At 61.3% G+C, this 56224-nt stretch carries 52 protein-coding genes (1 of these 52 only partly in view); 29 read left to right on the top strand and 23 right to left on the bottom strand.

Going from position 1 to position 56224, the window contains the following annotated elements:
* From BN1120_RS10255 to BN1120_RS10200, 13 genes are all read left to right on the top strand, one after another.
* Positions 1-420, top strand: the 3' portion of a protein-coding gene (locus BN1120_RS10255) for a substrate-binding periplasmic protein (RefSeq protein ID WP_042015979.1). It extends 339 nt beyond the left edge of the window; only the last 420 of its 759 coding nucleotides appear in the window; its start codon lies off the left edge, out of view; its stop codon occupies positions 418-420.
* A gap of 100 nt (positions 421-520) precedes the next feature.
* The gene (gene mtnN, locus BN1120_RS10250) at positions 521-1213 is read left to right on the top strand and encodes a 5'-methylthioadenosine/S-adenosylhomocysteine nucleosidase (RefSeq protein WP_042015997.1); all 693 of its coding nucleotides are present in this window, start codon (positions 521-523) and stop codon (positions 1211-1213) included.
* A 26-nt stretch (positions 1214-1239) separates the two neighbouring features.
* A complete protein-coding gene (locus tag BN1120_RS10245; protein ID WP_042015995.1) occupies positions 1240-2172 on the top strand; it encodes a cobalamin biosynthesis protein CobD/CbiB in 933 nt (310 codons plus the stop codon).
* A complete protein-coding gene (locus tag BN1120_RS10240) occupies positions 2165-3004 on the top strand; it encodes a cobalamin-binding protein (RefSeq protein ID WP_042015978.1) in 840 nt (279 codons plus the stop codon). The genes BN1120_RS10245 and BN1120_RS10240 overlap by 8 nt, the downstream gene beginning before the upstream one ends.
* A gap of 101 nt (positions 3005-3105) precedes the next feature.
* On the top strand, positions 3106-4110 hold the full coding sequence (pseB, locus tag BN1120_RS10235) for a UDP-N-acetylglucosamine 4,6-dehydratase (inverting) (RefSeq protein ID WP_041215437.1): 1005 nt from the start codon (positions 3106-3108) through the stop codon (positions 4108-4110).
* A complete protein-coding gene (gene pseC, locus BN1120_RS10230; protein WP_042015976.1) occupies positions 4107-5249 on the top strand; it encodes a UDP-4-amino-4,6-dideoxy-N-acetyl-beta-L-altrosamine transaminase in 1143 nt (380 codons plus the stop codon). Before pseB ends, pseC begins: the two co-directional genes overlap by 4 nt.
* Positions 5240-6085: an aldo/keto reductase gene (locus BN1120_RS10225; protein WP_042015975.1), complete on the top strand. Its 846-nt coding sequence runs from the start codon at positions 5240-5242 to the stop codon at positions 6083-6085. The genes pseC and BN1120_RS10225 overlap by 10 nt, the downstream gene beginning before the upstream one ends.
* Positions 6082-6837: a cytidylyltransferase domain-containing protein gene (locus BN1120_RS10220; protein ID WP_042015974.1), complete on the top strand. Its 756-nt coding sequence runs from the start codon at positions 6082-6084 to the stop codon at positions 6835-6837. The genes BN1120_RS10225 and BN1120_RS10220 overlap by 4 nt, the downstream gene beginning before the upstream one ends.
* Positions 6834-8123 (top strand): aminotransferase class III-fold pyridoxal phosphate-dependent enzyme, encoded by a 1290-nt coding sequence (locus tag BN1120_RS10215; protein WP_042015973.1) that lies wholly within the window; start codon positions 6834-6836, stop codon positions 8121-8123. Before BN1120_RS10220 ends, BN1120_RS10215 begins: the two co-directional genes overlap by 4 nt.
* A gap of 45 nt (positions 8124-8168) precedes the next feature.
* Positions 8169-9278 carry a UDP-2,4-diacetamido-2,4,6-trideoxy-beta-L-altropyranose hydrolase gene (gene pseG, locus BN1120_RS20750; protein ID WP_080767984.1) on the top strand — a complete coding sequence of 370 codons (1110 nt, stop codon included), beginning with the start codon at positions 8169-8171 and terminating at the stop codon, positions 9276-9278.
* Positions 9279-9292: 14 nt separating this feature from the next.
* Complete coding sequence (gene pseH / locus BN1120_RS10205) at positions 9293-9844, top strand: UDP-4-amino-4,6-dideoxy-N-acetyl-beta-L-altrosamine N-acetyltransferase (protein WP_042015970.1); 552 nt, start codon at positions 9293-9295, stop codon at positions 9842-9844.
* A gap of 3 nt (positions 9845-9847) precedes the next feature.
* Positions 9848-10897 carry a pseudaminic acid synthase gene (gene pseI, locus BN1120_RS20745; protein WP_080767979.1) on the top strand — a complete coding sequence of 350 codons (1050 nt, stop codon included), beginning with the start codon at positions 9848-9850 and terminating at the stop codon, positions 10895-10897.
* Between the two features lie 11 nt (positions 10898-10908).
* Positions 10909-11574: a class I SAM-dependent methyltransferase gene (locus BN1120_RS10200; protein WP_042015969.1), complete on the top strand. Its 666-nt coding sequence runs from the start codon at positions 10909-10911 to the stop codon at positions 11572-11574.
* Positions 11575-11647: 73 nt separating this feature from the next.
* Here BN1120_RS10200 and BN1120_RS10195 read toward each other — a convergent pair whose 3' ends face one another.
* From BN1120_RS10195 to BN1120_RS10160, 8 genes are all read right to left on the bottom strand, one after another.
* Positions 11648-13753, bottom strand: a complete 2106-nt coding sequence (locus BN1120_RS10195) for a motility associated factor glycosyltransferase family protein (protein ID WP_042015967.1) — start codon at positions 13751-13753, stop codon at positions 11648-11650.
* Positions 13753-14025 carry a hypothetical protein gene (locus BN1120_RS10190; protein WP_042015994.1) on the bottom strand — a complete coding sequence of 91 codons (273 nt, stop codon included), beginning with the start codon at positions 14023-14025 and terminating at the stop codon, positions 13753-13755. The genes BN1120_RS10195 and BN1120_RS10190 overlap by 1 nt, the downstream gene beginning before the upstream one ends.
* 50 nt (positions 14026-14075) lie before the next feature.
* The gene (gene fliS / locus BN1120_RS10185) at positions 14076-14498 is read right to left on the bottom strand and encodes a flagellar export chaperone FliS (RefSeq protein WP_042015966.1); all 423 of its coding nucleotides are present in this window, start codon (positions 14496-14498) and stop codon (positions 14076-14078) included.
* 20 nt (positions 14499-14518) lie between these two features.
* The gene (fliD, locus tag BN1120_RS10180; protein WP_162183356.1) at positions 14519-15916 is read right to left on the bottom strand and encodes a flagellar filament capping protein FliD; all 1398 of its coding nucleotides are present in this window, start codon (positions 15914-15916) and stop codon (positions 14519-14521) included.
* Positions 15917-15947: 31 nt separating this feature from the next.
* A complete protein-coding gene (locus tag BN1120_RS10175) occupies positions 15948-16406 on the bottom strand; it encodes a flagellar protein FlaG (RefSeq protein ID WP_225315744.1) in 459 nt (152 codons plus the stop codon).
* Positions 16407-16447: 41 nt separating this feature from the next.
* Entirely contained in the window at positions 16448-17347 is a 900-nt protein-coding gene (locus BN1120_RS10170; protein ID WP_042015963.1) for a flagellin N-terminal helical domain-containing protein, read from the bottom strand.
* A 601-nt stretch (positions 17348-17948) separates the two neighbouring features.
* Positions 17949-18848, bottom strand: coding sequence for a flagellin N-terminal helical domain-containing protein (locus BN1120_RS10165; RefSeq protein ID WP_042015962.1), 900 nt, complete (start codon positions 18846-18848; stop codon positions 17949-17951).
* Between the two features lie 607 nt (positions 18849-19455).
* On the bottom strand, positions 19456-20361 hold the full coding sequence (locus BN1120_RS10160; protein ID WP_042015961.1) for a flagellin N-terminal helical domain-containing protein: 906 nt from the start codon (positions 20359-20361) through the stop codon (positions 19456-19458).
* A gap of 382 nt (positions 20362-20743) precedes the next feature.
* Between BN1120_RS10160 and BN1120_RS10155 the strand changes: the two genes are divergently transcribed.
* Positions 20744-21376, top strand: a complete 633-nt coding sequence (locus BN1120_RS10155) for a trimeric intracellular cation channel family protein (RefSeq protein ID WP_041212810.1) — start codon at positions 20744-20746, stop codon at positions 21374-21376.
* A 101-nt stretch (positions 21377-21477) separates the two neighbouring features.
* On the top strand, positions 21478-21870 hold the full coding sequence (locus tag BN1120_RS10150; protein ID WP_039038657.1) for a hypothetical protein: 393 nt from the start codon (positions 21478-21480) through the stop codon (positions 21868-21870).
* A gap of 75 nt (positions 21871-21945) precedes the next feature.
* On the opposite strand, the gene thiI is transcribed toward BN1120_RS10150, so the two are convergent.
* Positions 21946-23394, bottom strand: a complete 1449-nt coding sequence (thiI, locus tag BN1120_RS10145; protein WP_039038656.1) for a tRNA uracil 4-sulfurtransferase ThiI — start codon at positions 23392-23394, stop codon at positions 21946-21948.
* A gap of 164 nt (positions 23395-23558) precedes the next feature.
* On the opposite strand from thiI, the gene BN1120_RS10140 reads away from it, so the two are divergent.
* Positions 23559-24518, top strand: a complete 960-nt coding sequence (locus BN1120_RS10140; RefSeq protein ID WP_042015956.1) for a hypothetical protein — start codon at positions 23559-23561, stop codon at positions 24516-24518.
* An 88-nt stretch (positions 24519-24606) separates the two neighbouring features.
* Here the strand turns inward: BN1120_RS10140 and pbpC are convergent, their stop codons facing one another.
* The 3 genes from pbpC to BN1120_RS21850 form a co-directional block, all read right to left on the bottom strand.
* Positions 24607-27015, bottom strand: a complete 2409-nt coding sequence (pbpC, locus tag BN1120_RS10135) for a penicillin-binding protein 1C (protein WP_042015955.1) — start codon at positions 27013-27015, stop codon at positions 24607-24609.
* Positions 26981-31825: an alpha-2-macroglobulin family protein gene (locus BN1120_RS10130; RefSeq protein WP_042015954.1), complete on the bottom strand. Its 4845-nt coding sequence runs from the start codon at positions 31823-31825 to the stop codon at positions 26981-26983. Before BN1120_RS10130 ends, pbpC begins: the two co-directional genes overlap by 35 nt.
* Positions 31826-32155: 330 nt before the next feature.
* The gene (locus tag BN1120_RS21850; RefSeq protein WP_010674281.1) at positions 32156-32290 is read right to left on the bottom strand and encodes a hypothetical protein; all 135 of its coding nucleotides are present in this window, start codon (positions 32288-32290) and stop codon (positions 32156-32158) included.
* Between the two features lie 30 nt (positions 32291-32320).
* Here BN1120_RS21850 and BN1120_RS10125 point away from each other — a divergent pair, with 30 nt between their 5' ends.
* From BN1120_RS10125 to BN1120_RS10105, 5 genes are read left to right on the top strand one after another with little or no spacing between them, the layout of a single operon-like run.
* Positions 32321-33415 (top strand): AI-2E family transporter, encoded by a 1095-nt coding sequence (locus BN1120_RS10125; RefSeq protein WP_039038652.1) that lies wholly within the window; start codon positions 32321-32323, stop codon positions 33413-33415.
* 4 nt (positions 33416-33419) lie between these two features.
* Entirely contained in the window at positions 33420-34937 is a 1518-nt protein-coding gene (locus BN1120_RS10120; protein ID WP_042015953.1) for an efflux transporter outer membrane subunit, read from the top strand.
* Positions 34930-36021: an HlyD family secretion protein gene (locus BN1120_RS10115; protein WP_042015951.1), complete on the top strand. Its 1092-nt coding sequence runs from the start codon at positions 34930-34932 to the stop codon at positions 36019-36021. Before BN1120_RS10120 ends, BN1120_RS10115 begins: the two co-directional genes overlap by 8 nt.
* Before the next feature lie 8 nt (positions 36022-36029).
* Entirely contained in the window at positions 36030-37058 is a 1029-nt protein-coding gene (locus tag BN1120_RS10110; protein ID WP_042015950.1) for a DUF2955 domain-containing protein, read from the top strand.
* Between the two features lies 1 nt (position 37059).
* On the top strand, positions 37060-37488 hold the full coding sequence (locus tag BN1120_RS10105; protein ID WP_042015948.1) for an ion channel: 429 nt from the start codon (positions 37060-37062) through the stop codon (positions 37486-37488).
* Between the two features lie 109 nt (positions 37489-37597).
* Here BN1120_RS10105 and BN1120_RS10100 read toward each other — a convergent pair whose 3' ends face one another.
* The gene (locus BN1120_RS10100) at positions 37598-39286 is read right to left on the bottom strand and encodes an FAD-dependent oxidoreductase (protein WP_042015947.1); all 1689 of its coding nucleotides are present in this window, start codon (positions 39284-39286) and stop codon (positions 37598-37600) included.
* Positions 39287-39420: 134 nt separating this feature from the next.
* Here BN1120_RS10100 and BN1120_RS10095 point away from each other — a divergent pair, with 134 nt between their 5' ends.
* The 3 genes from BN1120_RS10095 (at position 39421) to BN1120_RS10085 (ending at position 44014) form a co-directional block, all read left to right on the top strand.
* Positions 39421-42360, top strand: a complete 2940-nt coding sequence (locus BN1120_RS10095) for a sensor domain-containing phosphodiesterase (RefSeq protein WP_042015946.1) — start codon at positions 39421-39423, stop codon at positions 42358-42360.
* Between the two features lie 75 nt (positions 42361-42435).
* Complete coding sequence (gene pflA, locus BN1120_RS10090; RefSeq protein WP_080767977.1) at positions 42436-43278, top strand: pyruvate formate lyase 1-activating protein; 843 nt, start codon at positions 42436-42438, stop codon at positions 43276-43278.
* A 94-nt stretch (positions 43279-43372) separates the two neighbouring features.
* Positions 43373-44014: an energy-coupling factor ABC transporter permease gene (locus BN1120_RS10085; protein WP_042015945.1), complete on the top strand. Its 642-nt coding sequence runs from the start codon at positions 43373-43375 to the stop codon at positions 44012-44014.
* 56 nt (positions 44015-44070) lie between these two features.
* Here the strand turns inward: BN1120_RS10085 and BN1120_RS10080 are convergent, their stop codons facing one another.
* From BN1120_RS10080 to BN1120_RS10065, 4 genes are all read right to left on the bottom strand, one after another.
* A complete protein-coding gene (locus BN1120_RS10080) occupies positions 44071-44763 on the bottom strand; it encodes an ABC transporter permease (RefSeq protein ID WP_042015944.1) in 693 nt (230 codons plus the stop codon).
* A gap of 3 nt (positions 44764-44766) precedes the next feature.
* Complete coding sequence (locus tag BN1120_RS10075) at positions 44767-45507, bottom strand: ABC transporter permease (RefSeq protein ID WP_010674269.1); 741 nt, start codon at positions 45505-45507, stop codon at positions 44767-44769.
* Positions 45508-45612: 105 nt separating this feature from the next.
* Complete coding sequence (locus BN1120_RS10070) at positions 45613-46386, bottom strand: ABC transporter substrate-binding protein (protein ID WP_041212797.1); 774 nt, start codon at positions 46384-46386, stop codon at positions 45613-45615.
* 65 nt (positions 46387-46451) lie between these two features.
* The gene (locus tag BN1120_RS10065; RefSeq protein ID WP_010674267.1) at positions 46452-47222 is read right to left on the bottom strand and encodes an ABC transporter ATP-binding protein; all 771 of its coding nucleotides are present in this window, start codon (positions 47220-47222) and stop codon (positions 46452-46454) included.
* A gap of 532 nt (positions 47223-47754) precedes the next feature.
* Between BN1120_RS10065 and BN1120_RS10060 the strand changes: the two genes are divergently transcribed.
* Entirely contained in the window at positions 47755-48657 is a 903-nt protein-coding gene (locus tag BN1120_RS10060; protein ID WP_041215456.1) for a LysO family transporter, read from the top strand.
* Positions 48658-48739: 82 nt separating this feature from the next.
* On the opposite strand, the gene iadA is transcribed toward BN1120_RS10060, so the two are convergent.
* Complete coding sequence (gene iadA / locus BN1120_RS10055; RefSeq protein WP_042015943.1) at positions 48740-49870, bottom strand: beta-aspartyl-peptidase; 1131 nt, start codon at positions 49868-49870, stop codon at positions 48740-48742.
* A gap of 58 nt (positions 49871-49928) precedes the next feature.
* Positions 49929-50708 (bottom strand): ABC transporter substrate-binding protein, encoded by a 780-nt coding sequence (locus BN1120_RS10050; RefSeq protein WP_042015942.1) that lies wholly within the window; start codon positions 50706-50708, stop codon positions 49929-49931.
* A gap of 65 nt (positions 50709-50773) precedes the next feature.
* On the opposite strand from BN1120_RS10050, the gene BN1120_RS10045 reads away from it, so the two are divergent.
* The gene (locus BN1120_RS10045; RefSeq protein WP_042015941.1) at positions 50774-51097 is read left to right on the top strand and encodes a hypothetical protein; all 324 of its coding nucleotides are present in this window, start codon (positions 50774-50776) and stop codon (positions 51095-51097) included.
* Positions 51094-51705: an acyl carrier protein phosphodiesterase gene (locus BN1120_RS10040; RefSeq protein WP_042015939.1), complete on the top strand. Its 612-nt coding sequence runs from the start codon at positions 51094-51096 to the stop codon at positions 51703-51705. The genes BN1120_RS10045 and BN1120_RS10040 overlap by 4 nt, the downstream gene beginning before the upstream one ends.
* Positions 51706-51744: 39 nt before the next feature.
* On the opposite strand, the gene BN1120_RS10035 is transcribed toward BN1120_RS10040, so the two are convergent.
* The 3 genes from BN1120_RS10035 to arsC form a co-directional block, all read right to left on the bottom strand.
* Complete coding sequence (locus BN1120_RS10035; protein WP_052455408.1) at positions 51745-52815, bottom strand: linear amide C-N hydrolase; 1071 nt, start codon at positions 52813-52815, stop codon at positions 51745-51747.
* Positions 52816-53063: 248 nt separating this feature from the next.
* Complete coding sequence (locus tag BN1120_RS10030; RefSeq protein ID WP_042015936.1) at positions 53064-53438, bottom strand: DUF2069 domain-containing protein; 375 nt, start codon at positions 53436-53438, stop codon at positions 53064-53066.
* Entirely contained in the window at positions 53435-53785 is a 351-nt protein-coding gene (gene arsC / locus BN1120_RS10025; RefSeq protein ID WP_010674260.1) for an arsenate reductase (glutaredoxin), read from the bottom strand. The genes BN1120_RS10030 and arsC overlap by 4 nt, the downstream gene beginning before the upstream one ends.
* 60 nt (positions 53786-53845) lie before the next feature.
* On the opposite strand from arsC, the gene BN1120_RS10020 reads away from it, so the two are divergent.
* Positions 53846-54325 (top strand): TlpA family protein disulfide reductase, encoded by a 480-nt coding sequence (locus BN1120_RS10020; protein ID WP_042015933.1) that lies wholly within the window; start codon positions 53846-53848, stop codon positions 54323-54325.
* Positions 54326-54458: 133 nt separating this feature from the next.
* On the opposite strand, the gene bepA is transcribed toward BN1120_RS10020, so the two are convergent.
* Positions 54459-55913, bottom strand: a complete 1455-nt coding sequence (gene bepA, locus BN1120_RS10015) for a beta-barrel assembly-enhancing protease (protein WP_223918331.1) — start codon at positions 55911-55913, stop codon at positions 54459-54461.
* 127 nt (positions 55914-56040) lie between these two features.
* On the opposite strand from bepA, the gene BN1120_RS10010 reads away from it, so the two are divergent.
* A partial coding sequence (locus BN1120_RS10010; RefSeq protein ID WP_080767976.1) for a sulfurtransferase TusA family protein occupies positions 56041-56224 on the top strand: 184 nt, incomplete at its 3' end.

Raw genomic sequence — 56224 nt, 5'->3', positions numbered from 1 at the left:
TACCACCTGGCGGTGCGCCGTGACGATCCCGTCGAGATACGCAGCTGGCAGGATGTCAGGGCCCTCGGCCAGGCGGGCATCATCCTCATCAACCATGGCAGCGGTGCCATCGCCCGGCTCCAGGACATCGGCGGCCTCATCATCGACAGCGGCGGGATCAGCAACCAGGCCAACTACGAGAAGTTGTTGATGAAGCGCGGCCGTTTCGTCTACTACCGCTCCCCGGGGTTTGAGTCCGACTTGCGCGAACAGGGGCTGGCCGACAAGATCCGCATCCTCCCCACCGTGATGGAAGAGACTCCCTTCTACATCCTGTTCCATCGCCACAGTGCCCCCGATCGCCTGACCCTGTTCGCCAACACCCTGCAACGGCTCGCAGACAGTGGTGAACTGGCCGCCCTGGCCAGACGCTACCCCTGACCCCCCATCCGCGCCATCGCAATGCTCGGCGCCACCGCCAAGTTTTGCTATCATCCACGCCAACTTTTTCGGCCCAGCGGCCATCGAGACGAGGTAGATGATGAAAGTAGGTATTATCGGCGCCATGGAGCAGGAAGTGGCCCTGCTGCGCAGCCAGCTGAGCGAGCCCACCACCCTGCAACTGGGCGGCTGCGAGTTCTATCAGGGCAAGCTGGCCGGTAAAGAGGTGATCCTGACCCGCTCCGGCATCGGCAAGGTCGCCGCCAGCGTCGCCACCAGCCTGCTGCTGGAGAAGTTTGCTCCCGATTGCGTCATCAACACCGGTTCCGCCGGCGGCTTCGCCCAGGATCTGCACATCGGTGACGTGGTCATCGCGAGCGAGATGCGCTTCCACGACGTGGACGTGACCGCCTTCGGTTACGAGATGGGCCAGATGGCCCAGCAGCCCGCCGCCTTCCCCTGCGACGAAAAACTCATCGCCCTGGCACAGACCTGCATTGCCGAGCAAGGCAAGCACCAGACCAAGGTCGGGCTCATCTGCACCGGCGATCAGTTCATGTGCAAGCCGGACGCCATCGCGAAAGCCCGTGCCGACTTCCCGCAGATGCTGGCGGTGGAGATGGAAGGGGCCGCCATCGGCCAGGTGTGCCACATGTTCAAGGTGCCCTATCTGGTGGTACGGGCCATGTCGGACATCGCCGGCAAGGAGCAGGTGGAATCCTTCGATGCCTTCATCGAGGTGGCGGGTCAACACTCCGCCGAAGTGATCATCGCGCTGCTCGGCAAGCTGTGATCGACGCCCCCTCCTGGGATGCTCTGATGACCGCCCTCGCCTCCACGACGGCGGCCATCATGGTGGGGGCCGCCCTGCTGGAGGCCCTGCTGCCCTGGCCCGCACGCTTTCGACCCGGCGCAGCCGTGCCTCTGCTCACCCGCCTCGGCCAGAAGGTCTATCGCCCCGACGGCACGCCACGCCAGCAGAGCCAGGCCGGGCTCCTTGCCCTGCTGGTGGTCTGGGTGCCCTGCGCTGCCGGTCTCTGGGCGGTGCGCAATCTCTCCCTATCCGAGCCCCTGTTCGACCTCCTGTTCCTGCTGCTGATGCTCGAATCCCGCCCCTTGCGGGAACTCGCCCAGGGGAGCCGCGCCCTGGCGACCCAGGAGACGCTGGTCGTGGCGAGGCTGCAGGTCGCCCCCTGGCTCAAGCGGGAGACCGGCAAGCTCTCGGTGATGGGGTTGAACAAGGCGGTGAGCGAGACCTGCGTGCTGCGCCTCGTGGGTCAGTGGGCCGCCCCCCTGCTGGGTTTTGCTCTGGCCGGGGTACAGGGTGCCCTGCTGGTGCGGCTCGCCCAGTTGACCCATCTGGCGTGGAACCCCAAGCAGAACGCGTTCGTCCACTTCGGCCGCCCGGCTGCGGCGCTCTATCAGGGTTTCTGCGCCCCCGCCATCCTGTTGCTGGCGCTCCCCCTGTGCCTGACCCAGGTGCGCGGGCTGAGCAACAGAGTGCGACCTGCGCTGCATTGGCCCCATCCCGCCATGGGGGTCCTGCTCGCGCTGCTGGCCCGAGCCACGGGCAGCCGACTCGGCGGCCCCCGCTACTATCAGGGCCAGCTGGTGCGCTTTCCGGTATTTGATGCAGGGAGCGAACCCGATGCCAACCTGCCCCTGCGCCTGCTGCAGCATCTGCAGCTGACCGGCTGGGGCTGGCTCGGGCTCTCGCTGCTCCTGACATGGATGGCGCTCAATCATGGCTGATCGCGTTTCCCTTCGTGCCCTGGGCCTGTTTGTCTGCCTGCTGGGCACCTCACTGTGCGCCATGGCCACCCCGCCGCAGCGCATCGTGAGCCTCACTCCCCATCTGACGGAACTGCTGTTCGATATCGGCGCCGGGGATCGCGTGGTCGCCACTGACGATGCCTCCGATTACCCCGCCGAGGTGGCCAACCTCCCCAGGGTGGCCAACTATCGCAGCATCAACCTCGAGGCGCTGCTGGCCCAGAAGCCGGATCTGGTAGTGGCCTGGCGCTCCGCCCAGGCCCGCATGCTGGGCCCGGTCGAGCGCCTCGGCATTCCCGTCTTCTACTCGGAGCCCACCGACTTTGCCTCCCTGGCTACCGAGATGCGCAGCCTGGGCCATCTGCTCGGGCTCACGCCCAGAGCCGACGAGCAAGCCCGCGCCTATCTGACCCGGCTCGACGCCCTGGCGGCGCGCTACGGCGAGCCCAAGCCCCTGTCTGTCTTCTATCAGCTCTGGTACCCGCCGCTCACCAGCGTCAATAATTCGACCTGGCCGGGGCAGGCCATCACCCTCTGCGGCGGACGCAACATCATGGCGAAGACGGGAGCAGCCTACCCCCAGGTCGGGCTGGAGCAGGTGATCAAGGCCAATCCCGGGCTTATCCTGGCTGGCGGCCGGGATCCTTCTGTGCTGGATCACTGGCGGCAGTGGCCCATGCTGGACGCCGTCAAACACCAGCGGCTCGCCCTCATCAACGCCGATGAACTACACCGCTTCACCCCCCGCGCCCTCAACGCGGTGGAGCAGATATGCGAGGCGATCGCCGGGACCAGCACGCCAACTCCTTGATGGCGCCTGCGTCACGGCGATGCTCTCTCCCATATCGCGGGTTGTGGCATAAAATATGCTTTTAAATCTAACAGACACTCACTTCATAACGGGACCATGACATGTTCAACGGCAAAACGATCCTGATCACCGGGGGAACCGGCTCCTTTGGCAAGAAGTTTATCGAGGCTGTCCTCTCCCTCTACACGCCAAGCCGGTTGATCGTCTACTCCCGTGATGAACTCAAGCAGTTCGAAATGCAGCAGCGTTTCAATCACCCCTGCATGCGCTATTTCATCGGTGACGTACGGGATGCCGAGCGCCTCGAGATGGCCATGCACGGCGTGGACTTCGTGGTGCATGCCGCCGCCCTCAAGCAGGTGCCTGCCGCCGAATACAACCCCATGGAGTGCATCAAGACCAACATCCATGGTGCGGAAAACGTCATCAAGGCGGCCCTCAACAACGGGGTCGAAAAGGTGATCGCCCTCTCCACCGACAAGGCGGCCAATCCGGTCAACCTGTATGGCGCCACCAAACTCTGCTCCGACAAGCTGTTCGTCGCCGCCAATAATATGGCGGGCAAGCACCCCACCATTTTCTCCGTGGTACGTTATGGCAACGTGGTCGGCTCCCGGGGCTCTGTGGTGCCCTTCTTCGATCGCCTGATCAAGGAAGGGGCCAGCAGCCTGCCCATTACCCATGCCGAGATGACCCGTTTCTGGCTCACCCTGCAACAGGGGGTCGAGTTCGTGCTGACCAACTTTGCCCGCATGAAAGGGGGGGAAGTGTTCGTTCCGAAGATCCCGTCGGTACGCATCACGGATCTCGCCAGCGCCATGGCGCCGGACTTGCCCCAGGAGATCATCGGCATCCGTCCGGGCGAGAAGTTGCACGAGGTGATGTGTCCGGCTGACGACTCCTACCACACCTATGAATTTGACGACTATTACGTCATCGCTCCCAGCATCACCTTCACCAGCCGAAACAATGACTTCGCCGTCAATGCCCTGGGTGACACCGCGGTGCGGGTCGAGCACGGCTTTGAATACAATTCCCTCAATAATCGCCACTTCCTGTCGATAGAGGAATTGAAAGTCATGAATCAGCAGGTGCTCGCCGAATGATCCCCTATGGACGCCAATCCATCACAGATGAAGATATCGAAGCCGTCGTCGCCGTGTTGAAGTCGGACTACCTCACCCAGGGTGAGGCGGTCCCCGCCTTCGAACAGGGATTGGCCGACTACTGCCAGGCTCCCCACGTGATCGCCTGCAGCAACGGCACCACGGCCCTGCACCTTGCCTGCGCCGCGCTGGCGCTGGGCGAACAGGATTGGGTCTGGGTCTCCGCCATCAGTTTCGTCGCCTCCGCCAACTGTGCCCGCTATTGCGGCGCCCAGGTGGATTTCGTCGACGTGGACTCCGCAACCGGCAACCTCTGCGTGACGGCGCTGCGCGAGAAGCTGCAACAGGTTCAGGGCAGCGCTCGTCAGCCGAAAGCCCTGGTCGCCGTGCATCTCGCGGGCCAGCCCTGCGATCTCGCCGAGATAGGCGCCCTGTGCCGAGAATATGGCGTGTCCCTCATCGAAGATGCCTGCCATGCCCTGGGAGCCCGTTATCAGGGAGAGCCCATCGGCAGTTGTGCCCACAGCGACATGACCGTCTTCAGCTTCCATCCGGTCAAGCCCATCACGACCGGGGAAGGGGGTGCCGTCACGACTCGCAGTGCCGAGCTGGCCGCGAGGCTTCGTCTCTATCGCAGCCATGGCATCACCCGGGATCCGGCGCAGTTGACCGTCGACACTCCGGGGGGCTGGTACTACGAGCAGCAGGTACTCGGCTTCAACTATCGCCTGACCGACATCCAGGCGGCGCTGGGAAGCAGCCAGCTCGCCCGCCTGCCGCAGTTCATTGACAGGCGCCGGTTGTTGGCTGCCCGCTACGACGAGCTACTGACCCGACTGCCGGTCGAGCCCTTACACCAGGGGCATGACAGACTCAGTGGCTACCACCTCTATGTGATCCGGGTGCAAGACCGGGATGAGGTGTTTGCCCGCCTGAGAGACGCCGGTATCGGCGTCAACGTGCACTACATGCCCATTCCGGCCCAACCCTATTACCGTGATCTCGGCCACGACCCCGCCAACTATCCCGGTGCCCAGGCCTATTATCGACAAGCCATCAGCCTCCCCCTGTTCCCCGGCCTCTCCCTGGCCGAGCAGGATCAGGTCGTTCAGACCCTGGAGTCGGTGCTATGCGCCTAGCACTAGGTACGGTCCAGTTCGGGCTCGATTACGGCATCAGCAACCGCGCAGGCGAAGTGCAGGATCAGGAGCTCGACGCCATTCTGGCCCTGGCCCGCAAGCTGGGGGTGAATACCCTGGACACGGCCCAGGCCTACGGCAAGGCCGAGGCGAGGCTCGGGATGTACAACACCGCCGACTTTCAGGTCATCACCAAGCTCTCACCCAATATCGATGCCGCGGATCTGACCCCCTCTTTGGAGGCCAGCCTGCAACGACTGGCTCGTCCCAGTGTCGATGGCTTGCTGCTGCACCGCAGCCAGGACGCCAGCCCGGCCCTGTTCGAGCGGTTGGCAGACCTTCAGCATCAGGGCAAGGTGGGCAAGGTGGGCGTCTCTGTCTACACCCCCGAGGAGCTGACGCGTTGGCTCGAGCAGGGTTATCCCCTGGAGCTGGTGCAGCTCCCCGCCAATCTGCTCGATCAGCGTTTTTTGCGCACAGGCTGGCTCGATCGGTTGCAGGCCATGGGGTGTGAAATCCATGTGCGCTCCCTCTTCCTGCAAGGCCTGTTATTGATGCCGCCAACCCTTCGTCCCCCTTATTTTGACGCCTTCAGCGAACCGCTCTCGCGACTGGATGGGTGGCAGCCCCACCTCTCCCTCCTCCACAAGGCGCTTGCCCTGATCCCGGCCCTGCCCCAGGTGAGCCGCTTCGTGGTCGGCGTCTGCCACGCACACGAGCTGGCAGCGATTGCATCTGCCTATGCCCATCTGCATCCTGCTCAGGACGCCGAACTCGCAACCCTCGCCTGCGACGAGCCGGCCCTCATCAACCCTGCCATGTGGAGAACATCATGATCCTCGGGATCCTGCAGGCCAGAGCCAACTCCAGCCGACTGCCTGGCAAGGTGCTCAAGCCTCTACTCGGCGAGCCCATGCTCGCCCGCCAGATAGAGCGGCTCAAACGTTCCGCCAGGCTGGATCAACTGGTGGTCGCCACCAGCGATCAGCGCGAGGATGAGGCCATCGCGGCGCTTTGCGCCGAGCTGGACGTGCCCTGTTTTCGCGGCCCCCTGGACGACGTGCTGCAACGCTTTCATCTGGCGGCGCAACCCTTTGGCCCCAGCCAGATTGTCAGGCTCACCGGCGACTGCCCCCTAGCGGATCCCGCCCTTATCGACGAGCTGATCGCGCTGCATCTGGCCGGCGGCTACGACTACAGCAGCAACTGCTGGGATCCCAGCTACCCTGATGGGCTGGACGCGGAGATCATGAGCGTCGCCACCCTGGCGCTGCTGGCCGAGTACGCCCACACCCCGACCCAGCGCGAGCACGTCACCTACTACATCCGCCAGCATGCGGATCAGTTCAAGATAGGGGCACTTAGCCGCACCCCCAGCCTAGCCCACCTGCGCTGGACGGTGGACGAGCCCGCCGACTTCGCCCTGGTTGAGCAGATATATCAGCGCCTCTACCCGTCAAACCCGGCCTTTGCCACCGACGACATTCTCGCCCTGCTGGCTCGTGAGCCGCAGTTGGCGACCCTGAACACTCAACATCAACGCAATGAGGGGCTGGCGCGATCGCTGGCCAAGGAGAACCACTCATGACCTCACGGTATCAGCATTCACTGACCCTCTCAGCCCGGGCCGAGCAGAGCATTCCCTTAGGGTCCCAGACCTTCTCCAAGAGCCGCCTCTGCTTCCCCTACGGCGCCGCCCCGCTCTTTATCGAGCGCGGCCAGGGTGCCAGAGTGTGGGACGTGGATGGCAACGAGTATCTCGACTTTGCCAGCGGCCTGCTGGCCATCAGCCTGGGTTACTGCGATCCGGAGGTGAACCAGGCCGTGCTGGAGCAGCTCAACCTGGGCTCCATCTTCTCCCTTCCCCATCGGCTGGAAACCGAGGTGGCGGAACAGCTGATCGAGCTGATTCCCTGCGCCGAGATGGTGCGCTTTGGCAAGAACGGCACCGATGCCACCTCCGCCTGCATCCGCCTCTCTCGCGCCGTCACAGGGCAAGAGCGGGTCGCGGTCTGCGGCTACCACGGCTGGCAGGACTGGTACATAGGCTCCACCACCCGCCACCTGGGGGTGCCCGAGTGCGTACGCGAGCTGACCCATCGCTTCGACTACAACGATCTGGCCTCCCTCAAGGCCCAGCTGGAAGCCCATCCCGGCGAGTTTGCCGCCGTGATCCTGGAGCCCATGAACGTCGCCTGGCCCGCCCCGGACTTTCTGCCCGGTCTGCGACAGCTGTGCGACGAGCACGGCGCCCTGCTCATCTTCGATGAGACCATCACAGGTTTTAGAAATCATTTAGGAGGCGCCCAGACCCTGTTCGGGGTGACCCCGGATCTGGCCGCCTTCGGCAAGGGGATGGCCAACGGCTTCCCCATCTCCGCCGTAGTGGGCCGCCGCCAGTACATGCGCCGCATGGAGGACATCTTCTTCTCCGGCACCTTCGGCGGCGATGCCATCGCCCTGGCGGCGGCCAACGCCGTGATCGGCAAGATGCGTCGGCTCGACGTGCCCACTCGCCTGGCCGAGCGGGGCCAGCAACTGCTCGATGGGCTCAACGCCCTGTTGCAAAAGCTGGATGCCCCAGGCTGGCTGCAAAGCGCCGGCCACCCCAGTTGGTGTTTCTTACTGACAGGTGATTCAACCAACCACACAAGCTGGCAGTTAAAGAGCTATTTAATGCAGGAGCTGTGCAAGCGTGGCATACTTAGCCTTGGCAGCCACAACCTGAACCTTGCCCATAGTGAAGAGGACATTCGAACCCTGCTGGCCGTCTATGCCGAAGTCCTGCCGGAGCTTATCCGTCTGGACGCGAGCAAGGCCATCCATCAGGCCCTGGATGGCGAGCCTATCCAGCCGGTATTCAAGGTGCGCTGAGTGCAACCAGATATGCCGCAGACTCAACGCACAGCATCGGATAGCATGAGGCTAGACGGCCAGCGGATTGTTTTTCGTACCGATGCATCGCTGGAGATCGGTTCAGGCCATGTAATGCGCTGTCTGACCCTAGCCGATGCATTGAGTGAGAAAGGGGCTGAGTGCTGGTTTATCTGCCGTGCGCATCCAGGACACCTGGCTGAGCTTATCCGTACCCGTGGGCACCACTGCCATCTGCTTGACACAGTCGCCGAGCCAGAACAAGGCTCTGCGGACATATCCTCACCTGCACATGCGAGCTGGCTTGGATGCAGCAGGATGCTGGATGCTGCACAAACCCATGTAATTCTGGCCGAGCTGTGTCCAGCATGGTTGATTGTCGACCACTACGCTCTCGACGCCCACTGGGAAAGCAGGCTCCGTAATTATGTCGGTCGAATCATGGTGATCGATGACCTTGCGGATCGTCCTCACGATTGCGATCTGCTGCTCGACCAGAATCTGGGCCGCCAGCTCGATGACTACCGAAAGCATGTCCCACCCGGTTGCCAACTCCTGATCGGCCCACGCTATGCATTGCTTCGCCCAGAATTTGCTGAATTACGAGAATACTCTCTAAAGCGGCGCCAGCGTCCGGTGTTAAAACAGGTTCTGATCACTATGGGGGGTGTCGACAAGCTTAATGTAACTAGCCAAGTGTTGAATGCATTACGCTGTGCCCCCTTGCCTGACGATTGTCGGATCCTTGTAGTAATGGGACCAAAGGCCCCATGGCTAACACAGATTGAAGATCTCGCTGCAACTCTACACTGGCCAACCGAAGTACTGGTTAATGCTAACAATATGGCGCAACTTATGGCGAGTAGTGACTTGGCGATCGGTGCTGCGGGTAGTACATCTTGGGAACGATGCTGTCTCGGTTTACCTACATTGATGATGATAATTGCAGACAACCAACAAGAAGCAGCACACAATTTAATGTCGGCTGGAGCGGCTGTGTGTATGCAAGAAAGAAATATGGAAAAAAACATTACACATTGGGTTAATGAATTTATTACAGCACCAGGAACTAGCACTGCAATGACAAGTTGTGCCAGTAGTATTACAGATGGTTTAGGAGTCTGGTTAGTTTCAGACAAAATAATATCTACTTAAATGGGAATTTTGCCATGGATTCTCTTGGTGTATTACGAAATGTTAGAGAAAATGAACTTGATATAATGCTCGCTTGGCGTAACGAGCAAAAAGTAAGAGGTAATATGTACACTCAGCATATTATATCGCGTGAAGAGCATTATTCTTGGTGGGAGAAAACTAAACTCCGTCAAGACCAAAGATATTATATGTATGAATACGAAGGGCAGCCATGTGGCATAACATCATTTAACAATATAGACTTGAGTAATAAAAATTCAGCCTGGGCATTTTACACATCACCTTCAGCACCGAGAGGATCTGGAGCTAAGATGGAGTTTCTGATGCTCGACCTAGCATTCATTACGCTTGGCTTACACAAACTATACTGTGAGGTATTAGAGTTTAATCGCCCTGTAATTACTTTACACCACAAGTTTGGCTTTGAAACTGAGGGGGTTTTTAAGGATCAGCGCTTTACTAATGGAGAGTTTATCAACGTTCATAGACTGGCTATTTTAAAAACCCAATGGGAATCCAATAGAACTGCTCAACTAGAAAGAATAACAGCATTCAGGAGCAGATAGCATATGAAACCAAGAATATTTATTAATGACGTTGGCATTGGTGTTGATTTTCCTCCATATGTGATAGCAGAAATGTCTGCTAACCATAATGGCAATCTAAATAATGCATTCCGCTTAATTACAGAGGCTAAGCATGCTGGTGCTAGCGCTATAAAATTACAGACTTATACAGCAGACACCATTACTCTTAACAGCAATTCCCCAGAATTTCAAATCCATGAAGGGCTTTGGCGCGGTAAGAGTCTTTATCAACTTTACCAAGAGGCTCAGCTACCTTGGGAATGGCATGCTCCCTTATTTCAGCATGCCCGTAAAATCGGTATTACAATTTTCAGCTCTCCTTTTGACACCACCGCGGTAGATCTCCTAGAAGAGCTCAATGCGCCTGCCTACAAGATTGCCTCTTTTGAAGCAATTGACCTACCATTGATCCGCTATGTCGCAAGCACAGGCAAACCCATGATCATATCGACGGGCATGGCAAACGCGGAAGAAATTGAAAATGCGATTGAGGCGGCGAGAACTGGTGGCTGCAAAGAATTAGCCATACTTCACTGTGTCAGTGGTTATCCTGCTCCGGCTGAAGATTACAACTTGCGCACCTTGCTAGATATGCAGCAGCGCTTCGGATTAGTGACTGGGTTATCCGATCATACGCTCGACAATACAACAGCTATTGCCAGTGTTGCCTTGGGAGCATCGGTCATTGAGAAACATTTTACTCTGGATCGCAATGGCGGTGGTCCTGACGATAGTTTTTCGCTGGAGCCGACAGAATTAAAGCAACTATGTATTAGTGCCAGAACAGCATGGTCTGCACTGGGTCAAGTGGATTACAGCCGAAAATCCAGCGAAGTGGGAAATGTAAAATTTCGGCGCTCTCTCTATTTTGTCAAAGACCTGCAGGTGGGAGAAACCATCACGGCAGATGCGGTGCGCAGTGTACGTCCTGGCTTTGGATTGGCGCCCAAATATCTTCCTGATGTGATAGGAAAAACTGTTACTCAACCTATATTGGCAAACACGCCGGTAAACAACGACGTTTTTAAATAATGGAAGGGCATATGCATCAGAAGAAGGTCTTCATGGACCACGAAGGGAATGAGTGGTATAAGCGCAACAAGGCCGCCATCCTCGATAAATCTCTGGCAAATGATCCCATCTTCAAGGCGCTGGAATATCTGGGCAGCAGACCTGCCAGGATCCTGGAGATAGGCTGTGCCAACGGCTGGCGGCTGGCGCAGCTGGCCGAGCACTACGGTGCCCGATGCTATGGGGTGGACCCTTCGGCCAGCGCCATTGAAGACGGGAGCACACGCTATCCCGGGTTGCACCTTGCAGTCGGAACGGCCGACAGTCTGCCCGATATAGAACCTGTCGATCTCATCATCTTCGGCTTCTGCCTCTATCTGTGCGATCCCCAAGACTTGTTCAAGATTGCCGCTGGCAGCGATGCGCTACTGGCCGATCGGGGCCTGATGACCATACTGGATTTCAACCCGCCGGCAGGACATTATCGCAACGACTATCAACATCATGCCCATTTATTCAGCTACAAGATGAACTATGGGGAGCTGTTTGGTTGGCATCCGGGTTACCACCGTCTGTTTGAACATGTACAGCATCACGACGGTAGCGCAGAAATGGAACCGGATGCCTTAATCTCCGTGCAAATCTTGCGAAAGGATGCAAGGTTGCTCGCAGCGCAGAACCCCTATCCAAAAAGATAAAAAATACCGACCCTGGGTCGGTATTTTTCTTCGTGCAAGGCTCATGGCTTGTATAACCCCTTCCGGGGAAGATTCACACCTTGCTACCCGCTTTTTTTCTGAACAATGCCATCACTTCGTTATCTATCATGTCCACACTGTCGAGCGCTCTTGGATACATCGCCTTCACCTTCCCGAGAAACTCCAGCCACAACGCGATGGCGGGCTTCATCAGTTGCAGGGTTTTCTCTTCACCTTCGAACGAATAGAGAATGGAGCTCAACAGCGTAAACACATAGTTCATTGAGCCGACCATGGTCTGGGTAATATGCTGCTGCCGTGTGGCGGCAATCTGGGCGAGGTAACCAAAGTTGCGCAACATCAACTGGTTCACTTCGTTGCGCGACGTGAACGGGTGTTGCCATTCCTCCATCATCTTGTCGATAAAGATATTGAAGAACTCGACATCGAGCAGAGAAGAAAAGTCTTCTTTGGACAGTGGAATAGGGGCGCACAACGATGCGATTTCTCCCAGCAACGCCGTCTTGTCAACGCGCTGGGAGAAGCTGATTTCAACGCTGGGCAAGGCTCTGGTATGGGTTATTTTGGCGCCATCGCTACAGTTGAAACACTGTACATCGGGATTGGCCGCCAGTGCTTGCTCCATGACATGGCGGGAGGTATCAAACATGGCGTTGCTGATGACCATACCGCCAAAATTCCCTTCTCGCCGCCATTGGCTGTCGCCATACATCATCTCACCCAGGGTTCCGGCACTCTCTTCATTGTTGTAGTAAGAGCTGAGCCGGGAATGGTGATGCCCCTTGTGCTTGTACCCATTGTCCAGACCGAAGAGATAAAGATGCTTGAAGCCAAGGTGGATGGGAGCACTGACACCGATGTTGCCGACCAAGGGGTTCACCCCTCCCAGGGCCGCACAAGGTTGTAAACCGGGGAAATAATTTCGATAAAGCACGACGCCAGGTTCACTGAGTTTGAATGCGAGTGCCGAGGTATTGAACAGCGTCGCGCAGTCAGGATGAATGACATCGGTACTCAGGAACAGCACATCGCGCAGATATTCAGGATCATCCAGGTTCACCAGGAAATCATAAACGACCTTGGTTCTTTCCGTCTCGACGTGAATATCCGGTTTGATGCCCACTTTGTGCAAGGCAGAAATGGCGCTGCCACACGAAATGATGATGGCTTTGTCTTTGTTCTGTTCTATGACAGCAATGGCATCATCCAGAGACGGACCATTGGCGACGATGAAAACAGGGGTTCGTTGATACTGGGGCGAGACCCGTCGATCTTTTTGCAGGAACGGGACTCCGCGCTCGATGTTGTTGATGGTGTGAGACAGGGCGATCAGATTGTCGTCAAAGAACCCCCACCCCATCACCAGCAAGAAATATTCTTGCTGCACCTTTTCGATCAGCTTTTTGATCTTCTCATTCTGATAGCCCCACATGATGAATGCATTGGCAATCAGGAAGGAGCCACGGCTGTGAATGGCAGAGGCGAAATCCTTGACGATGCTCTCTTCATCCTGTCCCAGCAGGATCTGCATCCCCAGGTTCTCCTGATGCAGGTAATCGAGCAAAGGTGCCCAGTCGAAGCAGTACAAGGAGGCGTAAAAGAGATCCAGATCCGGCTCGAAGAGGAACAGAGTGCCGATCTTGCACCTTTCATAGAGATAGCCAAGGTGGTACCCGAGACCGACGCCAAACACCAGGGCACTGGGGACCTCATTGGGTACATGTTCAAGCTGGGTCTCCGTCTCAGAAATATCGTCAAGGTAAGCATTCAGCTTGTTGAGATACTCGACATGCATAAAGCCAAGGGGATTTGCCTCCTGGCTGAAGGAGAACTTGGACAGGCCCCCTTTCTCCATGAACTCGGTGACCAGGGTCTCACAGATGAGGTAGGGTTCGTTGCCGTAGACGGCAACTCCATCATCTAGCCACTCAAGATTGGGTTGACCATTCTCGTTGCAGAAGAACCTGAACGGGCGAGCGGGTTGATAGCGCTCATAGGTATCGGCGATATGGGGAATATATCGACGGAATGCCGCCATATTCTGTTCAAATCTCAGCGGCAACGCCACTGCCATGGCGGCTTCCTGTTCCGCCTGCTGCTGGAGTCGCAGTGCATCCTGCTCAGCTTGCATCAGGGCGGAATCGACATTGAGCGACATCAGAACTCCTTGCTGTTCACACGATAGGCCTGACCGGCCTTGCTGGCTCTTCCGAACAGGGTCAACTGTTCGAAAATGGCATGATGATGAGTGGCGGCCAGGTTTTTCATGGCCTCTTCCTGAACGGACAATCTGACGGCCAGAGCGGCTACCGCCTGTTGCTCTGCCGCTTCGCCGCTGGCCAGCGTGACCAGCTTATCGATCAAGACAAGCCTGTCATCCATGCATTGCAAGGCATCATCATATTGCTGCTGCCGCAACAGCATCTCCATGAGGCGGGCATTCTCGTCCAGTGCCTCTTCGAGCACGGTAAGCCTGGAGCTCACAGCTCACCCAACTGCTGTCTCATCTGATAACCTTGGTGTTTTTCGGATTCAGGCAGTTGATCCCAGCCTGACTTGATGGTCAGCATCAGAGTCATCACTTCATCAAGAGGCGCCGTATCCCGGTTCAGACTGGCATCCCATACCCGTTCATCCATATAGGCGTAAAGCCCATACAGATCCTCCGCCATGCGCCCCTGGCTCATGTCCAGCGCATCCTGCAACCCGTGAAGCAATCCTTGTGCCTTGGAGACGGCAGTGGCTTTGGCCTCCATGTCATTGCGCTCAATGGCTCCCTTGGCTTGAGCCAGTCGCTCCAGGCAGCCCTGCATCATCAACTGGATGACACGGTGAGGGTCTGCAGTGGCCAGATCGGCCGCCAAATTACCCGCTGTATATGCTTTGATATTGCGCTTGTACATAATTCAACACTCTCGATCTATCAAGACTTCTGATAACTCGTCTGCAATGTTGCCAATGCAGAAGCAGAACTGTTCATCTTGACCAACAAGGCATCCAGACTGCCGTACTGGGCGCGCAATGCCGCTTCATACTTCGTCAACTGGGCATTGGCCGTCGACGTTTTTTGGGTCAGCGCACGCAAATCCGAATTCAGGACATCTTCTCGTTGCGCAAGCATGCCGCCGCTCTTGGTATATTCTTTCAGGCCGGAATTCAAGGTAGATGCCAGCCCCTTCTCTCCCCCAAACAGGGCCACCACCTGATCGAAGTTCTTGTCGACAGCTTCCCCGAACTTCGTCTTGTCGAGGGACAGTTTTCCCTTGTTGTCCATCTTGATGCCAATCTCAAAGACGGTGGAATAAGTACCGCTGTTCTGAGAAGGGCTGACCAGCAGGTTGCTCATGAAAGACTCGATCGCTCGGGTGGTGGAATCACCGGCCAGGGCACCGCCATCGTCCTGCTTCACACCACCCACGAAGGTGTTGCGTTTGCCCAGGGAATTCATCTTGTCTTGCAGAGTGTTGTAACCATCCACGAACTGCTGGACAAGCTCCTGAATGGAGGTCTTATCGGTCGTGATATCGACCTTGTTTGCCTTGAGATCCCCCGCACTGTCTTTATCCGACACGCGAAGTACCGTCACCTTGAGATCCTGAATGGAATCATCAAAGGTGTTGGTATCACTCTTGAGGACGTTGCCATCCACGTTAATCTCGGCACTGCTGGCTGCACGGGTCTGGCTCATCACACCGCCACCGGCTTCGAAGACCCCTAGCTCGGCGTTATCGCCGGTGATGGTCAAATCCTTGCCGTCTCCCGAGATACCGGAGTCGATCACCAGCTTGGCCTTGCCATCAGCCGTGTTTACGATGTTGACACTCAGGCCGAAGTTATCGCCATTACTGTTGATGCTTTTACGGATATCTTGCAGGGTGTCCCCAGCCTTCACATCAACCTTGAACGTCTTGTCACCCGCTTTGAAGGTCAGTTGCCCATCCTGAGTCGCCAGAGGGGTGGTCGAACTGTCGAAGATCCCCTCCTGGCGGCTCGTTTCCGCCAACTTATTGACGATGATGTTGTATTGACCGTTGGAAGCACCAGACTTGCTCTCCACCTTCAAAATGGGGTCATCTTTGCTCTGGGTGATGTTGATGGCACGTTTGTTGAACGCACCTGGCGCACTCAGTTTATCAAGAATGTCGGTAAAGGCAGAGATGGAGGATTTCAGCTGACCGATACCGGACAAGGAGATCTGGGTACTGTTTTGCTTGGTAATGATCGGCTGTTGCAATTGAGCTTTTTTCGCTGCAACACTCGCCGAGATCACACTTTCAAGATCGAGTCCAGACCCCGCCCCTGCTGAAGTAATTGCCATCACATCCTCCTGTCTATCGACTTAAAATATCAGGTTACACCTGGCCATCGAACAACAGCCCGGAGAGACTTGGCAGGGTGTTCCCTGCCTGCTCCATGGCCTGCAACCTCTTGTTCATCAAGAGCATTTCTTCACTCGGGATCTGTCGGATAACCTGTTTGGTATCCACATCAATGACCTTGATGACCGGCTGCTCCAGCTCGGGAACCAGACTGAAGTTGATTGTCCATCCCTTCATCTTGCTCAAGTTGTCCAAGCGTTCCTGCAATTCTTGGGCCTGTTTTTCTATATAGGCCTTGTCAATGCTCGGCTTGACTGCCTTGATGTGTGTCGGTGGCTCCTGCGATGCCTTGGCTGCCGACTCGACGCCTTTCTGTTCGGCCACATCATGTCCACCCGCAACGGATGAAGAAGCAGGCATGGCGGCCTGAGGGCCGCCATGTTGAGTTAGCGTCGAAGAAACAGAAGGCATGGCTATCGATTCATTGCCCATCTGCTGCTCCTCATATCAATGATGTTGACGTTACGGCCCGCTTAACCCAGCAGTTGCAGTGCAGACTGCGGACGCTGGTTGGCCTGGGCCAGGATGCTGGAAGCCGCCTGTTGCAGGATGTTCTGCTTGGTCATGTTGGCGGTTTCTGTCGCAAAGTCTGCATCGCGGATACGGGAACGTGCTGCGCTCACGTTTTCCGAGATATTGGCCTGGTTACGAATGGTGGAGTCCAGACGGTTCTGCACCGCCCCCAGCTCTGCACGCTTGCTGTCCACTACTCCCAACATGGCATCAGCAGCAGCCAGAACCTGTTGAGCACCATTCTGAGTGCTAATGCTGATAGAGCTACCGGCAGCAAAGATGGCGGTAACGTTGATGGCTGTACCAATGACAGTACCTACATCCACCGTCGTGTTGGCTGCAGCCGCAATGCCGGAGATGCTGAAACCGTCAGCCTGGGAGAGGCTGAAACCGATGGTTTGGTTGGCATCCGCACCGACCTGGAAGCTGCCGCTGTAGTTGCCATCCAGCAATTTGGTACCGGCAAAGGTGGTGTCTTTGGAGATACGGTTGATCTCCGCCCCCAGCTGATCCACTTCCTTCTGCAGAGCTTCACGATCTTTGGCGGAGTTGGAGCCGTTGGCAGATTGTTGCGCCAGGGTACGCATGCGTTGCAGCATACCTGTCACTTCGTCCATGGCCCCTTCAGCGGTCTGCGCCAGAGAGATGCCATCGTTGGCGTTGCGGTTGCCCTGGTCCAGGCCGTTTACCTGGGAGGTCAGACGGTTGGAGATCTGCAGACCCGCCGCATCATCCTTGGCGCTGTTGATGCGCAGGCCGGAGGCCAGACGGGTGTAAGAGGTATCCAACGACTTGGTGGTGTTCATCAAGTTACGCTGGGCGTTCAGTGATGAAGTGTTGGTGTTGATAAACATGGCCATAAAAGATTTCTCCTGATGAACAAGAAACTGCGGGTCCTGCTTGCATCAAGCGAGTCAGAATCCCACCGTTCAGATGGACAGATTGAACGGTCTGTCTCATCTGGCGGGCCCTCTGTTTGAACGGACGTCGAACCCGCAGTCGCGCAAATGTTGGATTTCCGAACACCCTTCAATTTGCTTCATCATCTGTAACGGCAGCCCTGCCGGAAGCTTTAGGAAAATACTTGCCGCTTTTGGCGACCCAGGTGGCAAAGTACCTCCTCCCTTGATGCAGAAATAGCCGGAGAGAATATTGCCGTGGTGAGTCTGGCAATCAGACAACCATGAACGGAGTGGAAAGATAACGTCACATTTGATGCTGCGGGTTAGTCGTGGCTGGTTGTGAGTCATCATGAGGCAAGACGGACCGGGACTATCGCGAGGTATCGGTCCAGGAGAATATCATCGTGCAGACTACCTTACCGATGATCATCACTTGAGCTGTGGCAAACGCCACAACTGCCTATCGCAAGCAGAAAGACAGGGGCTAAATAAAAAAGGAAGCATAAAATGCTTCCTTTTTAGACCTAGGTGGCATGGACAGTCGCCCTGTCAAGGGTCATCAGCCCAGAAGCGACAGAGCAGACTGCGGGCGCTGGTTGGCCTGAGCCAGGATGCTGGAAGCCGCCTGTTGCAGGATGTTCTGCTTGGTCATGTTGGCGGTTTCGGTGGCGAAGTCTGCATCACGGATACGGGAGCGAGCGGCAGAGACGTTTTCCGAGATATTGGACTGGTTGCGAATGGTCGAATCCAGCCGGTTCTGCACCGCACCCAGCTCGGCACGCTTGCTGTCCACGATACCCAACATGGAATCGACGGCGGCCAGTACGTTTTGCGCATTAGTCTGAGTACTGATACTGATGCCACCCGCACTACCACTCAAGAAGATGGTGCTCACGGCAAGAGTGCCACCGCTCGCTGCCGTCACAGTAGTGTTCGCTGCAGCAGAAATACCGGAAATGCTAAAACCCCCAGCTTGAGAAAGGCTGAAGCTGATGGTCTGGTTGGCATCCGCCCCTACCTGGAAGCTGCCATTGTAGTTTCCATCCAGCAGCTTGGTGCCAGCGAAGGTGGTATCGGTGGAGATGCGGTTGATCTCGGAGCCCAGCTGATCCACTTCCTTCTGCAGAGCTTCGCGATCCTTGGCGGAGTTGGAGCCGTTGGCAGATTGTTGTGCCAGAGTACGCATGCGTTGCAACATGCCTGTCACTTCGTCCATGGCCCCTTCAGCGGTCTGCGCCAGAGAGATGCCATCGTTGGCGTTGCGGTTGCCCTGGTCCAGGCCGTTTACCTGGGAGGTCAGACGGTTGGAGATCTGCAGACCCGCCGCATCATCCTTGGCGCTGTTGATGCGCAGGCCGGAGGCCAGACGGGTGTAAGAGGTATCCAACGACTTGGTGGTGTTCATCAAGTTACGCTGGGCGTTCAGTGATGAAGTGTTGGTGTTGATAAACATGGCCATAAAAGGTCTCTCCTGATGAACAAGGAACTGCGGGCCCTGTGTGTTGTGTCATACACAATCAGGTTCCCACCGTTCAGATGGACAGATTGAACGGTCTGTCTCATCTGGCGGGTCAGCTGTTTGAACGGACATCGGACCCGCAGTTGCGCAAATGTTGGTTTTCCGAACACCCCTCGATTTGCTTCATCTTCTGTAACGGCCTGCCTCTCAGAACCTTTAAAACAATTTATGCATACCAGGTCACTAAAGTGAGAAAGCGGAGCCTTGGTAGCCCATCGGCCACTTCATTTCCCCCTCCCTTGCTCCTCTCCCGCCTTTTTCATATCTGATGCCATAAATTGGCATGGGTTGTGCAGTGTTTTCTGTGTCGCCATTTTTTCGGCGCCCATAAAAAAGGCCGACAATGTCGGCCAAAGAAGAGCTTACGCTCAGGAGAACAACCTCGAGGGTGACAGAGTGAACGATCTGCGCAACACTCGAGGGGTATACCAATAAGAGAACTTCTCTTTCGATAGAACAAGGCGTAAATCCGAACACCCCATTGTTCCATCTTGTTTACCAGGGCGGCCTGAACAACCGCCCTTTTCTTTTTCTCGGCATCAGGACCTTAGTTCTGCAGCAGGGAGAGTGCAGACTGGGGACGCTGGTTGGCCTGGGCCAGGATGCTGGAAGCCGCCTGTTGCAGGATATTCTGCTTGGTCATGTTGGCGGTCTCGGTCGCAAAGTCTGCATCGCGGATACGGGAGCGAGCGGCAGAGACGTTTTCCGAGATATTAGCCTGGTTGCGAATGGTGGAGTCCAGACGGTTTTGCACCGCACCCAGTTCGGCACGCTTGCTGTCGACCACGGTCAGCATGGAATCAACCGCAGCCAGCACGTTTTGGGCGTTGGTCTGGGTACTGATGCTGATACCGCCAGCTGCAGCTCCGTTAGTGAAAATGGCATCGACCGCAAGGGTACCACCACTTGCTGCCGTTACCGTGGTGTTCGCTGCCGCTGCGATTCCAGAGATACTGAAACCGTTGGCCTGGCTCAGGCTGAAGCTGATGGTCTGGTTGGCATCAGCACCTACTTGGAAAGTACCGCTAAATGAACCATCAAGCAGCTTGGTCCCTGCGAAGGTGGTTGCAGTGGAGATACGGTTGATCTCGGCCCCCAGCTGATCCACTTCTTTTTGCAGGGCTTCACGATCCTTGGCGGAGTTGGAACCGTTGGCGGATTGTTGAGCCAGGGTACGCATGCGTTGCAGCATACCGGTCACTTCATCCATCGCCCCTTCAGCAGTCTGAGCAAGGGAGATGCCGTCGTTGGCGTTGCGGTTGCCCTGGTCCAGACCGTTGATCTGGGAGGTCAGACGGTTGGAGATCTGCAGACCTGCCGCATCGTCCTTGGCGCTGTTGATGCGCAGGCCAGAGGCCAGACGGGTGTAGGAGGTATCCAGGGATTTGGTGCTGTTCATCATGTTACGCTGAGCGTTGAGCGATGAAACGTTGGTATTGATATACAGACTCATGATTTTTCTCCTAAGCTATTAAAAGTTAACTTTAATTCACTCAGGCTTTATTGTGTTTTGTGCCTGATATGTTTAGTTAACGGCGCCTTTTCACAAGACTTTAATTTCTTTTTTCTGCCTTTCTGGCAGTAATCGCCGCCTAACCTATATATCGGCCTCTATTCCCTTCCCTTGAGAAAAAAATCGGGATTTTTTGTCACCTGACAGCCCGCCCCCCGAGCCATAGTGCCCACAGCCCGCATCAGACAAGGCGGGAGCGTGATATTCACCCAGCCTTCAGAAACCGGCGCTGGCTCCCACTTTTGCACGCCAGCATTGCTCATCCTCACACCTTGCCCCTAAAATCGCCGCCCCATCATCTATTGGACGTGAGTTGTTCTCCATGCAGACACTGGTTGAGCAGATTGTTTACATCAGCGACATGTTTGGTACTGCGGTATTCGCGTTTTCGGGCGTACTGGTGGCCGGCCGTCTCAGGATGGACGGTTTCGGTGTCATGGTGCTGGCGGCGGTCACCGCCATCGGGGGCGGCACCATCCGCGACATGATCCTGGGAGCAACCCCGGTCTTCTGGGTGCGCGACCCCCTCTATATCTGGGTGGTCATTGCCACGGCGCTCATCGGCATGTGGATGGTCAAACTGCCCCGTCGCATGCCCTGGTACGTGCTGCCGGTGGCGGACGCCTTCGGGTTGGCGCTCTTTACCGTGATCGGGGCACAAAAAGCCCTCAACTTTGGTACATCTGGGCTTATCGCCGTATTGATGGGCACCATGACAGGGGTCGCTGGGGGCATGATAAGGGACGTGCTGGCCCGGGAAGTGCCCATGGTGCTGCAAAAGGAGATCTACGCCACCGCCTGCATTCTGGGCGGCATCCTCTATACCCTGTCGCTGGAGGTCGGGGTAGACAGAGTCAGCGCCATGCTCATCAGCATGCTCGGGGTGTTTGGTCTGCGGGTGGCGGCCATCTACTGGCACCTCTCCCTGCCCACCTTCTCGCTGCAGCGCAACTGAGAAGCCTCAGAGTGGGCGAGATCCCATCCCGGCAGGGACAAGATTGAACCAAGCCGGCTTTTCTGTTGTCATACAGGGGTCGTTTCAAGCCGGAAAACCTCATGCAAAAACTTGGGCTCATTACCACACTTGTTCTGATGATGGTGGCAGCGGCTCATGCGGGGGCACAGGCCCTGTTCGGGCGTCTGGCATCCACCCCGGTGCAGCAGTTCAACCAGCAGATCCGTCAGGCGAGCAGCAGTCAGCAAGGCTGGGTCAACGACTATCGCGAAGTGGCTCGCCGCTTCGTCGGCCATAAAGATGTACCCACCCGTATCCATGCTCAACAGCTGGACAACGATCTGGTGCTCTCGGTGGCCCTTGATGGCCAGCGTAGCGACATGCTCTACATCCTGACCCTGTTTCGCAGCAACAACCTGTGGCAGATGCGTCAGGCCGAGATGGGCTGGCGCTGTCAGGGTCAGGAAACCTTCACCCCGGTCCCCTGCCCCTGAGCGTCTACCTTCATCCGAGTGAAATAAAAAATCCGGCGCCTTGGCCGGATTTTTTATACGCGTCTTGCCGTCACATCACGGACGGTAGACCTTGACGTTGGCAAAGCCCTTCTCTTTCAGGTAAAGCGCCTGCAGTTTGCTCATCACGCCACGATCGCAATAGAGCAGGTAGGTCTTCTCTTTCGGCAGGTCACCAAAGGCGGTAGCCAGCTTGAAGAAGGGGATATGCATGATCTCGCGCCCTTCCACCACCAGCGGCTTGTCGTCATGCTCTTCCATGGAGCGAATGTCCAGGATCACCTCGTCGTCACCGCTCTCGGCGGTGGTCTCCACCTCCTGCACCTCGGCGGCGGTCTCTTCACCGATGCGACGAATGTCGAGGTAACGGGCCTCGGCCACCACCTTGTCCAGAATGGCAAAGTCGAAGTTCTCCTCTTCCGCCTCGATGCGGGAGAGCTCGGCCTTCACGGTCGGCTTCTTGGAAATCACGCCGCAATACTCCGGCATGGTCTCCGCGAACTCCAGGGTACCGATGCGGCGGGCTTCGCTGATGATGTCCGGCTTGTCCCAGGTGATGAGCGGGCGCAGGATCACCTTGTCGGTCACCCGGTCGATGACGTTCAGGTTGGTGAGGGTCTGGCTGGAAACCTGGCCCACGCACTCGCCGGTCACCAGGGCCGGGATCTGGAACTCGTCGGCCACCTTGGCAGCGGCACGCATCATCATCCGCTTGAGCACCACCCCCATCTGGCCGTTGTCGATCTTCTCGAGGATCTCGGCCACCACGGGCTCGAAGTCCACCGCGGTGAAGCGCACCCGGTGGGAGGAGCCGAAACGGTTCCACAGGTGATAGGCCACCTGCTTGACGCCGATCTCGTGAGCCGCCCCACCCAGATTGAAGAAGCAGTAGTGCACCCGGCAGCCGCGCTTGATGAACTGGAAGGAGGCTACACCCGAGTCAAACCCGCCGGAGAGCAAGCTCAGCACATCTTCCTGGGTGGCGATGGGCATGCCGCTCAGCCCCTGGTGGATGGCGCTGACGATGAAAAGCTCCTCGCCATCGATCTCGAGGTTGATCTTCACATCCGGGTTCTTGAGGCGCACACCGTTGCTCACGCAGTGCTGGTTCAGACCGCCGCCCACGTAACGTTCAATCTCCAGCGAGGAGAATTCGTGTTTGCCGTGGCGCTTGGCACGCACGCAGAAGGTCTTGCCCTCGAGCTGATCACCCCAGACGGCTTTCACCTGCTCGAAGATGTCGTGCAGGTCGGTAAACTTGCTGGCCTGCACCTCGAGGAAGGCCTGAATGCCGGGAATGCAGGCCAGGGCTTCGATGGCCTGCTCGCGGAACTGGTCATTACGGGAGCTCACGATCAGCTTGTCCCAATCCATCCGCACCCGGGCATCGTCGTCGAAGCGGCGCAGGACATTGCGGATATTGCCCTGCAGGATCTTGATAAAGCGCTGGCGAACCGACTTGCTCTTGATGGTGATTTCAGGGAACAGCTTGATAATGAACTTCATGGTAATGACTCGGGTGGCCTTGATTTAAGGGCGCGAATTATATCAGAACTTTGTGACCAGCGCCTACTGCATGAGCGGCCGCTCACATTCCCCCACGCAAAGTTTGCCGCATCCGGGCAATCATGCGTATATTCCCACCCCTGCATCCTGGCAACACAGCATCCATGAAAACCCATATCTACTACCCCGGCATGGAGGTACGCGACGAGCTCTGGCTCAAGTTTGCCCTGCTCTATCTGGAGCGGCTCGCCTTCGTCTTCACCGTTAGTGAGAAGAGCGGTCTCACCGCCCTGCTGGAGACCCTGCGCCAGCAAACCGACCTGCTGGCCGAGCCGCCACAACCCGCCTTCTTCGCCCATATCACGCCCCAGGTGGAGAGCCAGATTGCCGGCCTGGTCGCCCCCGATTTTGTCCGCCACAAGGTGTTTGGCAACAGGGAGCTCATCGCCCGCTGGCGTTCAGCCCCCAACCACGACTGCTTCTGCCCGGTTCAGGCGGGACTGGAGCGGCTGCACGGGTTTTGTCTGACCCACGGCTTTGCGACGCAGGATGAAGGGGGGATCAGAATGGCGCGCCGCTTTGCCAACCTGCTCTCCATGCGCCTCGCCCGTGAGTGGGCACTCGCCAATGACGGGGCGCTTATTACCGATCACGACTATCTCGACCGCCTGCTTCACCTGCTCGAATCCCGCTACCACAATCGCGGCGGTCAGGATTGCTTCCACCTCGAGATCCCGCTGCAAGTGCCCACTCACCTGGCCGACATCCCGTTTGCAGAGCTCATTGCCCTGCGGGGGCGAAGCGGCTTTCGTCAGCAGCTCGCCGAGTTCCATCAGGCCCTCGATGCCCTGCTCGCCATGCTGGGCAGCGGCTACGCCGAACCCGCCGTGTTGACCCGCTTCGAGCAGGCCCAGCAGGGGTTCACACCCTTGCTGGGACCCGAGACCGTCACCCTGCCGCTCACCACCCTCGTCAGTACTGGCTTACCGGCCATGGCGATGATCCACCACCTCAAGGGGAGTCACCCACAGAGCGACCTGGTGTTTCATCCCATCAAGAAGAGCCACTTCCACCAGCGCAAGAGCCGGCATTTCTTCACCCGGCTGGGGCAGGTCAAGCCCTGACTCCCCGCCTCTGCCGGGGAATCGACAATCAACTGACGGCATCGGGACCATCACCGATGCCGTCAATATTCTGGCGCTCACCACGCCCTCAGGAGGGGTTTTCCAGCCGAAACTCGATGCGATCGCTGTTTCCCGCCTCATCCACCACCACCAGCTGATAGCGGCCCGCCTTGCTCACTACTTGATCCCCGTCCCAGCGCAGCCGCTGCCCGTTGAGAAACCAGGCCGGCTTGCCGACACCGCCCAGCACCCTGGGCTGCAACCGATAGCGCTGACTGCGGATAAGGTTGCCCTCCCCCAGTGCCAGGATGCGGATGGGGGCCTGCTGCTCGGCGCTCTGTCCCTCCCCCGCGCAGCCCCTGGCAAGCAGCGCCTGACGCCGCTCGCCCGGTGAGCGCCATGGCTCCAGCGACAGCGGCCAGAGCGCTCTAAAAGCGGATTGTGCCGCATCGTGGCAGCGGGTCAGCGTCGGCTTGCCGTCGACAGTGAGCGCAACCTGGCGCAGCGGCGAGGGCCAATCCATGGGATCCGGCAAGGTGGGAGGGTCGCGCCCTTCCAGCAGCCAGGCGCTCTGATGCTGCAAACAGGCCTCAGGCAGGGTCGCGCTCCACTTGCGCCCCAAGGGCCAGCAGATCTCCGCTTCACTCACCGTGTTGGGTTGTGCTGGCAGGGGGCTGTTGTCCGAGAGCCGCGAATAGACAGAAAGCAGCAGTGGCACTGCCGCACTCTGTCCATAAAAGCCGGGCATGGGGGTGCCATCGGGGCGCCCCAGCCAGACGCCGATGGTCCAGCGACCGGAGACCCCCATGGCCCAGCTGTCGCGATAGCCATAGCTGGTGCCGGTCTTCCAGGCCAGTCGGTTGACCCGGCCGGTCGCCTCACTGGCAAAAGGTTGATCTGCCCGTCCCTGGGCACTCAAAATTTGCCAGATGATCCAGGCGGCCCCCGGGCTCAGCAAGGGGCGCGACACCGCCTGCTGCCCCGCCAGCCAGACCGGCATCGCCACCTGCCCCTGCCGGGTCAGTGCGCTGTAGAGCGCCACCAACTGCTCAAGCCGAATGCCCGCCGCCCCGAGCGCAATGGCCGGATTGGGTTTGTCGGAAAGCGCCAGCCGCACCCCGGCGTTGTCGAGCCGGCTGACCAGCTTGTCCGGCCCGAGCGCCTCCAGCACCTGCACCGCCGGCACGTTGAGGGATTGCTGCAGTGCTTGGGCCAGCGTCACCGGCCCCTGAAAGGCACCGGAGAAGTTGGCGGGGCGATAGTCCGAGCCCAGCCTTGGCGCATCGGAGAGCAGAGAGGCCGAGTGCACCAGCCCCTCGTCCATCGCCAGACCGTAGATGAAGGGCTTCAGCGTAGAGCCGGGAGAGCGGATCGCCTGCACCATGTCCAGATAACCGTGGCGGCGCAAATTGCCATACTCGGCGCTGCCCACATAGGCGCGCACCGCCATGGTTTTGTTGTCGACCAGGAGCAACGCCGCTGAGGTCTGCTCGGGGAAGCGACGGATATAGCTCGCCACCCGCCCCTCCAGCCAGCGCTGCAGATCCCCGTCGATGGTGGTGCGCACCAGCGCCCCGGCCTGATGGTCGGCGGCGAGGCGGGCAAAGAGCGGCGCCTCCATCGGCGTGAAGTGACCGCGGGCCAGCACAGGCTCGATGCGTCCCTCCAGCCAAACCTGTTCTGGCCAGACCCCCTGCGCCACCAGCCGCTGCATCACCTTGTCGCGGGCGGTGCGGGCCCGCTCGGGATGCCGGTCCGGCCGGTTGCGGCTGGGGGCCTGGGGCAGCACCGCCAACAGCGCCGCCTCGGCATGGGTCAGCTTGGCGGCGCTCTTGCCGAGATAGGCAAAACTTGCGGCCTGCACCCCCTCCAGATTGCCGCCAAACGGCGCCCGGTTGAGGTAGACGGTGAGCAGGGTGCGCTTGTCGTAGTGCCACTCCAGCTGCAGCGCACGGGCCATCTGGCGCAACTTGCCGGGCACGCTCCTGTGGTAGGGCTCGATGAGGCGCGCCACCTGCATAGTGAGGGTCGAGCCGCCCGACACGGCGCGCCCGTAACGCAGCCACTGACCGATGCCGCGCACCATGGCCACCGGATTGACCCCGGGATGGCGCCAGAAATGGCGATCCTCGTAGCCGAGCAGCGCCTCGATATAGCGGGGGGAAACCTGCTCCAGGGTCACGGGGTAACGCCACACGCCGCTGGTATCGGCAAAGGCGCGCAGCGGTCGCCCCTTCATGTCGAGCACCACCCGCGCATAGGCCGGGTCGAGTGGCGGCGGCGGGAAGAGTCGATCCAGCGCCAGCAATGACAAAAGCAGTGCCACAACCCCCAGCACCGAAAAGCGCAGCCAGCGTTGCAGGCCACCAAACCAGTGCCAGCCAGCGCGGCCAGTGCGACCCAGGCTCAGCCAGCCACGCTGCCAGAAAGTGAGCGGGCGAACCCGCTCAAGGGAGGGTTTGTTACTCAGAGATACGCACCTCGTGGATATCCTCACCCGCAGCCCGCAGCTCGGGTCGGTACATATCCTCCACCTGGGTCGGCGGCACCTGATAGCGGCCCGGCGTCACCGCCCGCATCAGGTAGACCAGCTGCTGGTTGCTCCCGGCGCTCAGATCCAGCGCCGCCGTATAGCGGTCATCGCGAAACTCCTGATGCTTGAGGTAGTCGTTCCACTCGCTCTGCCACGCCGGTTTCCCCTCGATGGAGAGCTCTTCGAGCTTGATGCTGTTGCCAAGGGCCGGGTTCTCCAGCTCAAAGCCAGCGGGCACCATCTCCACCAGCAGGGCATCGGGCACCGCCGATTCGCTGCTGACATTGAGCCGCACCACCACCAGATCGCCCACCTTCACCTTGGTCGGGTCAAAACGCTGACCGTCGCTGTTGAACCAGCTGCGGGTCACGCTCATTCCCATGCTGATCCGTGCTGGCGCCTGCTCGGGATAACCGACCAGGGTGCGCTGCACATAGAGGGAGCCCTTGCCCTCGTTGGTGACGGCGCTCGCCGCCAGCGCCTCGGGGGTGCCCTGCTGCAGCGGAGCCGAACCGCTCAGGGATCCACTGCCAAGAGAGGAAGCCACCTTGGCCTGCCAGTCGACGGCCGGATCGAAGCGGGCGAGTCGCAGCAGGGCGAGCCGCTCCTGAGTGCTGAGCCACTGACGATGGGCCAGGGCATCGGCCACCTTGGCACTGAGGGCCGGCCAGATCTCCGCAGCCAGCTTGTGTTGGCGCAGCAGGGAGAGCTCAAGGGCTTCATCGCGCAGCGGCGAGCCGTAATCCCCCAAGTAGTCGTCACCGCGCTCGGTCCCTAGCGCCCGGCTGAGGGCCTTGGCGGCGTTCTGCTCATCCCCCATGGCCGAGAGGGCCAGCGAGAGGTGCAAGAGCGGCAAACCTGAGCGGGCGTGATCGGCCTGCTGCTCCCAGATAAGGCGCAGGGTAGCGAGCGGCGCCTTGCCCACCCGGGCCAGCACATAGGCGCTGTAAGCCTGATAGGCCAACCGGCTGTGCTCGGGGGCACTGCTCCAGCGCTCACCATACTGACTGTCGGTGAGATAGTTTTGCATCCGGTTCAGAGCCTGATTGAGCATTGCCTCCGGCACGGCATCGCCCGCCTCCTTGCGCGCCAGCAGGTAGTCGGCGGCATAGGCGGTGAGCCACTGCTCCTCGTCGGAGCGACCATCCCAGAGGCCAAAGCCGCCGCTGGGCAGTTGCAACCGCTGCAACCGTTGCAGCAGGGCGCGCTGCACATCCGCCTCACTCGCCGCTTTCTTGCCCTGTGCGGGTCTGCGCCAGGCGGCCCGCTCATCCGCCGTGGTCAGCAAGTAAGGCCAGGCACGGGACAGGGTCTGCTCCAGACAGGCATAGGGGTAGTCAGCCAGCGCCTGCCACTGGGCTGCCGGATCCCAGGGCGGAGTGCCGGAGAGGCTGAGCAGCCCCTGCAGGTTGGCGCGATCCAGCCCGGCCAGCTCACTTTGCGCAAAGCTCATCTGCTGGCCGGGGGCCAGCATCTGGTAGCGCTGGCGAGTCTCGGCCGGCCAGGGGGAGCGCAGCGGCAAAGTCCAGTCGCGGCTGATGGCAAAATCCTTGCCGCTGGCCGCCAACTGCAGGCGTGCCACACCGCTCGCCCCGGTCACGGTGAGCGGCAGGGTCAGCCACTGCTCTTCGCCATTTTTAAGGGAAAGAGTGCCGGGCAGCTCGCCGTTTGCCTTGAGCCCGCCGTTGAGGGTCCAGGCAAGGGAGAGGGTCTGATCCTCGCCGCTCATGTTGCGCAGCTGCACCAGCGCCCGGGTCTCATCCCCTCTGGCGCCAAAGCGCGGCCAGCCGATCTCTGCCACCAGCGGCGCCACCACCTTGACGGCGCGCTCGGCCTCACCGACCTGCTGTTCGTTCCAGGCCAGCGCCATCAGCGCCAGCTCGCCGTTGAAGTTGGGCAGATCGAGCGGGATCACCGCCTTGCCCTGCTCGTCAAAACTCACCTCGCCGCTCCAGAGCGCAGCTATCTCGACCCGGCTCTCCAGCGCGCCGCCCTTTTTCAGCGGCGCCCGGTCACCCCCGTAGTTGAGGCGAGCCAGCTTGCCATCTTGCGGCGGGATCACCTGGCCGTAGTTGTCGAACAAATCCTGGGCGTAGCGCTTGCGACCAAAGAAGATCTCGAACGGGTCGAGGGGTTGATAATCGCTGATATTGAGCACACCCCGATCCACCGCCGCCAGCACCACCCGCCCCTGACTGTTGGGGGTAGAGGTGGCGGTCACCTCCAGCCGGGTAAGCGGCACCGCTTTGTCCGGCGCGCTCAGGGTAAGCGGCAGACGGCGCGCTTCCCGATCCAGGGTGAGCGGCACCAGACCGACCGAGCGCAGGCTTTGCACACTCTTTTGGCTCACCGGCTTTGAGTCACTGTCTGGCGCGGCAATCTGGGCCGAGATATGCAGATCATGGCGCTGCCACTCGGGACTGACCGGGATCTCGAACTCGCCGCGGGCATCCTTGGCATCGCCGCCGGCGCCCTTGAGCTCGATGCGCTGCCACCAGCGCAGGCCGTCGCCATCTTCCACCATCAGCAACCCCTTGCCGGGGCGCGGGGCCACCAGGGTCACTTTGGCCTTGTCACCCGCCTGATAGGCGCGCTTGTCGAGGGTGATGGCGATCTTGTCAGGCCGTGCCTGCTCCCCACCGCCGCCCCAGGCGTAGCTGCCGATCTCTACCCGCAGGCTCGATTGATGGCCCTGACTGTTCTCCACCTCCAATCGATACCAGCCCGCCGCCAGTTGCAGCGTGAGCGGGGTCGGCCCCTTGCCATCCAGCTGCAGGGTCTGCTCCTGCTCCAGATAGGGCTGGCTGTTGAACTCGTACTTCCACCCCTCCCCATCGGCGTAGTGCCAGTAGTAGTCGCGGTACTCGTTGATGAGGCGCACCTTCACCGCCCCCGCCACCGGCTGGCCTTGCTCATCGAGGTTGAGGATTTGGAAGGGGAGCGGCTTGCCCCCTTCCACCCGCTCCGCCACAAAATCGGCCTTGAGCGCCGGCCACTGGCTGCCCGCGGGCCAGCCATACTGGGTGCGGCTGCGATTGACGGCGCGGCCACCGGGTTCGGAGAGCGACACCCTATAGGCCACCTCCAGCGGCCCGAGACCGCGCACCCCGTCGAGCTCATCAGCTAACGAAAACGTCCCCTGCCCCTGCGCATCCAGGGTGAGATTCAGCGGCTCGAGATCCCTGGACTGCTCGGCGAGCAGCACGTTACCCAGCGTGAACTCCTGCCACTGGGTAAAGGGCATGGTGGCGCGGCTTAACTTCACCTCCGCCTTCGCCTTGGTGGCACTGGCCGGAGCACCGTAGAGATAGTCCCCTTGCAGCGGCAGGGTGAGAGCGGCGTCCAGATCCATGACTTCCCCATCCTGCCCCTTGCCAAGCTGCAGTTTCAGCCGCTCCGGCAGAAACTCCTCCACCAGGAAAGGCCACTCGAAGCGGCTACCGGCGGCAGTCTTGAGGTTGATGGTCCAGCGCCCGAGCGGCGCATCCTCCGGCAGACGCAGACCGTAGTGGGCCGCGCCAAGGTTGTCCGGCAGCAGGCGCTTTTGTTCGAGCAGTTGGCCGTCCGGCTGTTTCACCTCCAGCTCCACCGCCATGCCCGGCAGCAGCTGGCCATCCTGCCCCTTGAGCAGGATCTCGCTGTCGAGCCGCTCGCCGGGGCGATAGAGATCGCGCCCGCTAAAGAGATAAAGCTGTTGGGCCTGCCAGGGCTGGGTGCCGAGATCGAAGGTGGAGAGATCGAGGGCCGCGCCATCGAGGCGCAGCACCGCCAGATGCTTGCCCTGCTCGGCCAGCAGCAGGCGAGCCCCCTGCACCTGATCGAAGCGGCGATGACCTTGGGGGTCGGTGGTTTGCACCTGCAGCCGGTTGCCCTTCTGGTCGAGCAGGGAGAGCTGCACATCCTTGAGGGGGTCGGCGCTGGCCAGGGAGCTCACGAACACCTCCAGCTCATCGCGGTAACGGCGGGCACTGAGCCCCATGTCGCTCACCGCAAAGTAGGTGGTCTCCTTGCGCCAGTCGTAGTTGCCAAGGGGCGACATCACCGCAAAGTAGACGCCGGCCTGGGCCAGCTGCGGCTCCTTCACATTGATGAGGCGGGTCTCGCGCCGGTTGGCATCGAGCTCCAGCGCATAGCGGCCGCTGAACACCCGCTTGGCCCGCTTGGTGATCTGCTCAAGCTCCCAGTTGCCCATGCCGGCACCGGGGCGATACTCGGCCAGGAAACGGGGCAGATACTCCGCATCGACCCGGAAGAAGTCGATATTGACCTCATCCACGTTGACCGCGCTGATGGGCAGGCGCAGCTCGTCGCGCAGCGGCAACACCATGCCGCTCGCGGTAAACGATGCCCCTGCCTCCAGCGGCCGGGTCTTGAGGGTCCAGCGCTGGGGGGATGGGCCCAGCCCCGCCTTGAGGCTCACCTCGTAGCGTTTGTCGGGTTGCACGTTCGGGAAATAGAGGGTGCGGCCATCGTCGGCGAGGATCCACTCCCCCTGCACCTGCTTGCCCCCTTCACTCACAGAAAGCCAGCTCTGCCAGTTTGCCTTGGGCGCCAATGGGCCGGAGAAGACCAGCGCCAGCGCCGGGGCATCCCGATACTGGCGGGCATTGGCCTGCACCACGGAGGCGGGCGCCCCCGCCTCCTGCCGGGCCATCGGGTCAGTCGTCGGCTCCTGGCTGACAGGCTTGTCGGGGCCGCAACCAGCCAGCAGCAGCGCCGCCAGCCAGGCCACACGGGGAAGACGAGTCACGGGGCAGGAGAGAGAGAGGTGCATGGTGTTCATCCCGGGTTGGATCGCCGCAGCGCAGGAGCCAATAGAATAAAGCGTCACTCCCGGGAACACCAACTGCCATATCGGGCGGCATCGGCCAACAGAGATGGGCGCATCGCCTCGAACGGGAGCGCGACGCTCCGTGAACCGCGAGGTTTATTCGAGGCCCCGTATGCGATCTCCTGTTCCATGAAAGAGGGTTGTCGTGATTTTCTGAACCCAGGCTAAACCGGGCACCACTGTTCACTTGTGCGTGATCGGGCCATTCATTATTCTCGGCCCTGCTCAACGCAGGCCTTCCAATCAACGACATATCAAGCAGATAAATATTTTTTAAGCCTTGAACACCTGTGCCATACATAACGTGCAGGTGCGTTCGATGTATGCCTCAACCATTGAAAACAAACTTATTAATTGTCCATCGACCAGAATGCCGACCTTGAGTTCACACAGGGTCAGCGGGGTCATGCATCCATCCCTCTCTGGAGTCATATCAGCATGGAAAATAACGATCTGTCCCTCGTCGAAAAAAGATTGGTTGCCCGATTCCTGGACATGTTCATCAAATTTGGCCTTATTCTGGCGCTAGGCTCGTTCTGCTTCACCGTGTTCTCCCCCTTCATGAACATGATGCTGTGGGCCCTGATCCTGGCGGTCACCCTTTACCCCCTCCATCAGCGCTTTGCCGCCAGACTCGGGGGAAAACAGGGTCAGTCGTCCACCCTGCTGGTCCTGCTGGGCATCCTGCTCATCGTGGCCCCCACCGTGGCCATGCTCGGCTCCCTGGGTGACAGCGTCAGCGCCCTGATAGACAAGGTGAACAACAACACTCTGGTGATTCCGGCGCCTTCCGCCGACATCGCCAGCATCCCGCTGATCGGTGCCAAGCTGCACGCCTTATGGACCAAGGCATCCGTGGATCTGCCGAGCCTCCTTATCAGCTACAAGCCGCAGCTCGGCGACATGGCCAAGCAGACTGTCACCATGCTCGCCAGCATGGGGGGCGGCCTGCTGGGCTTCGTCGCCTCTTTCATCGTGGCTGGCATCATCATGGCCTGGGGGGCGCCGGGTGCCATCAGCGCCGAGCGCATCGCCATGCGCATCACCGATGAGCGCAAGGGCCTCGCCCTGACCAAGCTGTGCACCAGCACCATCCGGGCCGTGGCCATGGGGGTCATCGGGGTCGCCTTCATCCAGGCCCTGCTGGCTGGCGTCATCATGTCCCTCGCCGGGATCCCGGCGGTCGGCATCTTCTTCGTCCTGGCGCTGATCCTGGGTATCGCCCAGGTCCCCGTCATCCTGGTCACGGGACCGGCCATTGCCTTCATGTGGATGGCGGGGGATCACGGCACCCTGCTCAACGTCATCTACTCAGTGCTGCTGGTCGTGGCCGGCATGGCCGACAACGTGCTCAAACCGCTGCTGCTGGGGCGTGGCGTCGATGCGCCCATGCCGGTAGTGCTGCTGGGGGCCCTCGGCGGCATGGCCACCAATGGCATCCTCGGCATGTTCATCGGTGCCACCCTGCTCTCCATCGGCTATCGCATCTTCATGGCCTGGGTCAACGACGGTCTGGCCAACGCGGAAAAATAACCCCATGGCCGACGCACTTTCTCTCCTTCGCCCCCTGTTTGCAGGGGGCACCTGCCTGCTGCTCGGTGCCTGTACTCTGCTCGGGCCCGATTATCAGGCCCCCGGTGTCGAGGAGATGGCCAACTGGCACAGCGCCAGCGAGGGTCAGCAGGCGGTGACGGTGACCGACTACCGACAATGGTGGGACAACTTGCACGATCCCGTGCTGAGCGCCCTGGTGGAGGAGGCCTTCCTCAAGAATCCGGACGTGCGGATCGCCGGCCTGCGGATCCTCGAGGCCCAGGCCCAGCTTGGCATCGCCGAGAGCCTGCTCGGCCCCCAGGCGACGGTGGGAACGGCAGAATTCCTCCAGGCAGGTCAGACCCGGGGCGGCCACAGCAGCGCGGGCAGCAGCTACGGCGCCGGCTTCAACCTCGGCTGGGAACTCGACTTCTGGGGCAAGTTCCAGCGCGGAGTCGAGGCGGCGGATGCCAGCTATTTCGCGACCCTGGCCCAGTATGACGACATCCAGGTGTTGATGGCCGCCCAGGTGGCCCAGCTCTATGTGAGCATCCGTACCCTGGAGGCCAGGCTCCAGATCGCCCGGGAGAATGCCCGCATCCAGCGGCGCAGCCTGGAGATCACCGAGCGACTGTTCAAGAGCGGCAACAACGCCGAGCTGGACGTGCAGCAAGCCAGGACCCAGTACCTGGGCACCCTGTCCGGCATTCCCCAGCTCGAGACCAGCCTGCGCCAAAGCCAGAACGCCCTCTCCACCCTGCTCGCCCGCGCCCCGGGGCCCCTGCCCGAGATGACCACCAACACCGGCAAGATCCCCCTGGGAGAGCTGGCCCTGGTCACCGAGATGCCCGCGGATCTGCTGCGCCGCCGTCCTGACGTGCGGGTGGCGGAGCGTCAGCTGGCCGCCCAGTCGGCCCTCATCGGGGTGGCCGAGAGCGAGCTCTACCCCTCCATCACCCTGCTCGGCACCCTGGGGGTCAACGCCACCAATGGCGAGAGCGGCACCTTCTCCTGGGCCGTCGGTCCTTCGCTGAGCTGGAACCTGCTGGATCAGGGACGGCTCGGCAACCAGATCCTGGTGCAGGACGCCCGCTTCCAGCAGCTGCACGAACGCTATCGCGACAGCGTGTTCAAGGCGGCCCGCGAGGTGGATGACGCGGCGGTGGCCTATGCCAACGGCCAGGAGGAGATCGCCCTGCTGACCCAGACCGGCGAGGCCGCCCGTCGCTCCCTCGAGATAGCCAACACCCAGTATCGCGAGGGGATGGCGGACTTCCAGCGGGTGCTCGACTCCCAGCGCGCCCTGTTCAACCAGCAGGAGCGCCTGGTCAACAGCCGTGGTGCGCGGATGCGCGACCTCATCACCCTCTACAAGGCACTGGGTGGCGGTTGGGAACAGGGGCGCGAACGTCCCCTGGTGACCCCCAAGGTGGAGGCTCAACTGCGCACGCGCGCCGACTGGGCCCCCCTGCTCGACGCAGCCCACTCCCCCATGACACAGAAGGCAAACTCCCATGACTGACACAGCCTCTCCCGGTCAGGCCAGCCGCCGCGCCACCCTCGGGCTGCTGGCCGCGATCCTCCTCCTGCTCAGCTGGTATCTGCTGGCGGACAGGCTGACCCCCTACAGCTCCCAGGCCCGGGTGCAGGCCTTCGTGGTCCCCGTCGCCGCCGAGGTGGCAGGCCAGATCAAGCGGGTCTATGTCCACGACAATCAGGACGTGGAGGCCGGCGCCCCCCTGTTCGAGATCGATCCCGAGCCCTATGACATCGCCCTGGCCAAGGCCAGATCCGACTACCAGACGGTGCTGAGCGGCGTCAAGGCCAACACCGAAGGGGTCAAGGCGGCCGAGGCCTCCCTGATGGCCATGCGCGCTGCCTACGACAACGCCGCCAAGGATGCGGAGCGCCAGGAGCGGCTCTATCGGGAAGATCCGGGGGCCATCTCGGTGCGTCGCCTGGAGGTGGCCCAGGCCAGCCGCGAGACGGCCAAGAGCCAGGTGGCGGCAGCCGAAGCCGACGTTCGCCGCGCCATCGAGGCCGCCGGGGCGAGCGGCGATGACAACTCCCAGCTGCTCAGTGCCCGCTCGGCAGTGCACAAGGCCGAGCTGGATCGCCAGAACACCCGCGTGGTGGCGCCGGGTCGGGGGCTCATCACCGACCTCAGCACGGATGCAGGCCAGTTTATCGGGGCCGGCGCACCGGCCATGACCCTGATCGCCATCCACGACGTCTGGGTGTCGGCGGATCTGACGGAGAACAACCTCGGCAACATTCGGCCGGGAGACAGGGTCACCATCCTGCTCGACAGCCTGCCCGGACAGCTGTTCAAGGGGAAAGTCCGCAGCGTCGGCTACGGGGTGGGCGACGGCAAGAGCCAGCCCGCCGGCGCCCTGCCCACGGTGGACAACAACCGCGACTGGCTGCGCCAGGCCCAGCGTTTCCCGGTCAAGGTAGCCTTCCAGAATGATGACTTTCCGCCGGTCGAGGCGCTGCGGGTCGGCGGCCAGGCCGATGTGCTGGTCTACACCGGCGAGAGCGGGGTGATGCACTTCCTGGGAGCGCTCTATATCCGGCTGATGAGCCTCTTCTCCTTCCTCTATTGAGGCGCCAGATGCATAACGCCGACAGGGCTGTACTGCGCATTGGCACTGGCATCGGGCTCGCGACGGGGATCTGTTACGGCCTGGCGCTGCCCATGCCCCACCTCGGGGTCATCATGGCCTGGGTGGTGCTGTGCCGACCCGGCGAGCCGCTCAGCCTTGGCAAAGGGTTGCTGGGTGGCGCTCTGCTGCTGGCCGTGATGGTCGGCGGCGTGCTGCTGGTGCCCCTGCTGACCCATTATGCCCTGGCGGCCGTGCTGCTCGTCGCCCTGCTGCTCTACCTGCTGATGCAGCAGGCGATGGCCGGCAAGGGGGCCGCCGCCATGCTGCTCATCATGGCCATCACGGTGATCCCGGTGGCCGGTCTCATCGAGCAGTCCCTTGCCATTGCCCTTGCCCAGATGATGGGACTGGGGATCCTGATAGGCACCCTGGTCAACCGCCTGGCCCACGCGCTCTTCCCTCCCCTGCCGGTGGCCGGGGCGGCGGCAAGGCCCGTGCCATTGCCCCCCGAACACCCCGAGCGGCTGGCGCTGCGCGCCGTCGCCATGGTGCTGCCGGTGTGGCTGATGGCCCTCGGCAATCCGGCGTTCTACATTCCGGCGGTGATGAAGACGGTGACCCTGGCCCAGCAGAGTACCTCCCTCAACGCCAGACAGGCGGGCCAGGAGCTGGTGCTCTCGACCCTGATGGGCGCCCTGCTGGCGTTCGCACTCTGGCTCGGGCTCAGCCTCTGGCCCTCGCTCCTGATGCTGGTACTGATGCTGGCCCTGATGAGCCTCTGGCTGGCGCGGCGCCTGGTGCGGCTGGTGGTGGGGCGTTTCCCGCCATCCTTCTGGAGCAACACCTGGATCACGGCGCTCATCCTGTTTGGCCCGGCCATCGAGGACAGCGCCACCGGCAAGGATGTGTGGTTGGCGGCCGCCATGCGTTGCGGCCTCTATCTGGTGGTGGCCGGCTATGGCTGGCTCTGTATCTTGCTGCTCGAACAGTGGTGGCCTGTCGGCCGCCCACTGGCAGAAGCCAAGCTAGGAGATTGATATGTTAACGATTTTTTTGGTCGGCATCCCGGTGATCCTGGTCAACATGCTGCTGCAATCCCTGGTATCCGTCTGGTGCATCCGCTTCTACGTCAAGCGATTCAATCGACGCGAGGGGGCCCTGGCCGGCATGCTGGCTTTGTTTGGCATCATCACCCTGGTGATGCTGGGCAACCTGGCCCAGATCGGCGTCTGGGGCGGGCTCTTCCTGTGGCTCGGGGAGTTCGATACCCTGCAGGAGGCCGTCTATCACTCCGGGGTCAACTTCGCCACTCTGGGCTATGGCGACATCGTCATGAGCCCGCAGTGGAAGCTGCTCGGCCCCCTGGAGGCAGTCAACGGTGCCCTGATGATAGGCCTCTCCGGCGCCTCCATGCTCGCGGTCTTGCAGCACCACATTCGCAAGCAGTTCGATGACGTGACCCCCTGACAGCGAGGGGCCACCTGCGGCAAACCCCTGCGGCAACAAAACGGGCCACTCTTTGGAGTGGCCCGTTTGCATACAGAGTGATCAATCGGGCCATGTCAGCCTGGAGGATCTACTCGGCGATCACCGTCTGCCAGGTCTTGAAACCGCCAGAGAGGTTCTTGACCCGAAAACCGTGCTGGCTCAGCAGGCGGCAGGCCACGTGACCCCGCAGCCCCACCTGGCAGCTGATGAGCAGCTCTTTATCCTTGGGCAGCTCATGGAGGCGGCTGCGCAGCTCGTCCAGAGGAATGTGCATCGCCCCCGGAATGCGCCCCAGCTTGTCGAGTTCGGGGCCGTTTCGCACATCCACCACCTGCTGATGGGGGTGGCGAGCCTGCACCTCGGCTGCGTGGCAGAGCAGGGTGTCCCCCTTCAGATGGTTGCTCGCAACGAACCCGGCCATGTTGATCACATCCTTGGCCGAGCCAAAGGGCGGCGCATAGGTGAGCTCCAGATCCTGCAGATCAAACACGGTGAGACCGGCACGCTGGGCCACCGCCAGCACGTCGATGCGCTTGTCGATGCCATCCTTGCCGATGGCCTGGGCGCCGTAAATCTTGCCATCGGGGGCAAACAGCAGCTTGAGGCTGACCGGGTGGGCGCCGGGATAATAGCCGGCGTGGCTGCCCGGGTGGACATAGACCTTCTCGAACGGCAGCCCCAGCTGCACCAGCCGCTTCTCGTTCAGCCCCGTGCTCGCCACCGCCAGATCGAACAGCTTGCAGATGGCGGTCCCTTGCGTCTTCTTGTAGGTTTCGCTTCGCCCCAGCATGTTGTCGGCGGCAATGCGCCCCTGGCGGTTGGCGGGGCCCGCCAGCGGGATCAGCACGGACTCGCCGGTGACGAAGTCGGTCTCCTCCACCGCGTCCCCCACAGCGAAGATGCAGGGATCCGAGGTGCGCATGCCCCCATCCACCTTGATGCCGCCCCGCGGTCCCAGCACCAGCCCCGCCTTGGCGGCGAGCAGAGTCTCGGGCTTGACGCCGATGGCGAGGATCAGAAGGCCAGTGTCGAGATGAGAGCCGTCGCTCAGGGTCAGGCGCAGTCCACCCCGCTGGGCGGTCGCCACGGCGGCGGTCTTCTCGGCAGGCACCTCCAGGCTTTCGATGGCAGCGAGGCCGGTACGCAGGCGAAGATCGACCCCCTCCTCCCGGATGCGGGCGTGGAGCAGGTTGGCCATCTCCTTGTCCACCGGCGCCATCACCTGATCGGAGAGCTCAAGCAGGGTGACATCCAGCTTGCGCTGGTGCAGCGCCTCCATCATCTCCAGCCCGATGAAACCGCCCCCCACCACGGTGACGTGGCGGGGCTTGTCGTGCGCCAGCGCCGCCAGGATGCGATCCATGTCGGGAATGCTCCGCAGGGTGTGTACCCCCGGGCTGTCGATGCCGGGGAAGGGAGGCCGGATGGGGGCGGCGCCCGGGCTCAGCAGCAGCACGTCGTAGGCTTCGCGCCGCTCTTCGCCGGTGAGCAGGTTGCGCACCAGCAGGCTCTTGCCGGCCCTGTCTATCTCGATGACGTCGTGAAACACCCGCACATCCACGTTGAAACGGCGCTTGAAGCTTTGCGGTGTCTGCAGCAGCAGGGCATCCCGATCCGGGATATCCCCCCCGATGTGATAAGGCAGACCGCAGTTGGCGAAGCTCACGAACTCGCCCCGCTCGAACATCACGATCTCCGCCTCTTCGCTCAAACGGCGGGCACGGGCGGCGGCGGACGCTCCCCCGGCCACACCACCCGCAATCAGGATCCGTTTCATCTGCAAGACTCCACTCAACAGGAAATGACCAATAAATTAGGCTTATCTAATTTAGAATTCAATGAAATTTTGTTTGCCACGGATTTGCAGTATTCTTGCCCTCCGACAATTGCTCAACAGGATAGTGTCAGTTCATGTCGTCTACCGCGCTCAGCCATCTTCCGACCGCCAGCCAGGCGCCCCTGTTTTTCCGCCTGGATACCCGTAGTCAACGGCTGGTCGCCCTGACCGATGTGATGCAGACGCCGCTCCACTGGCTCGACGAGCCTCGTAGTGCCTGGCCGGCCCAATTGCCGGACGCCCTGCGCCAGCCCATCGAGCAGCGGCTGGCCAGCGGCAAGGGGGGCAAGCTGGTGCTGCGCTTTGACGCCCTCCTCTGGCACATTTCCCTCTCCCACGAGCAGGACGCCTTCTGGCTCATCTGCCTGCAGACCCAGTCCCAGGAGAGCGCCGCCAGCCTGTCCCTGCAACTGCCGCGCCTGAGCCAGATGGCCAGCCAGCAGCAGTATGACGCCATGCTGGAGAGCCTCAAGGAGTGCCTGGGGGCCGATCGCCTGATCCTCTGGCACTACCAGGCCCATGGCGCTCTGGGCGGCGAGCAGCTGACCCCGGTGTTCACCCTGGGGGTGGACGCGCTCGGTGCCATTCGCGGAGACAGCCGTTACATCCGGGCCCTGCGCGCCCGGGGCGCCCTGAGCTTCTCGGAGGCAGCCCACCAGCCCATGTTGAGCCAGCACTACTATCTGGCCGATGCCAATGTCTGCTCCCGCCTGGACGGCGCCTTACTGGAACAGGAGAAGCTCATCGGCGTGCTCAGCCTGGAGTATGCCGAGAGCACCCTCATCAGCGATGACACCCTGCAACTGGTGCGTCATTGCGCCCGCTTGCTCGGCCACTGGCAGCCGGACTCCGTGACGACCGACACCCCGGACCTCGCGCCTCCCCCGGGGCTTGCCAACCTGACCGGCAACGATTACTGCCGCGCCCTGCTGCGCTGGGCCATGGGCCTGAGCGGTGCCCACATGGGCTGGATCGGCGAGTTTCAGCCTCGCGGTCAGGATCTCTGGCTCATTCCCCGCTGCGTGGTGGAGGGGGAGACCTTCGCCGTCGTCAAACCCATGCCCATGGACATCGGCCCGGGCCGGGAGATCTTCCAGCACGGGCAGAGTCTCTACGTGGAAGATCTGGCCCTGCGCTATCCCCAGTCGAGCCAGCTGCTGGCTCTCGACGCCAAGGCCTATGTCGGCATCCCCTTCCCGGGGCCAAACGGTCTCCCCCTGGGGCAGCTCACCCTGCTGCTCGCCACCCCTCTGGCCGATCCCGCGTCCCTGCTGGACGTCCTCTACGAACAGCGCGAGCGGGCCGCCAGCGAGTTGCAGCGCCTGGCCAATGACGATGCCCTGCGCCTGGCCGAAGTGGCCTTCAACACCCACGACGGCCTGCTGGTGATGGATCACGGGGGCATCATCCTCAAGGTCAATGCCTCCTTCAGCCGCATCACCGGCTTTGCCAGCGAGGAGATGCTGGGCCTGCACATCGATGCCCTGAGGCCCACCTACTATGGCGACACCCTCAAGGAGGAGGTGATCGCGGCTGTCAACCGGCAGGGATACTGGCTCGGGGAGGAACAATGCCTGCACAGGGAGGGACACCTCTTCCCGGTGCGGCTCATGGTGAGCGGGGTCAAGGACGAGGAGGAGGAGATCAGCCACTTCGTCTGCAGCTTCCACGACATCACCCAGGAGAAGGAGACCGCCCGCCACATCGAGCGCCTCGCCTACTACGACGACCTGTGCGATCTCTACAACAGGCGCAGCCTGACCGACATCATGCAGCGCACCCTGCAGACCCCGAGCGGCCAGTGGGGGGCCCTGCTGCTGCTGGATCTGGACAACTTCAAATCCATCAACGACTCCCTCGGTCACGCCTGCGGCGATCTGCTGCTCCAGGCCGTGGTGGTGCGACTCAAGTCCCTGCCCCAGGAGAACCTGGTGCTCGCCCGCACCTCGGGTGACGAGTTTGCCCTGCTCTTCACGGCACTGGGCCAGGGCTATATCACCGCCAAGATCCTGGCGGAGCACTTTGCCCGGGAGCTGATGGGGATCTTCCGCGCCCCCTTCGACATCGGCGATCACAAGCTGCACTGCAGCGCCTCCGTGGGGATCAGCCTGTTCAGCGATGACGACAAGGATCACCTTGTCCTGATGCAGCAGGCCGATACCGCCGTTCACATGGCCAAGCGCGCGGGCCAGGGCAACCATATCTTCTTCAGTGAAGCCATGGCGGAAAAAGAGAAGAGCAAGCTTTCTCTCAACAACCAGCTACGCGATGCCCTGCGCAACAACGAGCTGGTGCTGCACTACCAGCCCCAATACCGGGTCGACAACGGCACGCTCTCGGGCATAGAGGCGCTGCTGCGCTGGCAGAAGGCAGACGGCACCATGGTGCCACCCGGGGAGTTCATCCCCATCGCCGAGGAGACCACCCTGATCCAGGAGATAGGCTACTGGGTGATGAAGACCGCCTGCGCCCAGTACAGCTTCTGGCTCAACAACGGTCTCGCCATCCCCCATCTGTCGGTCAACGTCAGCGCCCGCCAGTTCCACACCGCCGGTTTCGTGCAGCAGGTGGAGTACATTCTGCGGGACACCGGGGTGCCCCCGTCGCGCCTGCTGCTGGAGATCACCGAGTCCGTGGTGCTGGAAAACCGGCTGGAGAGCATCGCCAGGATCCGCCAACTCAAGGCCCTCGGCCTGCTCATCTCCATCGACGACTTCGGCACGGGCTACTCGTCCCTGGCCTATCTGCGGGATCTGCCCGCCGACGAGGTGAAGCTCGACAGAAGCTTCATCCAGACCCTGGTCCACAGCGAACAGGACAAGGCCATCGTCAAGGCCATCCTGGATCTCGCCCGGGTGTTTCGTTTCACCGTCACCGCCGAAGGGGTGGAGGAAGAGGAGCAGCTCGCCGTGCTCAAAGCCCTGGGATGCCAGCATTATCAAGGCTTCCTCACCAGCCGGCCGCTCCCCGTCAAGGCACTGGAGAGCCTGCTGGGTGCCACCCCTGCGGGCTAAACTGGTAGGATTTATAGGGCTTTCTGTCATAAAATAACGACCGCTCGAACCTTGTCCGCACCATTGGAGTCGTCTATGTCAGTCATTAACCGGATCCCCGCCGTTGAATCCAAGGGACCTGCCACCCCCGGCACGCAGCGGATCCCGACCGTTGAAGCCAGCGACACCGGCACTACCGACATCATTGGCCGGATCCATTCCGTCGAGACCTGCGGGACCGTCGACGGCCCCGGCATCCGCTTCATCGTGTTCATGCAGGGCTGCCTGATGCGCTGCAAGTATTGTCACAACCGGGACACCTGGGACACCCAGGGCGGCCGCGAGGTCACCGTGCCCGAGCTGATGAAGGATCTCACCAGCTATCGCCACTTCATGAATGCCTCCGGCGGTGGCGTGACCGCCTCCGGCGGCGAGGCCATGCTGCAGCAGGAGTTCATCGCCGAACTGTTCACCGCCTGTAAGGCCCAGGGGATCCACACCTGCCTCGACACCAACGGTTTCGTGCGTCACTACGACGAGCTGCTCGACCGGGTGCTGGACAACACCGATCTGGTGCTGCTCGACATCAAGCAGATCAACGACGAGAAGCACATTCCCCTCACCCACGTCAGCAACAAATACACCCTGGAGTTCGCCCGCTACCTGGCCTCCCGCGGTCAGACCATGTGGATCCGCTACGTGGTGGTGCCCACCTGGTCCGACGATGACGAGAGCGCAGAAGGACTCGGCCAGTTCATCGCCGAGCTGGGGGACTGCGTCGAGAAGGTGGAGCTGCTGCCCTACCACGAACTTGGCAAGCACAAGTGGGACGTGCTGGGAGATACCTATGATCTGGTCGGCATCAAGCCCCCCAGCAAGGAGACCATGGACAGGGTCCAGGGCATCCTTGGCAAGTATCACTCCAACGTGAAGTATTGAGACAGGAGGCCGCCCGGCAGAGGGCGGCCTCTTTTCATTGCGCCGGCGTTCGCCACGGCGCCATCACCGACAGCCGCATCCGGGGGAACCGCTCATGAGTGAAGGACAAGTTGCCGCCCTCCTGCTCTGGCTGGTGCTGCTCGCCTTCAGTCTGAACGCCTCCCTGCTGCGCACTCTTGGCGCCCACCCGCTCTATCAGCATCTTTGCCTCGGCGGCGCCATCGTGCTGGTACCGCTGTGGACCTTGCGGGCCGGGTTGCACGAGGGGCTCGAGATCCACTTTCTCGGCCTCACCAGCCTGACCCTGTTGCTGGGCTGGCGCCTCGCCCTGCTTGCCCCCTGCCTCACCCTGCTGGTCCTCGCTTACTTCGGGGTCATCCCCCTGGCCGACATCGGCTGGCAGGCCCTCATCGGCGTCGCCCTGCCGGTGGCCACCAGCTGGCTGCTGTTTCTGGGGAGCTGGGCCTGGCTGCCTCGCCACCTCTTCGTCTATCTGTTCGTGGCGGCATTTCTCGGGGGGGCGCTGAGCATTTCGGCCAAGGTGATCGCCAGCGCCCTGCTGATGGGGGTGAGCGGCACCTACTCCTGGCACACCATCAGCGCCGACTACCTCTCCATCTGGCCGCTGCTGCTCTTCCCCGAGGCGCTCCTCAACGGCATGACCATGACCCTGCTCGCCGTCTATCGCCCCCACTGGGTCAACACCTTCTTCGACAGGGAGTACCTGGGGCGCTGAACCTGCCCGTGGTCCATAAAAAAGCCCGCAGTTGCGGGCTTTTTCTCTGCGGGCAGTCAGACGCTGCGCGGGCGCAGGTGGGCATGCCAGCGGGCTTCCCACTTCTTGAACAACCAGACGATGACGAAGGTGAGCAGCATGTAGAGCAGACCTGCGGTCAGGAACGCCTCGAACGGGCTGTAGTAGCGGGAGTTGATGATCCGCGCCGCCCCCGTCAGATCGACGATGGTGATGATGCCCGCCACCGCCGACCCCTGCAGCATGAAGATCACCTCGTTGCTGTAGGCCGGCAGCGCACGGCGAAACGAGTTGGGCAGGATGATGCAGGTGAGGGTCTGCCAGCGGGTCATGCCGAAGGCGCTTGCCGCTTCTATCTGCCCCTTGGGCATGTTCATCACGGCGCCACGCACTATCTCGGCGGTGTAGGCGCCGGTGTTGAGAGTGAACGCCAGCAGGGCACAGAACCAGGCTTCCGAGAAGAGGGACCAGGCCGCACTGTTCTTGAGCCACTCCCACTGGGCGGCACCGTAGTAGATGATGAAGAGCTGCACCAGAAGCGGGGTGCCACGGAAGAAGTAGATATAGGCCCAGATTGGCCCCTTTATCAACCAGTTGCGGCTGTTGCGCAGTATGCCCATGGGCACCGCCAGCATGAGCCCCAGCATGAGCGAGGCGGCCACCAGCCAGATGGTGGTATAGAGCCCCTCCCAGTAGGTGGGCCACTCCTTGAGAATGATCGAGAAATCCATGGCTTACCTCGTCTTGATGGCGTAGTGACGCTCGGCCCACTTGAGCGCCGAGGTAGAGACTGCGGTGAAGACCAGGAAGATCAGCGCCACCGCCATGTAGAAGGTGAAAGGCTGCTGGGTCGAGCCCGCCGCGAGCGACGCCTTTCGCACCATGTCATCGAGCCCGATGATGGAGACCAGGGCCGTGGTTTTCAGCAGCACCAGCCAGTTGTTGCCAAACCCGGGCAGGGCGTGGCGCATCATCTGGGGAAAGAGGATCCGCACAAAGACCTGGCTTGCCCGCATGCCGAAGGCACGGGCCGCCTCGAGCTCCCCCTTGTCCACCGCCAGGATGGCGCCGCGGAAGGTCTCGGTCATGTAGGCGCCGAAGATGAAGCCGATGGTGGCGACCCCGGCCGCAAACGGGCTGATGTCGATGTAATCGGGCAGCAGGGAGACCCACTCCTGGTTCGGGTTGCTCGCCAGCAGGTGGTTGTTGTAGGCCTCGTTGACCCAGGTGCAGATCCCGTTGATGAGCACCTGGCCGCCGAAGAAGAGCAGCATCATCAGCACCAGATCCGGGATGCCGCGAATGACGGTGGTGTAGGCCGCCGCGATGCCGCGTGCCCACTTGTAGGGAGAGAGCTTGGCCAGGGCCCCCAGCATGCCGAGCACCAGGGCCAGCAGCAGGGAGGCGAGCGCCACCTCCAGGGTGATCCAGGCCCCCTCCAGCAGAGAGGTTTCGTATCCTTTCAAATCAAACATATGCAATGCAGCTCCATCGCAATCGGGCCCGTCACTCCCAGCGGAAGGCAACGGGCCCGATGACTACTGACGGGATCAACCTGTCGTTGTTCGCCTGACGTCGGCTTACTCGCCGTACACGTCGAAGTCGAAGTACTTGTCGTTGATTTCCTTGTACTTGCCATTGGCACGCAGGGCCAGGATGGCGGCATTGAATTTCTCTTTCAGATCCTTGTCAGCCTTGCGCACCGCGATGCCGGCACCCTCGCCAAACCACTTGGGATCGGTCAGTTTCGGGCCGATGAACTCGAAGGCATCGCCCCCTTCCTTCTTCAGCAGGCCGTCGCTGATGGCGGCGGAGTCGGCCATCACGTAGTCGACACGGCCGGATTTTAGATCGAGGTAGGCTTCATCCGCTGTGCCGTAGCGCTTGATGGTGGCATTGGGGAAGTTGTCGGTGATGTAGGTATCCATGGAGGTGGCACGCTGCACGGCGATGGTCTTGCCGTCCATGAAGGCCTTGTCGAGCTGGATCTCGGTCCCTTTCTTGGCGGCGAAGCGCGCCGGGATGTGCTGGTACTTCTGGGTGAAGTCCACCTTCTTCTTGCGCTCTTCGGTGATGTCCATGGTGGCGATGATGGCGTCATACTTGCGCGACAGCAGCGCCGGAATGATGCCGTCCCAGTCCTGCTTGATCAGGGTGCACTTCACTTTCATCTCGTCGCACAGGGCGTTGGCGATGTCGATGTCGAAGCCTTTCACCTCGCCGCTCGGCTCGGTCCAGGAGAAGGGGGGATAGGCCCCTTCCACCCCGATCCGGACCTCTTTCCACTCCTTGGCCATCAGGCTACCGGAACACAGGGCCGTCATCACGGCAGTCGCCAGCATCAGCTTGTTCATGTATCTCTCCTTGATAAACACGTCGATCGTTGAAAGTACGGATGGTTGAAATTGAATCCCGTCCATCAATAGATGGACGAGATGAATTGCTTGAATCGCTCCGACTTGGGATGGGCGAAGATCTCCTTGGGATTGCCCTCCTCCTCCACGCGCCCCTGGTGCAGGAACATCACCTTGTTCGACACGTCGCGGGCAAAGGACATCTCGTGGGTCACCACCATCATGGTACGCCCCTCTTCCGCCAGCTCGCGCATCAGGCCAAGGACCTCCCCCACCAGTTCAGGGTCGAGGGCCGAGGTAGGCTCGTCAAACAACATCACCTCGGGCTCCACCGCCAGCGCCCGGGCGATGGCGGCCCGCTGCTGCTGACCGCCGGAGAGGTGACCGGGATAATAGTCGCGACGCTCCCACAGCCCCACCCGGTTGAGCAGGTGCTCCGCCTTGGCGATGGCCTCGGCACGGGGCACCTTGAGTACCTGGATGGGCACTTCGATGATGTTCTGCATGATGGTCATGTGGGACCAGAGATTGAAGCTTTGAAACACCATGGCCAACCGGCTGCGGATACGCTCCACCTGGCGCATGTCTTCCGGCAGGCGTTCGCCGGAACGGCTGGTTTTCATCCGGATCAGCTCCCCATGGAGGGAGACACTGCCCGATGAGGGGGTTTCAAGCAGATTGATACAGCGTAGAAAGGTCGACTTCCCCGAACCCGAGGAGCCGATGAGGGAGATCACATCCCCCTTGTGGGCCGTCATATCGATGCCCTTGAGCACTTCGTGGGTGCCAAAATACTTGTGCAGATCACGAACTTCCAGTGCGGCAACGTCGCTCATCCATTACAACCTTGTCTGTCCCTAGACGCCGCTTCGGCGTGACTCCACCATCGTCCATTTAACAAAACGTTAACCGATGGCAACCTTCAGCGAAAATATCATTGAGGTAGTGAAAAAACAATACAGAACCGAGGTATTTGGTGTTTTATCTGTATTTTTATTGGCCTATTGAGTATTTTTCAGCACTTTGTCTGCATAAAATCCATTTTTTGTCGCACCTCCTCTACCGCTCTTTTATACCCGCAGCGCACTGGTAGCAAGCATATTTCACCATATCCGCCAGATGTCATCCAAAAGGACTTTATTCACCCGGGCAGATTCCCCTTCTCTCGTCATTTCATGGGGATGAAATTGATTTCTCAGGTGATGTGGCCCTCTTTCCCCGTTTGCGTACAGAGCCGACTGTCATCAAAAAACACAACAATATGATAAAAAAGTCCCGTATGGGCCATGCTGATGCACAGATCCGTGACACAGGTGCAACAAGTCGTGATAAGGTGCCGTTTTTCCACGTTTTGTGATCGAGGCCCCGATGTTGCTCAATGTGTTGCTGATCCTGCTGCCGCTCGTGATCGGCTATCTGGTTCCCCTCTCTTCCGCCCGTCTGATCAAACTGGTCAACCAGTCCCTGGGCAAGATGGTCTACCTCATCCTGTTCCTGATGGGGCTGGGGCTGGCCTATGTGGAGAACCTGGGCAGCAACCTGGCAGTGATCTTCAAGGTGGCAGGGGTGATGCTCGCAGCCATTACCCTGTGCAACCTGCTGGCCCTGTGGTGGCTGGACAAGCGCAGCCCCCCCACCCACGAGGCCAGTGACGGCAAGATGCCGAGCAAGCTGCACCTGTTGTGGGAATCCCTCCAGCTCTGTTTCGTGGTGCTGGGGGGCGTCTTGCTGGGGCTGGTGGTGGACCTGCGCGCCCTGCCCATCGACAAGTTGAGCGAGTGGGCCCTGATGCTGCTGCTCTTGCTCATCGGCATCCAGATGCGCAACTCCGGCATGCGCCTGCGCCAGATCCTGCTCAATCCCTGGGGCATGAAGATCGCGCTCACCGTCATCCTCAGCAGCTGGCTCGGCAGCCTGCTGGCCGCCCAGCTGCTCGGCATGCCCTTTGCCCATGGCCTCGCGATGAGCTCCAGTTTTGGCTGGTATTCGCTCTCCGGCATTCTGGTAGCGGACAAGCTGGGCCCGGTGCTGGGCTCCGCCGCCTTCATCAACGATCTGGGGCGCGAGCTTATCGCCATCCTCATCATCCCGGTGCTGATGCGCCGCCACCCCAGCGCCGCCATCGGCTACGGCGGCGCCACGGCGCTGGACTTCACCCTGCCTGTCATCCAGAAATCCGGCGGCATCCAGGTGGTGCCGGTGGCCATCGTCTCCGGCTTTATCCTGAGCCTGCTCGGCCCCATTCTGATCCTGGGGTTCCTGGCCATCTGAACCCCATGGCACGACAAAGCCCGGCACTGCTGCCGGGCTTTTTGTTGATGAACTGAGCGGGCTGGATGACAGACGCCGGTATTCAGGTGCGCCACCGGCCCCCACTCATCACCCGCTCGATGGCGAACGTATCAGGATCGATCAGCAGCAGATCCGCATCCTGCCCCACCCCCAGGGTCCCCTTGCTCGCAAGCCCCAGCGCCCTGGCCGGATTGGCCGTCACTACCGCCAGTGCCGTCTCCAGTGCCACCCCCTTGCCGCAGGCCGCCACCACCTCCTGCCACAGGCTCCCTATCTGGCCGCAGCGCAGCTCGATGAGTCGCCCCTCGCCGTCAAAGCGCGGCAGACTGGCGTTGGCGTCCGAGCTGAAGCTGATGCGATCCACGGGCACGCCGGCCGCCAGCAACGCCACCAGGGCGTCGGCCGCGAGCCGCTCCCCGTCATCCAGCAGATCCGGAAAGCTCGACGTGGTGAGGTCGACCCAGCCGCCTGCCCGACCCCACTCGATGGCCTCGGCAAAGAGCCAGGGATTGCGGTTGCAGTGGGTGGGGTAGAGCTGGCGAAGCGGGATGTCGGTGCCGTCCCGCAACGCCCGCAGGGGCGCCAGCGCCCCGCGGCCATCCCCCAGGTGAAAGAAGCTGACGCCACTTTTGCCCGACAACAGCCCGGCCACCCGCGCCTCGCTCGCCAGCCGCGCCAGCTCGTCGTGGGTGGGGGCGCTGGACCTGTGATCGCTGATGGCCACCTCCCCTACCCCCAGCACCTCGGGGATCAGCATGATGTCCGACTCCACCGTGCCGGTGAGGGTCTTGACCGGCAGGTGGTAGGAGCCGGTGTACATGAAGGCGCTCACCCCGGCGGCGCGAAACTCGCGCACCTTCCCCAGCACCTGGGCCGGGCTGCGGGTCAGGCTGTCGGTGCCGAGCGCCGCCACGAGCGTGGTAACCCCCGCCGCAAGGGCCTCCCTTGCCGAGAGCTCCGGCGTGCGAAAGCCGAAGCCTCCCTCGCCGCCGCCTCCCGTGATATGGGCGAGCGGGTCAACCAGTCCGGGCACCAGATAGCGGCCGCCAGCGTCCACCCGCGTCAGTGGCCAGTCGGCCGGAACCGTCAGTCCCTTGCCCATCCAGGCGATGCGACCATCCGCCACCAGCAGATCCTGCTGGCCAAGCGGGGCCGGACTATGGATCTGCGCACCCTCGATCAGGGTCAACATGGGGTCTCTCCTTGCTGCATGAAAAAGGAGGGAGCAGGCTCCCTCCGACTGTTACCCATCAACCGCCATAGATATCGTACTTGAAGTACTTCCGGTTGATCTCCTGATACTTACCGCTGGCGCGCAGGGCCTTGATGGCGTCGTTCAGCTTGGCCCTGAGATCCGGATCCCCCTTGCGCACCGCGATCCCCATGCCGTCGCCAAACCATTGACGGTCGGTCAGGGCCGGCCCCACATAGTCGTACTTGTCGCCCCCTTCCTTGCCAAGCAACCCCTGTTCGATGGCCGAGGCGTCGGCCAGCAGGGCCAGCACCCGTCCCGCCTTCAGGTCGAGGTAGGCTTCATCGGCACTGCCGTAACGCACTATGGTGACGCTGGAGCCGAAGTTGTCGGTCAGGTACTTGTCGTGGGTGGTGGCCCGCTGCACGCCGATGCGCTTGCCCGCCATCCCTTCCGGCGTCAGCGTCAGTTCGGTGCCCCTGGCCGCCACGAAGCGGTTGGGAATGTGGGCATATTTCTCGGTGAAGTCGACCTTCTTGCGCCGCTCGTCGGTGATCGACATGGCGGCGATGATGGCGTCGTACTTGCGCGACAGCAAGGCCGGGATCATGCCGTCCCAATCCTGGGCCACCAGTTCGCACCTGACGGCCATCTGCTGGCACAGGGCGTTGGCAAGATCGATGTCAAATCCCTTGATCTCTCCGGACGCATCGGTCCATGAGAAGGGTGGATAGGCCCCCTCCACCCCAAAGCGTACCGTCTTCCACTCCTTGGCGGTGACGGGGGTGGCGAGCAGACAGGCAGCAACAAGGGCTGACAGGGTCAGTGTGGTCTTCATCGTGAGTACTCCATTACATAAAAAGCGCACAGGCGCGGTCAAGGCATCGCAGGCAGAGGCAAGCGATGGCCAACAAACGGCAAATTGCAGATGAGCGGGATTACGCCGCCATGGGCGTCAATGAACTGCTCCGGGGCCTCGACCTATTCGTCGAACCACTCGGAGAGATAGAAAGGCTTGAAATAGAAGGCCAGAAAAAAGCCTCTGGCTTTGCGCATCATGGTGATTTGTCGCGTCCTGTGACAAAGATGGCAAGCACCTTACCACGCCTCAAATTTGCCCGGCAAGGGGACTTGGGGATGAAACATCCTGCCCATGGTCAATCCGGCCACGATTCGTTAGGCTCGGATCACCCGTTCACGCCCAGGCACGCGAGCCCCATCCCATGAATTTTCTCGCCCACCTCCATCTGGCGGCCCATACCGGCAGCTCCCTCACCGGCAACCTGCTGGGGGACTTCATCAAGGGCCCGCTGCCGACGGGTCTGGCTGACCACTTCGACGAGGGGATCTGGCTGCACCGCAAGATAGACGCCTTCACCGATGCCCACCCGGCCCATCGGGCCGCCGTGGCGAGCTTCGCCCCCCCCTGGCGCCGCTTCGGCGGCATTGTGGTGGACATGCTCTACGATCACTGGCTCAGCCAGCACTGGCAGAGGTTCAGCGCAGCCCCCCTGCCCCACTTTCTGGCGCAGAGCTATGGTCAACTTCTCCTGGATCATCACAGCCTGCCACAGGGCCTGCCGATGGCCCTGCGGCGCATGGCCGAGCAGGACTGGCTGGCCTCCTACCAGTACCGGGAAGGGGTGGGGGCGGCCCTCAACGGCATCGGTCGTCGGCTGCGCCGCCCCGTGCCGCTCGGGGAGGCGCTCCACGCCCTGGATCAGGCTCGCTGGACCGAGGCCGAGCACGCCTTCCTGCACTTCTACCCGGAGCTGATGCGCTTTTGCGAGGCGCAGATCGCCGCCCACCGCACTGCCACCTCATCCCCGCCATAAAAAAACGCCCCGAGCGGGGCGTTGTCATCGGGGGAACGCTCAGGCCTTGGGGCTGGCCGGCAGGAAGCGAAACGCCTTGGCCGGGACGAATTTCTCCGCCGTCTCCCCCGCATAGAGCTGCTGCTCGGTCAGGGGCAACTTGCGCACCGGGGCCCCCGCGGCGAGATCCAGCTTGTCCATGCTCACCCAGAAGGTGTTGGGCAGATGGGTCAGCTCGAAGAAATAGCGGCGATGCTGCTGATCCGCCACGCTGCGCCACAGGGTAGTGGAGATGTTGGGCTGATCCGGGGTGCTGATCCCCATGGGTACCGAGACGTTGCGCATCACGCTCATCACCCCGGCCACCGCCTCGTTGGCCTGGTCGGTCTTTGGCAGGGTCTTGATGTAGAAGGAGGCGCGGGCAAAACGATCCGCCGAGCGGTTGGTGCCGGGCAGCATGGTGAGACCGCCAATCTCCTCCCAGTAGTCGTTGAGAGCCAGTTGCTTGTCGAAGGTCGGCGAGTTGGTCATCACCTGATAGCTGCGGTCGTGGTAGATCTGCAGCTTGCCCCCCACGTACTGGAAGATGGCGGAATCGCCGCTCGCATCGGAGAGGGAGAGGTGCAGCTGGCCCGGCTTGCCATCCGGGGTCAGGGTGGTCACCACATAGAACTCATCTCTGGAGAGGGCCTCGACCGCCTCGGCCACGGTGGCGAAGTTGTCCAGCGCGTACTGGGCCCAGAGCGAGATGGAGAGAGTCTTGCGCGGATCCTTGTCGCTCGGGGTCACATACTCGGACTCGGTCAGATAGAGGAGGTTGGCCACCAGCCCCTTCTCGTTCATGCCGTCGGCAGTGCCCGCATCGAAGCCTGCCGCCACCACGGAGCCGTAGCGCGACGTCCACGTCATGGAGTGCGCGCCGGCCTCCCCTTCCCGCGCGATGCCACGGGGCAGCGCCCAGAGATTGGTCGGCACGGCGCTGCGCCAGTCCATGGTACGACCGGTCACCACCAGCGCTCCCTCCCCCTGATAGACGGCGCGGGTACAGGCATCGGCGAGGGAGCTGACGGAGAGGGAGACGGTCAGGGCCAGCAGGGTCTTGTGCAACAGGGGGGAACGCAGGATTGTCATATGGATCACTCGAGTCTGGTGAAAACACAAGCATACCTCTTTTTGCATAACAGGGGCTGACTGAGGCTGGCAAGCCAGGTGGCAGATCTGTCAACAGAGGCGCTTCCCTGCCAATCAGCGATCAATATTCATAAATTAATCAAAGAGATAAGCAAGCCACTTCGGGGCGATACCGCCAGATGCCATTCGCTGGCTTGCGTCGGTTTCAGACACATACCCTGCCCGCCAGCAGGCGGACAGGGAGGGGCTCAGCCTTCCTTCTTGCGGATACTCAGCCCCAGCTCGCGGCCGCGCAGGCGGGCGTAATAGATGGTGCCCACAAACGCCAGGGTGGTGAGCACCAGCTCCACCACCGCCAGCCACCGCTCCCCCTCATCCGTGGTGATCAGGGTCAGAGCGTGCAGGAAGTAGGGCATCAGCACGAAATTGCCCCAGGCGTGGGTGTAGGGATTGCCCTGCACTATGCCCTTGAGGGGGAAGAGCAGCGGCACCGTCCAGATCACCGGCAACAGCCAGGGGGCGAGATACGGGTGGGGCGAGAGCCAGAGGTGCCAGAGCAGCACCCAGGCCAGCAGGCCGAAAAAACCGGCCAGGGTCAGCAGGCGAGCGAAGCGGGTGGTCACTTGAGGATCTCCAGCACCTGCTCGGGCGGACGACCGATGCGGGCCTGCCCGTTCTTGATGACGATGGGGCGCTCGATGAGCTTGGGGTGCTGGTGCATGGCACGAATGAGGTCATCGCCGCTCACCTCGCCGAGCCCCAGCTCCTTGTAGAGATCTTCCTTGGTGCGCATCAGCTGTCGGGGATCCGTGAAGCCAAGCTGACTCAGGAGGGTGCGGATCTGTGCCTCGCTCGGGGCCTGCTCCAGATAGAGCACCACCTCGGGGGCGACCCCGTGCTGTTCCAGCAAGGCCAGGGTTTCACGGCTCTTGGAGCAGCGCGGATTGTGGTAGATTTGGGTCTCGCTCATGATAACTCCCTGATTAATCGCAAGATGGGACAAGAAATGGCGCTATTGTAGGGGAAACGGATGGTCAGGGTAAGCGGGAAGGCTATGGAAATGAAACGGATCTGTTGGCTGATTGTGGCAACCCTGCTGGGGGCCTGCAGCCCGGCACCCGACTTCACCGACGGCGCGGGAAAGAAGGTCAGCCTCGCGGATCTCGGTGGCAAACCGCTGCTGGTCAACTACTTCGCTCCCTGGTGCGCCCCCTGCCTGCGGGAGATGCCCCTGCTGGCAACATTGCACCAGGAAGGGCGGATCCGGGTGATCGCCATCAACTATGACCCCGCCTCCCCCGCCGAACTGACCGAGCTGGCAAGGCGCCACGCCATCAGGGTTCCCCTGATGATCCCGGATGACGACGCCCGCCTCCCGTTCCCAAGGCCCGGGGCGCTGCCCACCAGCTATCTGCTCGATGCCAGGGGCACGCTGCTGGAGACCCTGGTGGGGGAGCTGGACGAACAGAAGCTCGCCGAGATAAAACGCCGCCTGGTGAGCGCCCCATAGCAGAGCCATCCATCACATTCATTTCTTCATCATCAAGATGCGTTGAAACCGATGAAAGGCCCTATTTTAGCCTGCAAAACAAGGCGGGGTGCCCCCAAAGGAGCACCCCGCCTGCCATCAACCCGCTCCGGACTCAGCCCTTGAGGCTGTCCAGATCCTTCTTGGCCCGCTCCAGCTGGGTGATGCGCGCCTCGATGCGGGCCAGGGTCAGCTTGTCGCTGGTGGTGCCCCGCGCCACGATCAGTTCGTCGATGGCCGCCTGGTAGTCCCCGCGCAGGGAGAGGGTCTCAGCCCGCGCCATGTGCAGGTCCGTCATTCTGCCCGCCTTGCGGTAGGCGTCCGACAGCAGGCTCCAGGCCAGGCTGTTCTCGTCGTGCTCCCGGGCATAAGGGTCCAGGATGGCGATGGACTTCTTGTAGTTGCCCCCCTCCAGATAGGCGTTGCCGAGGTTCACCACCACCACCTCGTTGTCCGGCATCCGGGTGCGGAAGCGCTCCAGTCTGGCGATGGCCTGGGCGCTGCGCCCCTTGGCGAGATCGATGTCGGTCAGGGCATCCACCACGAAGAGATCCTCCGGGTGACGGGTCGCCAGCTCCTGCATCAGGGTGTCGGCCTCGTCGGTGCGCTTGAGCTGCAACAGGGCCAGCGCCTTGCCATAGATGGCGGCATCCTTGAGGGGGTAATCCCCCTTCTGCAGGCGGCTGTCGAAGTAGGTGAGCAGCGCCTGGGGCGTCTCGGTGCCATAGCGCACCTGGATGCGCACCTTGGCCAGCCAGAAGTCCAGGCTCGGCGGCAGGGCGCGCGCGCCATAGCTCCCTGCCCTGGCTCGGGCTTCGCTGATCCGGGTCTCCGGCAGGGGGTGAGTCAGCAGCATCTCCGGCGGCTTGCTGGCATAGCGGTACTCCGCCGCCAGCTTCTGGAAGAAGTTGGCCATGCCCATGGGATCGAACCCGGCGTCATACAGCGTCTTCATGCCGATGCGATCCGCCTCGTATTCGTTGTCCCGGGTGTAGTTGATGGCCGACTGCATCGACAAACCAAGCGTGGTCTGCAAGGCCGCGATGCCGGCGGTGGGGTTGATCACCGCGAGTGCAATGGAGCCCACCAGGCCGGCCAGGGTCATGGCGGAGCTGCTCGCCTGCGCCTCCATGTAACGGGCGATGTGACGCTGGGTCACGTGGGTGATTTCGTGGGCCAGTACCGAGGCCAGCTCGCTCTCGCTCTCGGCGTAGAGGAAGAGGCCGGTGTGCACCTTGACCCGGCCACCGAGGAAGGCCGCCGCGTTGATACTGGGATCATTGATGAGGAAGAAGGTGAACGGGAAGCGCACCCCGTCGGCATTGGTCAGCAGCCGCTGGCCCAGATCGTCGATGTATTCGTTGAGCACGGGGTCATCGATGATGGGCAGGCCCGCCCGGGCAAAACGCATGAAGGCGTTGCCGTAGCGCACCTCCTGCTCGATGGGCAGTGCGGCGACCCCGGCGGTACCGATGTCGGGCAACTGGTTGCTCCCCTGGGCGTGGAAGGTCGCCCCCATCAGGGTGACCAACAGGGGAAGCGATGCTATCAGGGGGGAAAAACGTGCCACGTTATCTCTATCTCCAATCAGACCCCAGCGGGCATCGGCAGAATACCCTTGCCATTCAAGGCCCACAAGCGTTGTTTCATCCTCTCATCACGGCCATAATGACCGCCACGCACGCGATGGAGTTCTCATGGAACAGCTCGACCTGACCCCCTGGCGTTGTCCCGAGCCCCTCATCCGGCTCAAGCTCTGGTTGCGCCAGGCCCGGCCCGGTCAATCCGTGTGCATCCAGCTCGGTGATGCAGGCTCCCGGCAGGACATTCCCGCCTATCTGCGCCGTCAGGGTCACCATGTCCAGACCCGGGAAGAGTCAG

Origin of the sequence: Aeromonas caviae, assembly GCF_000819785.1 — a bacterium.
GTDB lineage: Bacteria > Pseudomonadota > Gammaproteobacteria > Enterobacterales > Aeromonadaceae > Aeromonas > Aeromonas caviae.
The sequence above is the reverse complement of the archived record's forward strand: the minus strand, read 5'-3'. Positions and strand labels throughout refer to the sequence as shown.

What these genes read in the sequence shown, in the direction of transcription:
- BN1120_RS10245 (WP_042015995.1), top strand. Translation starts at nt 1,240, where the DNA reads ATGACCGCCCTCGCCTCCACGACGGCGGCCATCATGGTGGGGGCCGCC.
- BN1120_RS10035 (WP_052455408.1), bottom strand. Translation starts at nt 52,815, where the DNA reads ATGACAATCCTGCGTTCCCCCCTGTTGCACAAGACCCTGCTGGCCCTG.
- BN1120_RS10220 (WP_042015974.1), top strand. Translation starts at nt 6,082, where the DNA reads ATGATCCTCGGGATCCTGCAGGCCAGAGCCAACTCCAGCCGACTGCCT.
- pflA (WP_080767977.1), top strand. Translation starts at nt 42,436, where the DNA reads ATGTCAGTCATTAACCGGATCCCCGCCGTTGAATCCAAGGGACCTGCC.
- BN1120_RS10190 (WP_042015994.1), bottom strand. Translation starts at nt 14,025, where the DNA reads ATGGAGATGCTGTTGCGGCAGCAGCAATATGATGATGCCTTGCAATGC.
- pseI (WP_080767979.1), top strand. Translation starts at nt 9,848, where the DNA reads ATGAAACCAAGAATATTTATTAATGACGTTGGCATTGGTGTTGATTTT.
- BN1120_RS10075 (WP_010674269.1), bottom strand. Translation starts at nt 45,507, where the DNA reads ATGTTTGATTTGAAAGGATACGAAACCTCTCTGCTGGAGGGGGCCTGG.
- pseG (WP_080767984.1), top strand. Translation starts at nt 8,169, where the DNA reads ATGAGGCTAGACGGCCAGCGGATTGTTTTTCGTACCGATGCATCGCTG.
- BN1120_RS10140 (WP_042015956.1), top strand. Translation starts at nt 23,559, where the DNA reads ATGAAAACCCATATCTACTACCCCGGCATGGAGGTACGCGACGAGCTC.
- BN1120_RS10200 (WP_042015969.1), top strand. Translation starts at nt 10,909, where the DNA reads ATGCATCAGAAGAAGGTCTTCATGGACCACGAAGGGAATGAGTGGTAT.
- BN1120_RS10150 (WP_039038657.1), top strand. Translation starts at nt 21,478, where the DNA reads ATGCAAAAACTTGGGCTCATTACCACACTTGTTCTGATGATGGTGGCA.
- BN1120_RS10100 (WP_042015947.1), bottom strand. Translation starts at nt 39,286, where the DNA reads ATGAAACGGATCCTGATTGCGGGTGGTGTGGCCGGGGGAGCGTCCGCC.
- pseH (WP_042015970.1), top strand. Translation starts at nt 9,293, where the DNA reads ATGGATTCTCTTGGTGTATTACGAAATGTTAGAGAAAATGAACTTGAT.
- BN1120_RS10130 (WP_042015954.1), bottom strand. Translation starts at nt 31,825, where the DNA reads ATGCACCTCTCTCTCTCCTGCCCCGTGACTCGTCTTCCCCGTGTGGCC.
- BN1120_RS10120 (WP_042015953.1), top strand. Translation starts at nt 33,420, where the DNA reads ATGGCCGACGCACTTTCTCTCCTTCGCCCCCTGTTTGCAGGGGGCACC.
- pseB (WP_041215437.1), top strand. Translation starts at nt 3,106, where the DNA reads ATGTTCAACGGCAAAACGATCCTGATCACCGGGGGAACCGGCTCCTTT.
- BN1120_RS10240 (WP_042015978.1), top strand. Translation starts at nt 2,165, where the DNA reads ATGGCTGATCGCGTTTCCCTTCGTGCCCTGGGCCTGTTTGTCTGCCTG.
- BN1120_RS10175 (WP_225315744.1), bottom strand. Translation starts at nt 16,406, where the DNA reads ATGGGCAATGAATCGATAGCCATGCCTTCTGTTTCTTCGACGCTAACT.
- BN1120_RS10160 (WP_042015961.1), bottom strand. Translation starts at nt 20,361, where the DNA reads ATGAGTCTGTATATCAATACCAACGTTTCATCGCTCAACGCTCAGCGT.
- BN1120_RS10050 (WP_042015942.1), bottom strand. Translation starts at nt 50,708, where the DNA reads ATGAAGACCACACTGACCCTGTCAGCCCTTGTTGCTGCCTGTCTGCTC.
- pseC (WP_042015976.1), top strand. Translation starts at nt 4,107, where the DNA reads ATGATCCCCTATGGACGCCAATCCATCACAGATGAAGATATCGAAGCC.
- BN1120_RS10225 (WP_042015975.1), top strand. Translation starts at nt 5,240, where the DNA reads ATGCGCCTAGCACTAGGTACGGTCCAGTTCGGGCTCGATTACGGCATC.
- BN1120_RS21850 (WP_010674281.1), bottom strand. Translation starts at nt 32,290, where the DNA reads ATGACCCCGCTGACCCTGTGTGAACTCAAGGTCGGCATTCTGGTCGAT.
- mtnN (WP_042015997.1), top strand. Translation starts at nt 521, where the DNA reads ATGAAAGTAGGTATTATCGGCGCCATGGAGCAGGAAGTGGCCCTGCTG.
- BN1120_RS10215 (WP_042015973.1), top strand. Translation starts at nt 6,834, where the DNA reads ATGACCTCACGGTATCAGCATTCACTGACCCTCTCAGCCCGGGCCGAG.
- BN1120_RS10170 (WP_042015963.1), bottom strand. Translation starts at nt 17,347, where the DNA reads ATGGCCATGTTTATCAACACCAACACTTCATCACTGAACGCCCAGCGT.
- BN1120_RS10115 (WP_042015951.1), top strand. Translation starts at nt 34,930, where the DNA reads ATGACTGACACAGCCTCTCCCGGTCAGGCCAGCCGCCGCGCCACCCTC.
- BN1120_RS10040 (WP_042015939.1), top strand. Translation starts at nt 51,094, where the DNA reads ATGAATTTTCTCGCCCACCTCCATCTGGCGGCCCATACCGGCAGCTCC.
- BN1120_RS10065 (WP_010674267.1), bottom strand. Translation starts at nt 47,222, where the DNA reads ATGAGCGACGTTGCCGCACTGGAAGTTCGTGATCTGCACAAGTATTTT.
- BN1120_RS10070 (WP_041212797.1), bottom strand. Translation starts at nt 46,386, where the DNA reads ATGAACAAGCTGATGCTGGCGACTGCCGTGATGACGGCCCTGTGTTCC.
- thiI (WP_039038656.1), bottom strand. Translation starts at nt 23,394, where the DNA reads ATGAAGTTCATTATCAAGCTGTTCCCTGAAATCACCATCAAGAGCAAG.
- BN1120_RS10110 (WP_042015950.1), top strand. Translation starts at nt 36,030, where the DNA reads ATGCATAACGCCGACAGGGCTGTACTGCGCATTGGCACTGGCATCGGG.
- BN1120_RS10085 (WP_042015945.1), top strand. Translation starts at nt 43,373, where the DNA reads ATGAGTGAAGGACAAGTTGCCGCCCTCCTGCTCTGGCTGGTGCTGCTC.
- BN1120_RS10020 (WP_042015933.1), top strand. Translation starts at nt 53,846, where the DNA reads ATGGTCAGGGTAAGCGGGAAGGCTATGGAAATGAAACGGATCTGTTGG.
- BN1120_RS10095 (WP_042015946.1), top strand. Translation starts at nt 39,421, where the DNA reads ATGTCGTCTACCGCGCTCAGCCATCTTCCGACCGCCAGCCAGGCGCCC.
- BN1120_RS10155 (WP_041212810.1), top strand. Translation starts at nt 20,744, where the DNA reads ATGCAGACACTGGTTGAGCAGATTGTTTACATCAGCGACATGTTTGGT.
- BN1120_RS10195 (WP_042015967.1), bottom strand. Translation starts at nt 13,753, where the DNA reads ATGTCGCTCAATGTCGATTCCGCCCTGATGCAAGCTGAGCAGGATGCA.
- BN1120_RS10125 (WP_039038652.1), top strand. Translation starts at nt 32,321, where the DNA reads ATGGAAAATAACGATCTGTCCCTCGTCGAAAAAAGATTGGTTGCCCGA.
- fliS (WP_042015966.1), bottom strand. Translation starts at nt 14,498, where the DNA reads ATGTACAAGCGCAATATCAAAGCATATACAGCGGGTAATTTGGCGGCC.
- BN1120_RS10080 (WP_042015944.1), bottom strand. Translation starts at nt 44,763, where the DNA reads ATGGATTTCTCGATCATTCTCAAGGAGTGGCCCACCTACTGGGAGGGG.
- BN1120_RS10165 (WP_042015962.1), bottom strand. Translation starts at nt 18,848, where the DNA reads ATGGCCATGTTTATCAACACCAACACTTCATCACTGAACGCCCAGCGT.
- BN1120_RS10060 (WP_041215456.1), top strand. Translation starts at nt 47,755, where the DNA reads ATGTTGCTCAATGTGTTGCTGATCCTGCTGCCGCTCGTGATCGGCTAT.
- iadA (WP_042015943.1), bottom strand. Translation starts at nt 49,870, where the DNA reads ATGTTGACCCTGATCGAGGGTGCGCAGATCCATAGTCCGGCCCCGCTT.
- BN1120_RS10105 (WP_042015948.1), top strand. Translation starts at nt 37,060, where the DNA reads ATGTTAACGATTTTTTTGGTCGGCATCCCGGTGATCCTGGTCAACATG.
- BN1120_RS10045 (WP_042015941.1), top strand. Translation starts at nt 50,774, where the DNA reads ATGGCCAACAAACGGCAAATTGCAGATGAGCGGGATTACGCCGCCATG.
- arsC (WP_010674260.1), bottom strand. Translation starts at nt 53,785, where the DNA reads ATGAGCGAGACCCAAATCTACCACAATCCGCGCTGCTCCAAGAGCCGT.